Origin of the sequence: Chenggangzhangella methanolivorans (assembly GCF_042648545.1) — a bacterium.
Classification (GTDB): Bacteria; Pseudomonadota; Alphaproteobacteria; order Rhizobiales; family Methylopilaceae; genus Methylopila; species Methylopila methanolivorans.
Window position 1 is genome coordinate 882768 of record NZ_JBHRXS010000003.1, and the last position, 56605, is coordinate 939372.

The following is a 56605-nucleotide window of genomic DNA, read 5'->3' on the forward strand; positions in this document are numbered from 1 at the left end:
GCGGATAGCGCGAGAAGCTGATCGAGTTCCGCTGCGACTGGAACGGCTGGTAGACCGCCGAGGTGTCATAGGCCGCGCGGGTGGCCGAGCCGGGCTTCGGCGTCTGCCGCGTGTTCAGATAGCTCGGGCCCTTCTGAATGGTGATCGCCACGCCTCTGTCCTGGGCGAAGGCGGGCGCGGCTCCGAGCGGCGCGGCCGCGACCGCCGCGACGGCGGCGAGGAGGAAGATCTTGCGGGTCGTGCGAAGGGTCATATGTGTGCTCCGGGCGCCATGTCGCCGTATTTGACCATTCAACGCGCGAGCGCCGCAAGAGTTGCGCCGCAAAATCCGCGTCGGCGTTGAAATCGCCGCGATTTCGCGTCATGGAACCGTCGCGGTCGCGACTGGCCGCGCATAAGACGAAGGCCGGGCTTTGTGGCGGACCGCCGCCCCGGCCGATGGAGCTGCAAGATGGGCTTTCGGATCGCCGTCGTCGGCGCCACGGGCAATGTGGGCCGCGAAATGCTGAACATCCTCGACGAGCGGGAATTCCCGGTCGACGAGCTCGTGCCGCTGGCCTCGCGCCGGAGCCTCGGCACCGAAGTGTCGTTCGGCGACCGAACTTTGAAATGCCAGGCGCTCGAGCAGTTCGATTTCTCCAAGACCGACATCTGCCTGATGTCGGCCGGCGGGACCGTGTCGAAGGAGTGGTCGCCCAAGATCGCCGCCCAGGGCGCGATCGTGATCGACAACTCGTCGGTCTGGCGCATGGACCCGGACGTGCCGCTCATCGTGCCGGAAGTGAACGCCGACGCGGTCGCGGGCTATCGCAAGAAGGGCATCATCGCCAACCCGAACTGCTCGACCGCGCAGCTCGTCGTCGCGCTGAAGCCGCTGCATGACGCGGCCAAGATCACGCGCGTCGTGGTCTCGACCTACCAGTCCGTCTCCGGCGCCGGCAAGGACGCCATGGACGAGCTCTGGAACCAGACCAAGGGCATCTATGTGAACCAGTCGCCGGAGTTCGAAGGCGGCAAGTTCCCGAAGCAGATCGCCTTCAACGTCATTCCTCACATCGACGTCTTCATGGAGGACGGCTTCACGAAGGAGGAATGGAAGATGGTGGCCGAGACGAAGAAGATTCTCGACCCCAAGATCAAGCTGACCGCCACCTGCGTGCGCGTGCCGGTGTTCGTCGGCCATTCGGAAGCGGTCAACATCGAGTTCGAGAACCCGCTCTCGGCCGACGAGGCGCGCGACATCCTGCGCGAGGCGCCGGGCGTGCTGGTCATCGATAAGCGCGAGCCGGGCGGCTACGTCACGCCGGTCGAATGCGTGGGCGACTTCGCGACCTTCGTGTCCCGCATCCGCGAGGATCCGACGGTCGACAACGGCCTCGTGCTCTGGTGCGTGTCCGACAACCTGCGCAAGGGCGCGGCGCTCAACGCGGTGCAGATCGCCGAGTGCCTCGCCAATCGCGGCCTTCTCAAGCAGGCGGCCTGAACCCGATGCGCCGGCTCGTTTCCGGGCTGGCGCTTCTCTTCCTTCTCGGCGGCGGAACCTCCGCCGCCGAGAAGCCGGTCGACGCCTCGGGCGCGAACCCTTGCGCGATCGACGTCTATTCGATCGACGACGATCCGGCCGGCCTCAATGTCCGCGCCGGCCCCTCCGCCTCCTCAGCGCTCATCGCGACGCTCGAGAACGAGCGGAGCCAGGACGGCGAATCCTACAATCTCGAACTGCGCGTGGTCGGCTCGAAAGACGGCTGGCTGCTGATCGAGCGCGCGTTCTTCCGCGACTATGGCGAAGCCGACAAGGCCGGGACCGTGCTCGACCAGAAGGGCTGGATCTCGGGCAAGCTCGCCGGCAGCGACGTCGGCTCCGTGTTCCTGCGCGCCGCCCCCTCGCCCGAGGCGAAGGCGACCGCGACGCTTTCCAGCCCTTATTCAAGCAGCCCGGCGGGCTCGGTCGGCCGGTTCGAGGTCGGGCGGATCTATGGCTGCACGGGCGAATGGGCCGAGGTCGAGGGCGAATTCGGCGGCAAGACCGTCCGCGGCTGGGCGAACCGCCTGTGCTCCAACCAGACGACGGTGTGCCGCTGAGCCGAGGGGGACGCCCGAACCGCCGCCGTCATCCCCCGGCGCGCATCGAGATCGGCCGCCCCGCCCCTTGTCCCGGACTTGATCCGGGACCCAGAACCGACGCGGGTTCCGGGAAAGGCGACGGGAGTTCGGCGTTCACCCTCGCGATGGCGTCGGTTCTGGGTCCCGGATCAAGTCCGGGACAAGAACGTTGGCGCTTCCGGAAGCCCCATCAGCAAGCGCTAAGCTGCTCGCACGCCGCCGCTGGCCGCTCAAGCCGGACCGCGGCGACGGTTGGGTCAGCGCCCGACGATCTTCGGCGCGATCGAGGCCGCCAGCGTCTCGGCGTTCCGTTTCGCCACCGCCGGGTCGGAAGCGAGCGAGCGGATCGTCAGGAGATCGCCGTCGCGCAGGATCACGGCGGTCGAACCCGCCATCGCGGCGCCCATCGGATAGGCGCTGAGCCAGCCGACCGCAGGCGCGACCTTCAGCTCCGTGATGCGGCAGGCGTCGACCTTGGCCCGGCAGAGCTTTTCGAGCTGGGCGACGGTGGTCTGGCCCGAGCGCACCCGCGCCTCGGTGCCGTCGTCCTGGCGGCTGACCAGAACGTCGATCATCGGCTCGCCTTTGCAGGTCGGGCAGGTGAGCGTCAGCCGCGCGGCCTCGGCGCGGTGGGCGTAGTCGCCGCCGAGCGCGGCCTTGGCGGCGTCCGCGACTGTCGTGAGATCCTTCGCCGCGAAGCCTTCGGCCTGCGCCGCGGAGCTCGCGAGCGAGACCAGAAGGACGAGAAGCGCGCGGGTCGACGTCTTTGCGGGCGGGCGGCGAAAGCAGTCTGCGGTCCGGGTCATGCTTGACTTTAGCCCGGACGGGCGACGATTCAACGACGGGAGGCCGGCGCGCCTCCGACCGTCATTCAAGCGAGCGGCCCCGCCATGAAGCTCTATCGCTACCTCACCGGCCCCGACGACCAGGCCTTCTGCCGGCGCGTGTCGGCCGCGCTCAACAAGGGCTGGACGCTCGCCGGAAACCCGACGCTCACCTACGATCCGGAAAAGAAGACCGTGATCTGCGGCCAGGCGATCACCAAGGACGTGCCGGGCGTCGACTGGTCCGAAGACGTCACGCTGTCTGAGTGGTGACGAGCCGAAGTTCGGGCCGGCGCGGCGGCGTGCGGGCCTCTTCGGCCCCGCCGTCGATCGCGACCAGGATCGGGCGCGGCGCGGGGCGCTGCGGCTGGGCGGGGCCCCGCAGCACGGCTTCGGCCCGCATCTCGAGGCCGATCGCGGCCTCCTCGTCGCCCGCCGCCTGAAGCGTCGTGGAAAGGCGCAGGCAGCTCTGCGCGAGTTCAGCCGCAAGCGGCGCGAGCGAGGGCGCGGAGAGCGCCACGAGGTCGAGCGCCGCGGTCGCGGCGGCGCCGGCGGCCGCCACCTGGCGCAGGTCGCCGACGACGGCCTGGGTCTCGCCGGCGTCGAGCGCGTCGCGGGCGGCCGACGTCCAGCCCTCCCCGAAGGCGCGCAGGATGCAGCGTTGCTCGCAGGCGCGGGCGATCATCATGAGCCGCGCGACGTCGTCGACGCCGCCCGCGAGATCGATGGTGAGGATCGACATGCCGCGCACGAGCGCGGCCTCGGCTTCCGCGAGCGAGCCTTCGCCGCCGTCCGCGGTCCAGGCGAGCGCGTAGCGCAGATAGCTCGCGGCGAGCGGGGCGTTCCAGTCGGCCCGTCCGGGGTTCTGGCCGCGCAGGCGCTCCCACTGGCCCCAGGCCTCGCGATAGCGGCCCGCCCGTTCATGGGCGAGCGCGCGGCGGGCGCCGGCCGCGACCTGAACCGGAGCCGTCTCGTCCTGCCGATCCGCAACGTCCGCCGCCATTGGCTTCATTCCCCGAAATGCCTGGGGCGCATGTCGCCGCCCCTCTCGCGATCGTGAGACTGTGGCACGGCCGGTTTGAAAGCCGCGTGAAGCCGATCGAGGTGAATTGCGCGTTCGTCTTCATCTCCCGGAAACGCTCGCCCGGGACGAATGTCGAGGTCGCCGCACGCCGGGCGACGTGCCACACAGTGCGCCGCACAATACTTCGAGCGGAGCGCGCGCATGGCCGGGTCAGGTCGATTCTTCGAGGACTTCATCGTCGGCGACGTGATCCGCCACGCGACCCCGCGCACCGTGACGGTCGGCGACGTGGCGATGTATCAGGGGCTCTACGGCGACCGCTTCGTGGTGCAGTCCTCCGACGCGTTCGCGCGCCGCATCGGCTATCCGCGCTCGCCGGTCTCCGACCTCATCACGTTCCACGTCGTGTTCGGCAAGACGGTGCCGGACGTTTCTCTCAACGCCTTCGCCAATCTGGGCTATGCCGCGGGCAAGTTCCTGCTGCCCGTCTATCCGGGCGACACGCTGGTCTCGACCTCCGAGGTTATCGGCGTGCGGCCGACCTCAAAGGGCGACGCGGGCGTGGTGTGGGTGCGCACCCGGGGCGTGCGCTCCGACGGCGCGTCGGTGCTCGACTATGTCCGCTGGGTGCTGGTGCGCATGCAGGGCGGCCGGCCGGTGCAGGAGACCGTGGTTCCCGAGCTTCCGAGCGTCGTCGACCCGTCCGAGCTCGGCGCGGCCTGCCCGCGCATCGAGACGTCAGCCTGGGACGACGCCGAGGCCGGCTCGACCCGCCGCTTCGACGACTACGAGGTCGGCGAAAAGATCGACCATGTCGACGGCATGACGGTCGAGGAGGCCGAGCACCAGCTCGCGACGCGGCTCTGGCAGAACACCGCCAAGGTGCATTTCGACGGCTTCGCGCAGAAATCCTCCAAGATCGGCCGGCGCCTCGTCTATGGCGGCCACGTCATCAGCCTCGCGCGCGGGCTGTCGTTCAACGGGCTGGAGAACGCCTTCCACGTCGCCGGGATCAATGGCGGCCGCCACGTCGCGCCGATCCATGCGGGCGACACGCTCTATGCCTGGTCCGAAATCCTCGACAAGCAGCCGATCCCTGGCCGCGACGACGTCGGCGCGCTGCGGGTGCGCATGACCGGCGTGAAGGATTTTTCGACCGCCGGCTTCCCGCGGACGGGCGAGGACGGCAAGGATCACCCGAACGTGGTGCTCGACCTCGACCTGTGGCTGCTGCTGCCGCGGTGAGGCTGTAGGCGCGCGCAGGAAACGACGGCCGTCGTCCCGGGCTTGACCCGGGACCCAGAACCGAGCCCGCGGCGAAATCCGGCCTCGCCGGATCGGTTCTGGATCCCGGCTCTCCGCTCCGCTTTGGCCGGGATGACGCGCGGCGTTTCCGGTCGCAACGTCACGTCGTTCGCTCGCTTGACGCGTGATCCAATCCACTTGAGTCGCGCGGCCGTTGTCTTCTAGGATCAACATCCGTGCACGGATGGATCCGATGTCCGAAGAAAACGCTCAAACCGTCGAAGGCGAATTTTTTAAGAAATTCGTTCGAGAGCATCAGGATGTGTGTTTTGGTTGGTTCGCCTTCTTTGTATCTCTAAATATACTATTATTTGTTATTTATTTTTGTTGGTCGCGAAATGAAACGCCGATTCTTGCGTTAGAATTTGTGGCTTTGATTTCCGGAATGATCGGCGCTTCGATTTGGACGCTAAGGAGAATTTATACTGGATACGTGTCCGTCCGGATCGATCCCGTTGAATACACGATAACGCCGTCACAACGGTCCGACAAAATCTACGCGTTCTTATTTCTCAACATTCCGGGGGCTCTGGGCGCGTTCTATGCGCTTTTATTCTATATCGTCATCTCGTCGGGTTTGATCAGCGGCGAGTTTTTCCCGAAGTTTGATTGCAGCGCAAAAGATCAGTGCGACACGTTCTCCGGCGCGTTTCACAACTGGACGATCGTCGGCCCGACGTCATTCAACAAGCTGATCTTCTGGTGCTTCATGGCCGGGTTTATCGAGCGTTTCGTGCCGACGATGATCGGCGACATGTCGCGATCGAAAATCGCGTGATCCGGAGAGTCCGATCTCCTTAGGAAACGACGGCCGTCGTCCCGGGCTGGACCCGGGACCCGGGACCCGGATCCGAGCCCGCGGCGACATCCGAGCCCGCCGGATCGGCTCTGGATCCCGGCTCTCCGCTTCGCTTCGGCCGGGATGACGCGCGGCGTATCGCGCGCTTCACTGGAGACGCCGGACGTAGAAACGACGAAGGCGGCCCGAGAGCCGCCTTCGCTGCATTCAAACCGCCCGAGACGCCCTCAGGCCGCGACCTGCTCGCCGTCGGAGGCGTTGGCGGGCGTGGGCGTCTAGCGCAGGCCGAGTCCGCACAGCCGAAAGCCGTCGTCCCGGGCTTGACCCCGGACCCAGAACCGAGCCCGCCGCGAAATCCGGCCTCGCCGGATCGGTTCTGGATCCCGGCTCTCCGCTTCGCTTCGGCCGGGATGACGCGCGGCGTATCGCGCGCATCACTGGAGACGCCGGACGCAGAAACGACGAAGGCGGCCCGAGAGCCGCCTTCGCTGCATTCAAACCGCCCGAGACGCCCTCAGGCCGCGACCTGCTCGCCGTCGGAGGCGTTGGCGGGCGTCGGCATCGAGCGCAGGCCGAGGTCGGCGCCATGCAGGCGGGTCAGAACCGCGCGCGCGCCGGCGTCATAGGTCTCGGCGACCTGGCGGATCTCGTCGGCGTCGTCGAGACGGCGCTCGGAGTGCAGGACGTGCTCGCGCACGCGGATCATGATCATGGCGTCGTGCAGCGCCATCACGAGCGCGCGCTCGCCCTCGAGCAGCGGCGTCTGGGCGAGAGACGGCAGCGCCTCCTCGCGGCGCCAGGCCTCGACGATCGCGGTCCAGAGCGGCCAGCTGAGCGCCGCGCTGCGGGAGATCGGTCCCGCATAGGCGTCGAGGCCGGCGCGGAAGAACAGGCGCGTGGCGGTGGCGCTGACGCCGGCGAGGATCGCGCCGTAGACGTCGGAGAGACGCTCGACCATCGGGCGGCCGAGGTCGGCCTCGAAGCGCTCGAGCGCGGCGTCGCCCCAGTGCTTCTTGAACACCTCGGCGAAGACGGCGTCGATGAGATCCGTCTTGCTGTCGAAGTAGCGGTAGAGCAGCGCCTGGGTGACGCCGATCGAGGCCGCGAGGTCGCGGGTCGGGCCGCTGAAGCCGTGATCGGCGAAGAAGCGGCTCGCCGCCTCCACGATTTGGGCGCGGCGGGCGTCGCCGGCGAGGCGGGGCGCGCGACGGCGAAGCGCCGTTTCCCCGATCTTGATGACGGGCGCGACTGTCATGATCTGCCAGCCTTTCTCAATGCCGGGCGCAGGGCCGCGGATTTCCTGGCTGACACACTGACTCCGAGAGCAAAGCCAAAAAAATCCGGGTGAATCCGTATAGACAAGTTGTCGCACCTCCGGTAGGCGACGCCCGTGAAAGTGATAGATCGTGCGGATCACGTGATCGGAAAACGCCGCCTGCATTGAATGCAGCGCATGGCGGCCCATACCAAAGCGGGAAGCGCCGGAGGGCGCCCGCCGTTGCGCTGCGTCGCAGCATCCGATAGTCCACGGCCATAATTTGAAGAGGTCCAGACACGCCCATGGACTCAGGTAAGGCCGCGGCCAACCGGCCACTGTCGCCGCATCTGCAGATTTATCGACCCATGCTGTCGATGATTATGTCGATCGTGCACCGCATCACAGGCGCGGCGCTCTATTTCGGTACGGCGCTCATCGTCATCTGGCTGGTCTCGGCCGCCGCCGGTCCTTCCGCCTTCGCGGCCGTCCAGTCGATCTACGGCTCGTTCCTCGGGCAGCTCGTGCTGTTCGGCTACACTTGGGCGCTCGTCCATCACGCGATCGGCGGGATCAGGCACCTGATCTGGGACGTCGGCCGCGGCTTCGGCCCGGAGCGCGAGCTGCTCTACCGGCTGTCGCTCGGCGGCTCCATCGTCCTCACGATCGTGATCTGGATCGTCGGATACGCGCTCAAGGGCGCGGCCGGCTAAGGGAGTCCCCATGCGCACCCCGCTCGGACAGGTTCGCGGCCTCGGCGCCGCCAAGTCGGGAACGGAGCATTTCTGGGTCCAGCGGCTCACCGCCGTCGCCAACCTTCCCCTCACGCTCGTCTTCGTCGGCGTCGTGATCTCGCTTGCGGGCTCGAGCCACGCCGGCGCGACCGCCACGCTCGGCAACCCCTGGATCGCCATTCTGATGCTGCTCTTCGTCCTGTCGGGCGTCGTGCACATGAAGATCGGCATGCAGGTGATCATCGAGGACTACGTCCATCACGACCTGTGCAAGCTGCTGGCGCTGATGGCCAACACGTTCTTCGCGATCGTGATCGGCCTCGCGGCGGCCTTCGCGCTTCTCAAGATCAGCTTCGGAGTCTGAACCGCCATGGCTGCCAAGGCGAACGGCGCGAACGGAACCGGCCCGGCGGTCAACGGCCGCGCCTATCCGTTCACCGACCACAAGTTCGACGTCGTGGTGGTGGGCGCGGGCGGCGCGGGGCTGCGCGCGGTCGTCGGCTGCTCGGAAGCCGGCCTCAAGACCGCCTGCATCACGAAAGTGTTCCCCACGCGCTCCCACACGGTGGCGGCGCAGGGCGGCATCTCGGCCGCGCTCGGCAACATGGGCGAGGACGACTGGCGCTTCCACATGTACGACACGGTCAAGGGCTCCGACTGGCTCGGGGACCAGGACTCGATCGAGTACCTCGTGCGCAACGCCCCGGCCGCCGTCTATGAGCTCGAGCACTGGGGCGTTCCTTTCTCCCGGACGGAGGAAGGAAAAATCTACCAGCGCCCGTTCGGCGGCATGACGACCCATTACGGCAAGGGCACCGCGCAGCGCACCTGCGCGGCCGCCGACCGCACCGGCCACGCGATCCTCCACACGCTCTACGGCGCGTCGCTGAAGGCCAAGGCGCAGTTCTTCATCGAATACTTCGCCATCGACCTCATGATGAACGAGGAAGGCGAGTGCGTCGGCGTCGTCGCGCTCAAGATGGACGACGGCACGCTCCACCGCTTCCAGTCCAAGCGCACGATTCTCGCGACCGGCGGCTACGGCCGCGCGTACTTCTCCGCCACGTCCGCGCACACCTGCACGGGCGACGGCAACGCCATGGTGCTGCGCGCCGGCCTGCCGCTGCAGGACATGGAGTTCGTGCAGTTCCACCCGACCGGCATCTACGGCGCGGGTTGCCTCATCACCGAGGGCGCACGCGGCGAGGGCGGATACCTGACGAATTCCGAAGGCGAGCGCTTCATGGAGCGCTACGCGCCCTCGGCGAAGGATCTCGCCTCACGCGACGTCGTCTCGCGCTCCATGACGGTGGAGATCCGCGAGGGGCGCGGCGTCGGCAAGAACGGCGACCACATCCACCTCCATCTGGATCATCTCGACCCGAAGGTGCTGCACGAGCGCCTGCCGGGCATCTCCGAGAGCGCCAAGATCTTCGCGGGCGTCGACCTGACCAAGGAGCCGATCCCCGTCATCCCGACCGTGCACTACAACATGGGCGGCATCCCGACGAACTTTCACGGCGAGGTGCTGACCAAGGTGAACGGCGACCCGGATTCGGTCGTCCGCGGCCTGATGGCGATCGGCGAGGCGGCCTGCGTGTCGGTCCATGGCGCGAACCGCCTCGGCTCCAACTCGCTGATCGACCTCGTGGTGTTCGGCCGCGCCACCGCCGACCGCTGCGCAGCAACCCTCGAGCGCAACGCCAGCCACCCCGAGCTTCCGGCCGGCGCCTCGGATCTTGCGATCGAGCGGCTGGACCGCCTGCGCCACGCCTCCGGCGGCACGCCGACGGCCGAGCTTCGCCTCAGGATGCAGAAGGTCATGCAGTCGAACTGCGCCGTGTTCCGCACCGGCGAGGTTCTGGAGGAGGGCAAGGGCATGATCCACGAGGTGTGGTCGGGGGCCGAGGACGTGGGCGTCACCGATCGCTCGCTCGTCTGGAACTCCGACCTCATCGAGACGCTCGAATTCGACAATCTGATCGGCCAGGCGGTCGTCACGATGGAGAGCGCCGTCAACCGCAAGGAAAGCCGCGGCGCCCACGCCCGCGAGGACTATTCCGAGCGCGACGACAAGGAATGGATGAAGCACACGCTGGCCTGGGCCGACATGAGCGCCAAGACGGTCTCAATCGATTACCGCCCGGTCCACACCTACACGATGACCAACGACATCCAGTACATCGAGCCGAAGGCTCGCGTGTATTGACCGGTTCGGCGGCCCTTATCGCGGTCGCCGCCGCAATTTTACTGATGGGCGTAACCGTCTCGAGTGCGGTCCGCGCCGAACAATCCTGCGCCGCCCTCATCAAGGCCGGCGCACGCGTGATCGACACCTACGTCATGGACTTCGGTCCGGACGACAAACTGTACGTCTACATCCTCAGGACGCGCTCGGGCGCGACCGAGAAATGCACCAGCCAACGGCCTCTGCGGACGCAGGGGCGCTGAGGGAACAATGGTCCAGCTCACCCTCCCGAAGAACTCCCGCCTCGTCGAAGGCAAGGTCTGGCCGAAGCCGTCCGGCGCCAAGGAGACGACCGAGTTCAAGGTCTATCGCTGGAACCCGGAGGACGGGATCAATCCGCGCGTCGACACCTTCTACGTCGACCGCGGCGATTGCGGCCCGATGGTTCTGGACGGGCTGATCTGGATCAAGTCGAAGGTCGACGCCTCGCTCACCTTCCGCCGGTCCTGCCGCGAGGGCATCTGCGGCTCCTGCGCGATGAACATCGACGGGACCAACACGCTCGCCTGCACCAAGGGCATGGACGAGTGCAATTCCGGCGGCGCGGTGAAGATCTATCCGCTGCCCCACATGCCGGTGATCAAGGACCTGGTCCCCGACCTGACGCAATTCTACGCTCAGCACGCCTCCGTCGAGCCCTGGCTCAAGACCGAGACCCGCGCCCCCGGCACGGAGTGGCGCCAGTCGCGCGACGACCGCGAGAAGCTCGACGGGCTCTACGAGTGCATCCTGTGCGCCTGCTGCTCGACCTCGTGCCCGAGCTACTGGTGGAACGGCGACCGCTATCTCGGCCCCGCCGCCCTGCTGCAGGCCTATCGCTGGCTGATCGACAGCCGCGACGAGGACACCGGCAAGCGCCTTGACGACCTCGAGGATCCGTTCAAGCTTTACCGCTGCCACACGATCATGAACTGCGCGAAGGCCTGCCCCAAGGGGCTCAATCCCGCCAAGGCCATCGCGGAGATCAAGCACATGATGGTCACCCGCCAGTTCTGAGGTCCTCCGGATGACCGCCGACCGCGACGCATTCGTCACCGTCGCGGTCTGCTACAGCCTGCCGGCCGCGGTCGTCGCCCGCTCGGCGCTCGAGGCGCGCGGCCTGCCGACCTATGCGACCGGCCAATCCCTCGCCCATATCGACTGGACCCTGATGGTGGCGATCGGGGGGATCGACATTCGGGTTCCGGCCGATTGCGAAGCCGACGCCCGAGCGCTGCTCGGCGAGGGCGATCCTGTGCCGCTGCGCGAGACCTCGACCTTTTGGGCGCGGCCGGTGTTCTGGACCGCGCTGTCGGTCCCGGCCTACCTGATCCTCCATCTCTGGCCGCTCTGGCTGAGGCGTCTGAAATGACCGACGACGCCTTCGTCACGGTCGCGACCTTCGAGACGACCGCGGCCGCGATGGTCGCGATATCGGCGCTCGAGGCATATGGCGTCCGCTTCCACTCGCCGTTCCTTGAACAGGCGCGGCTCATTGGGCGCCCGCCGTTCTGGGGTCAGTCGATCGAACTCAAGGTCGCTGTCCGCGACGAGGTTTTGGCGCGCGAGATCCTGGCCGGACCGCCGCCCGCCGTCGGCGAGTAGCCCTCGCCTTCACGGTTGCCGCCTTTTTAGGCGTGCCTATCGCTCGACGACCCTGGAGCGCGCCCATACGTCCTTCCTCATCATCAAGGGAGGCTCGAATGGCCGAAGTCGGTGAAGACCGCGGCTGGACAGCGGAAAACGTCCAGCAGCTTCAGGAGCTCATCCGCGAGAAGGTCCCGGCGAGCATGATCTCGTTGCGGCTGCGCCGCAGCCAGGAGGACGTCCACGCCAAGGCGTCGGAACTCGGGATGGCGATCCCTCCGGAGTGAGCCGCCTGTTCTTCGCTCCCGCCTGAAGCCCTGGACGCTCCCACTGTCGTCCCGGGTCTGTCCCGGGATCCGGAAACTGAACCGATCAGCCGGTCTCGGCTCGGTCAGAGCGTCCGGGCGACGTCAGGCCCAGAGCGGCGAGACGAAGATGGCGATCGTCGTGAACAGCGCGAAAGCGAAGCAGGCCGAGCGCGGCGTCGCGCGGTCGGCGAGGTAGCACGCGACATAGCCGACCCGGAACAGGATCCAGGCGAGCGCGAGCGAGTCCACGAGGCTCGCAGGCCCGCCCTTGACGGTCGCGACCAGAACCGCGACGGCGAACAGCGGAAACGCCTCCCAGGCGTTGTTCTGGGCGGCGTTAGCGCGCTTTCGCCAGCCCTCCTGCCGGGCGAGCCATTCGCGCGGGCCGGCGTTGTCGAAGTCGCTCGCGCCGGCCTTGGCGATCCCGGCGCAGAGGATCGGCATGAGGCCCGCCGCCAGCACGCACCACAGCGCGATCGTCATGGCCTTTCCCCGGCGGCGGCGACCAGCGCCCGCTCGTAGATCCGCGTCAGCGTCTCGAGATCGGCGACCGCAACGCGCTCGTCGACCTTGTGCATGGTCTGGCCGACGAGGCCGAACTCCAGCACCGGGCAATAGGCCCGGATGAAGCGCGCGTCGGAGGTGCCGCCCGAAGTGGTGAGCGCCGGGCGGCGGCCGGTCTCGGCCTCCACCGCGTCGGCGATCGCCTCGACGAAGTCGCCCGGCGGGGTGAGGAACGCGTCGCCGGTGTTGGTCTCGAAGACGAGGTCGTAGGCGTCGCCGCCGATCGCATCGTTCAGCCGGCTACGGATCGTGTCTTCGAGGCTTCGCCACGTGTGTCCGTCATTGTAGCGGACGTTGAAGCGCGCGGTCGCGACGCCCGGGATGACGTTGAACGCCCCGGCGCCGCTCTCGACGCCGACCACCTCGAGGTTCGACGGCTGGAAATGCTCGGAGCCCTGGTCGAGCGGCTCGTCCATCAGCGCGGCGAGCGCGCGCTGCAGCTTGCGGATCGGATTGTCGGCGCGGTGCGGATAGGCGACGTGGCCCTGGACGCCGCGGATCGTGAGCGTCCCCGAATGGCTGCCGCGGCGGCCGACCTTGATCTCGTCGCCGAGCGCCTGCGGGTTCGAGGGCTCGCCGAGCAGGCAGGCGGAGAACGTCTCGCCCCGCGCCTGCGCCCAGTCGAGCAGCTTCGCGGTGCCGTTGACCGCCGGCCCCTCCTCGTCGCCGGTGATGAGGAAGGCGACGGGACCTGCCTCCGGCCGACGGGCGACGGCCGCCACCATGCAGGCGATCGCGCCCTTCATGTCGACCGCGCCGCGGCCGAAGAGCTCGCCGTTGCGAACCGCGCCCGAAAACGGTCCTTGGGTCCAGGCCGCCGCCTCGCCCACCGGCACGACGTCGGTGTGTCCCGCGAACACGAAGCTCGCGCCTTCGCCGCGGCGGGCGAACAGGTTCTCGACGTCGGGGGTGTTCTGGTCGGTGAAGACCGGGCGGCGGACCTCGAAGCCGAGCGGCGTCAGCAGCCCTTCGAGCAGCGCCAGCGCGCCGCCTTCGGCCGGGGTGACGCTTTCGCAGGCGATCAGGCCTTGCGCGACCGCGACGGGATCCCTGGGGTCGATGGTCATGGCTGCTTCGGCCTGTCGCGCCTCGGGTGAAAAACTCCGGAACAACCGCCCGTCATCCGGCCGAAGAGCCGGGATCCAGAACCGTCGACGGCGCCGAGAAGCCGTCATCGTTGGCGTGTCTGGATCCCGGGTCAAGCCCGGGATAACGCCTGGCGCGGCTTGCGCCGGCGGGCCCGAGCCCTGGGGCTTCAGTCCCGCAGCAGCTCGTTGATCGCGGTCTTCGACCGCGTCTGCGCGTCCACGCGCTTCACGATCACGGCGCAGTAGAGCGAGGGGCCGGGGGTCCCGTCCGGCAGCGGCTTGCCGGGCAGCGCGCCCGGCACCACGACCGAATATTCCGGCACTTCGCCGACGAAGACCTCGCCGGTCGCCCGGTCGACGATCTTGGTCGTGGCCGAGATGAACACGCCCATCGAGAGCACCGAACCCTTGCGCACCACCACGCCCTCGACGACCTCCGAGCGCGCGCCGATGAAGCAGTCGTCCTCGATGATCACGGGGCCGGCCTGCAGCGGCTCCAGCACGCCGCCGATGCCCACGCCCCCCGACAGATGCACGTTCTTGCCGATCTGCGCGCAGGAGCCGACCGTCACCCAGGTGTCGACCATCGTGCCGGCATCCACATAGGCTCCGACGTTCACGAAGCTCGGCATCAGCACGACGTTCGGCGCCACATAGGCAGAGCGGCGCACGATCGAGCCCGGCACGGCGCGAAAGCCCGCCTGCCTGAACTCCGGCTCCGTCCAGCCGTCGAACTTCGAGGGCACCTTGTCCCACCAGGTCGCCGCGCCGGGACCGCCCGGGATCGCGGCCATGTCATTGAGGCGGAACGACAGCAGCACGGCCTTCTTGGCCCACTGATGCACGGTCCACTTGCCGCCTTCCGGCACGGCGACGCGGATCTCGCCCTTGTCGAGGCCCGCGAGCGTGTGCTCCACGGCCTCGCGCGCGGCGCCGGTCGTCGCGGGGGTGATCTCGGCGCGCTTCTCCCAGGCGTCGTCGATCGCGGCGGCGAGGTCGGCGTGGGACATCTTTGGCTCTGGCTCCGGCAGGGATTTTGTCGGCGCGAGGTTTGAAGCGCCGGGAAGGGCGATGTCAATCATGAGCGCGCGCTCTTCGCGCTCTCAGTCCCTTCGTCTCGGACCTTTGGGTAGCCCTTTGGCTTCGCGCGCGAGGTCGGAGATGCGCACCTCGGCCTCTTGCTGGCGTTCGAGTTTCCGCCGCTCGTCGAACTTCGCGTATTCGCTTTCCGCTTCGCGTCTGCCGCCTTCACGGATCCGCCAGTCCGGAGCACGCCCCTCCCCAACTGCTAGAGTCGCTGCTCAAGCAGCCGCGTCGCGTCGGCCATCACGACGAGACGGCCGAGATCGAGCTGGTCCTCGAAAATGTCCAAAAGGATCGTGGTGAGCCGGTTGAGCTCTCGAATTTCCTGTTGAGCCAGGTAGTTTTTGGAGACGGCGACATCGGTCTTTCGAATGCTGTCATTGGGCCAGCCCTGCAGGCCCATGTTGTCAGCCTCGCAGTCCGCCCGAGCCGCGACGATCTCCGATGGCGTCTGCGAAACGACGGCATAAATCAGCTTCGCCTGTGTGCGTTGATAGAACTCCCGGGCCACATCCGTGGAGCCGTCATAGTCCTGGCACATCGCGCAGATGCTTCGAAGTTCCTTGTAGACGTTAGATTCATCTGCGCGAATGTCGCGAATAATATCGCGGAGCTCGGCGATCCGGTCGCTATGCTCTGGTCGCTTGAGCCGACCAGAGTCAATTACGAACCCTTTCTTTGCGAACTGAACCAATACGCCGGTCGCCCAGCGCCGAAAGACCGTAGCCTGGGCCGACGAGACCCGATAACCCACCGAGATCACGACATCGAGGTTGTAGGCGGTTGTGGGCCGGCCATTGGTTGTTTGCATTTTTTGCAAAGAAGTCGGCTCGTCGAGCTCGCCTTCCTCAAAAATGTTGGCGATGTGCCGGGAAATGACTGACACGTCCCGGCCGAAAAGCTGACCGATCTGGGCTTGAGACATCCAGAGCGTTTCGCTCGCATAGCGGATGTCAAGCCGAAGGCCCTTTTCAGTGGAGTAAACAAGAAAGCGGTCGCCCGTTTCGGCGTCCTCGGTCAGCTGAACAGGTCCGCCCTCGTTCTCGCCCATCGTCTCATCCGATCCAACCGACCGGAACATTATAGCAACATTTCATGCCGTCCCGTCGAGTCGGAGTTTCCGATGCCGGGACGCCGCCTTCACTTCGTCCCGTAGAGCCGATCTCCCGCGTCGCCCAGCCCCGGCACGATGTAGCCGTGCTCGTTGAGCTTCTCGTCGATCGCCGCGGTGTAGACGGGCACTTCCGGATGGACGGCCTCGAAGCGGGCGATCCCCTCGGGGGCGGCGAGCAGGCAAAGGAACCGCAGATCCTTCGCGCCGGCGTCCTTCAGCTCCTGCACCGCGTCGACGGCCGAATTGCCGGTCGCCAGCATCGGGTCGACCACGATCACCAGCCGGTCGCAGAGCTCGGCCGGGGCCTTGAAGAAGTAGCGCACCGGCTGGAGCGTCTCGTGGTCGCGATAGAGCCCGACATGGGCGACGCGCGCCGAGGGCACGAGGTCGAGCATGCCGTCCACGAGGCCGTTGCCGGCCCGCAGGATCGAGGCGAACACCAGCTTCTTGCCGGCGAGCTTGGGCGCGCGCATCGGCGCGACCGGCGTCTCGATGTCGACGAGCTCGACCGGGAGATCGCGCGTCACCTCATAGGCGAGCAGCAGCGAGATCTCCCGCAGCAGCAGGCGGAAGCTCGCGGTCGACCGGTCCTTCTCGCGCATGAGCGTCAGCTTGTGCTGCACCAGCGGGTGATCGATGACGGTGGCGTTCGGCATGGCGGTCAGGTTCTTCCAAGCGTCCAGGGGGTTCCGTGGCGGCCGGGCCCGAGCCCGAGATGGGCGCCGAGCGTCGCGCCGACGTCGGCGAAGCTCGCTCGCAGCCCGATCGGGCCTGGACCGAAGCCCGGCCCGAAGGCGAGCACGGGAACGCGCTCGCGGGTGTGGTCGGCGCCTTCCCAGGTCGGGTCGCAACCGTGGTCGGCGGTGACGACGCAGAGGTCGCCGGGCGAAAGCGCCGCGCGGATGTCCGGGATGCGCGCGTCGAAAGCCTCGAGCGCGGCCGCGTAGCCCGCGACGTCGCGGCGGTGGCCGTATTCGGTGTCGAAGTCGATGATGTTGGCGATCACGAAGCCGCCGTCCGGCAGGTCCGCCAAGGCCGCGAGCGCGGCGTCGAGCAGCGCGGCGTTGCCCTTGGCCTTCACGACGCGGCCCGTGCCCTCATGGGCGAAAATGTCGCCGATCTTGCCGACCGAGACCACCTCCCGGCCCGCCTGGCTTGCGCGGGCGAGCAGGGTCGGCTCGTGCGGGGGCGTGGCGTAGTCGCGGCGGTTGCCGGTGCGGGCGAAGTCCGCGGCGCCTGTCCCGACGAAAGGGCGGGCGATGACGCGCCCGACATTCAGCGGATCGACGAGGTGTCGGGCGATCTCGCAGAGCGCGTAGAGCCGCTCGAGCCCGAACGCCTCCTCGTGGGCCGCGATCTGGAACACGCTGTCGGCCGAGGTGTAGACGATCGGTTTCCCTGTCCGCACATGCTCCTCGCCGAGCCGTTCGATGATCGCGGTGCCGGAGGCGTGGACGCCGCCCAGCACGCCGGGCAAGCCGCCCTGCGCGACGAGATCCGCGATGAGCTCCGGCGGGAAGGCCGGGTCGGTCTTCGGAAAATAGCCCCAGTCGAACAGCACCGGCGCGCCGGTCAGCTCCCAGTGGCCCGAGGGCGTGTCCTTGCCCGAGGAAATCTCTTCCGCCGCGCCCCAGAGTCCGCCGGTCGCCGCGCCTTCAAGGCCGGGCGGCGTGCGGCCGGTCGCGATCCGCGCCGCCTCGCCGAGGCCGAGCGCGACGAAGTTCGGCAGCCGCAATGGCCCTGAGCGGAGGCCGGCGCGGGAGGCCGAACCCGCGGCCGCGGCCTCGGCGATATGGCCGAGCGTGTCGGCGCCCTCGTCGCCGAAGCGGGCGGCGTCGGGCGCGCCGCCGATCCCCACGGAATCGAGCACCAGAAGCAGCGCCCGGGTCACGCGATCCGCTCCAGCACGAGCGGGCGGCGCGCGGCCGCCTCCGCGGTCCGGTAGGCGGCCCGCACCGCGGCCGCCGCGCGCTCGGCCGCGCCGGCGTCGCGCGCATGCACGATCGCGAGCGGCCGGTCGGGGCCGACCTCTTCGCCGACGCCTGCGAGCCGGTCCAACCCGACCGAGACGTCGATCCCGTCCTCCGCGCGGGTCCGGCCGCCGCCGAGCGCCACGACCGCAAGGCCGAGCGCGCGCGTCTCGACCCCCGCCACGACGCCCGGCCGCTCCGGCGCGACGGCAAGCGTGGTCCTGGCCTCCGCCAGATGGGCGCGCGGACGGTCGACGAGGTCGGAAGGCCCGCCGAGCGCCGCGACCATGCGGGCGAAGCGTTCGGCGGCGGCGCCGGACGAGATCGCCGCGGCGATCCGCGCCGCCCCCTCCTCGGCCGAGGCCGCGAGGCCGCCTTGCGCCAGCGTCTCGCCGCCGAGCGCCGCGGTGACCGCGACGAGCCGCGCGTCCTCGCGCCGCCCCGCAAGAATCTCGACCGCGTGCAGGATCTCGAGCGCGTTGCCCGCGACCGGGGCAAGCGGCTCGTCCATGTCGGTCAGCAGCGCCGAGGTCTTGAGCCCGGCGCCGTTCGCGACCTCCACCAGCGAGCGCGCGAGCGCGCGGGCGTCGTCGATCGACGCCATGAAGGCGCCCGAACCGGTCTTCACGTCGAGCACCAGCGCCGAGAGGCCCGCCGCGAGCTTCTTCGACAGGATCGAGGCGGTGATGAGCGGCAGCGACTCCACCGTCGCGGTCACGTCGCGCGCGGCGTAGAGGCGCCGGTCGGCGGGGGCGACGTCCTGCGTCTGCCCGACGATCGCGCATCCGGCGTCGCGCACCGCGGCGCGGAACACGCCGACGTCGGGCCGCGTCATGTAGCCCGGAATGGCGTCGAGCTTGTCGATCGTGCCGCCGGTGTGGCCAAGGCCCCGCCCTGCGATCATCGGCACGAAGGCCCCGCAGGCCGCGAGCGCCGGCGCCAGGATGAGGCTGACCGTGTCGCCGATCCCGCCGGTCGAATGCTTGTCGAGCGCCGGGCCCGGCAGGCCCGACCAGTCGAGCGTGCGGCCGGACGCCGTCATGGCGCGGGTGAGCGCGACCGTCTCGTCGCGGTCGAGGCCGTTCAGCCACGCGGCCATGGCGAAGGCGCCGAGCTGCGCGTCGGTCACCGCGCCCGAGACGACGCCCTGAACGAACGCCTCGATGGTCTCGGGCGGCAGTCGCCCGCCGTCGCGCTTCAGGCGGATGATCTCCTGCGGCGGAAGCCCCGCGGTCATGGCCGCGCGCCCTGAAGAATCTCAGGGCCGAAGCTCTCGGGCAGCAGCTCGCCCGCCGTGAAGCGGCGCCGCACGCCTTCGGGCCCCGCGATCACGACGGCCGCGTCGGGGCCCGCGAATTCGCGGATCCGCTGCCGGCAGGCGCCGCAGGGGGTGCAGAGGCCCGCGCCGCCGCCGATCACGAGGATCGCCGCGAGACGGGTCTCGCCGCCCGCCACCATCGCCGACAACGCGCCGACCTCCGCGCAGGCGCCCACCGGATAGGCGGCGTTCTCGACGTTGCAGCCTGCGAAGATCGCCCCGCCCGCCCCAAGGACCGCGGCCCCGACCGAAAAGCCCGAATAGGGGGCGTAGGCGCGCGCCCGGGCGCCCGCCGCGGCGTCGAACAGGGCGGCGAGGCTGGTCTCGTCGATCATCGGGTTCGGAGCTTCCGGGAGGGCGGGAGGCGGCGGTCGGCCAAGGATAGCGCCGAGATTGCGGTGGGCAAACGCCCATCGCCCGCAAGTCGTCCTCGCCAGTCCGGCGCCTTGCTTGCATGATGACAGTCAGATGACGCTTCGGCGCATCGACCGGAGGGGCTGGGCATGCGCCGACGCATCCGCTTCCTGTCTGGCCTCGCGCTTGCGGCGGCCGCGTCGCTGTCGCCCGCCGCGGCGGCGGACAAATCGGGCGTGCCGGTCGATCTGGAGCTCGTGCTCGCGGTCGACATCTCCTACTCGATGGACGCCGAGGAGCAGGAGATGCAGCGCGAGGGCTATCGCGCCGCGATCGTCTCCCGCCCGGTGCTCGAGGCCATCGCGCAGGGCATGATCGGCCGCATCGCGGTCGCCTATGTCGAATGGGCCGGCGCCGAGGAGCAGCGCGTCGTCGTGCCCTGGACGCTGATCGACGGCGCCGAAAGCGCCGCCGCCTTCGCCGAGAAGCTCGCGGCCGCGCCGCTGCGCCGGGCCTACCGCACCTCGATCTCGGGCGCGCTGGTGCATTCCGCCAAGCTCTTCGAGACGAGCGGGTTTTCGGGCGCGCGCAAGGTCGTCGACATCTCGGGCGACGGGCCCAACAACCAGGGCGAACCGGTCGAGCTCGTGCGCGACGAGGTGCTGGACCGTGGCATCACGGTCAACGGCCTGCCGCTGATGCTGAAGCGCCCGAGCTTCGCCATGATGGACGTCGGCGACCTCGACGCCTACTACCGCGACTGCGTCATCGGCGGGCCGGGCGCCTTCATGGTGCCGGTGCGCTCCATCGCGCAGTTCCCGGACGCCGTCCGCACCAAGCTCTTGATGGAGATCGCGGGCCTGGCCCCCGACCATCCCTCGATCGGGCCCGGCGGCCTCGCCTCGGTTCCGGTCGCAGCCGAGCGCGTGAGATCCGACTGCACCTCGGGCGAGCAGCTCTGGCGCGAGCGCTTCGGCAACTGAACGGCTTCGGGGACGCGTGCGGAGCGGCCGTGCTATGAGCGCCGCCGCCCCGCCCGAGCGTCCGAGTTCTCCCGATGTCGCTGTCTCCCGAAATCCTTTTGATGTTCGCGTTCGTCGGCCTGTTCGCCGGCGCGGTCGACGCGATCGCGGGCGGCGGCGGGCTCATCACCGTGCCGGCGCTGCTGCTCGGCGGCCTCGACCCCGTCTCGGCGATCGCCACCAACAAGCTGCAGGGCTCGATCGGCACGGCGGCCGCGACCTGGCGATTCGCCCGCGCCGGCATGATCGATTTCCGCTCGCGCTCGACCTGGGGGCTGGCGGCCGCGGCCTTCGTCGGCGCGGTGATCGGCTCGGCGCTGGTCGCGGTCGCGCCCGTGGAGGCGATGCGGATCGCGCTGCCGTTCCTGCTGATCGCGGTGGCGCTCTACTTCGCCTTCGGGCCGAGGATGTCGGACGTCGACGCCGCGGCCCGGATGACGCCGCTCGCCTTCGGCCTCGGCGTCGTCGCGCCGATCGGGGCCTATGACGGGCTGTTCGGCCCCGGCGCCGGGTCGTTCTACATGATCGCGCTGGTGGCGCTCACCGGCGTCGGGGCCGCCAAGGCCGTGGCGCGCACCAAGCTCCTCAACATGTCGTCCAACCTCGCCGGGCTCATCGTGTTCGTGGCGGCGGGACACGTGGTCTGGCTCGCGGGCTTCGCGATGGCGGCCGGCACGATCGCCGGCGCCCAGCTCGGCTCGGCGCTCGCGCTGAAGCACGGCGTGAAGCTCGTCCGCCCGCTGGTGATCGTGGTGTCGCTCGCGCTCGCCGCGCGGCTGATGTTCGACCCCGCCCATCCGGTCGGGCAGGCGGTCCGGAGCGCGCTCGGGCGCTAAGGGCAAGGCGCGTTCCATCGCGCCGGCGCCCGATCCCTGATCGGCCGCGTCGCGATCCCTGACCGATCCCGTTGCAATCCCTCAGGCTGACGTGTAAAAGCCCCGCTTCCGCGCGGGTCCGGCTGTATGGGCTGCCGTGGCGCGCCATCAACAGCTCGAGGTTTTTCGGCTGACCCTCACCGCTCCGGTTTTCCGGCGCGGCGAAGCCAGTCGCAAATCGCCTCACCAGATCGGAGAGCGAAATGCCCAAGCTCAAGTCCAAGTCGGCGGCGAAGAAGCGCTTCCGCTTCACCGCGACCGGCAAGGTCATCTCCGCCCAGGCGGGCAAGCGCCACGGGATGATCAAGCGCACCAACAAGCAGATCCGCAACCAGCGGGGCACCACGATCCTGACGCCGGCGGACGCCCGCATCGTCAAGTCGTTCCTGCCCTACGGCTGATCGAGCTTTTCGCGCTTTTCACCCCTTCAGACGTTTGAGAGATAGACCATGGCTCGCGTGAAACGGGGCGTTACGTCCCACGCCAAGCACAAGAAGACCCTCGACGCGGCGAAAGGCTTTTACGGCCGCCGCAAGAACACGATCCGGGCCGCCAAGGCCGCCGTCGATCGGTCGATGCAGTACGCCTACCGCGACCGCAAGAACAAGAAGCGGACGTTCCGGGCGCTCTGGATCCAGCGCATCAACGCCGCCGTGCGCGAGCACGGCCTGACCTACAGCCGCTTCATCGACGGCCTCGCCAAGGCCGGCATCGAGGTGGATCGCCGCCTGCTCTCCGAGCTCGCCATCGCCGAGCCCGCCGCCTTCGGCGCGCTCGCCGCGAAGGCCAAGGCCGCGCTGCCGCAGGCGTGAACGTTCTGAAGCGTCTTCGGGCGCTTCTGCGATCCAGAACAGAGCTCGTCATGCCCCGGCTTGTCCGGGGCATCCAGTCTTCCGCAGCTCCTTCGCTCGATGATCTGGCCTGGATCCCCCGGACAAGCCGGGGGATGACGTTGCGTTTCATGATCGGCCGGGTATGTCTTCCGCCGATCGTAAGAAGCGGCGTCCTTTCATGACCGACCTTTCCGAACTCTCCTCGCTCGAAACCCAGCTTCTCGCCGAGATCGAGGCCGCGTCCGACGAGGCCTCGCTCGAAGCGCTGCGCGTCGCGGCGCTCGGCAAGAAGGGCTCGGTCTCCGAGAAGATGAAGACGCTGGGGTCGATGGACCCCGAGACGCGCAAGACCTTCGGCCCGGCGCTCAACGGCCTGCGCGACAAGATCGCGACCGCGCTCACCGAGAAGAAGGCCGCGCTCGCCGACGCGGCCCTCGACGCGCGGCTCGCCGCCGAAACGCTCGACGTCTCGCTGCCGGTGCGCGAGACCGGCCTCGAGACCGGGCGCATCCATCCGGTCTCCCAGGTCACCGACGAGATCGTGGCGATCTTCTCGGCCATGGGCTTCTCGGTCGCCGAAGGCCCGGACATCGAGACCGACGACTACAACTTCACCAAGCTCAATTTCCCCGTCGGCCATCCGGCCCGCGAGATGCACGACACCTTCTTCCTGCCGCAGAAGGACGACGGTTCGCGGCTCGTGCTGCGCACCCATACGAGCCCGGTGCAGATCCGTGCCATGGAGGCCTCGAAGCCGCCGATCCGGGTGATCTGCCCCGGCCGCACCTACCGCTTCGACATGGACCAGACGCACACGCCGATGTTCCATCAGGTCGAGGGGCTGGTGATCGACCAGAGCGCCAATCTCGGGCACCTCAAATGGGTGCTGGAGGAGTTCCTGAAGACCTTCTTCGAGGTGCCTTCGGTCGAGCTGCGCTTCCGCCCGTCCTTCTTCCCCTTCACCGAGCCCTCGATGGAGGTCGACGTCCGCTGCCGGCGCCTGCCCAACGAGGTGCGCATCGGCGAGGGCGACGACTGGCTGGAGATCCTCGGCTGCGGGATGGTGCATCCGAACGTGCTGCGCAATGTCGGGATCGACCCGGACGTCTATCAGGGCTTCGCCTGGGGCATGGGGATCGACCGCATCGCCATGCTGAAATACGGCATGCCGGACCTGCGCGACCTGTTCAACGCCGACGCCCGCTGGCTCGCCCATTACGGCTTCCGCCCGCTCGACTTCCCGACGCTCGCAGGCGGGCTGAGTTCGTGAGGCGGGAGCATGGTGCTTCTGTTATCCTCCTGTTTCATCGGGCTGGAGCTGAGGCGTGATGCTGAGCAAATCGAAAGTGGCCGAGATTGCGGATCAAGTCCTGCGCCGGACGCTTGGCCAGCACGGGTACGATCATGCAGAGGTTCGTTTTGGAGACGACCACGACGGCGCCCCCTCGATCTTCATCGACGCATTTTTCCGGGAAGGCTCCGATGCGACGCCGGGTCAGGCGACCCTCACGTCGATCACTGGCCTTTCAAGCGCTTTTCGCGGCCAGGGGGAAGATCGTTTTCCCTATTTTCGCGCCCGTTTTGTTGGTGACGAAATTGGCGTCGAGTAACGGTCGAAGATGCATCAAACTCTGATCGACGTCGCATGGCTGCTTGTCGACCATGATACCGGTCGACCTCGCCAAGCGACGCTTCGGCGAGCGGTCAGCACTGCTTACTATGCGGTGTTTCATGCTATTTGCCGCCTCTGCGCGAATGAACTGGTCGGCAAATCGACAGCATCACGTGACTGGACGGCCATTTATCGATCCATAGACCACGGCACGTTCAAAACTGTTCGCGAACAAGACCTCCGTGCAAACCATCTCGGCGCCGGCGTCCATGGCATCCTTGATCTGCTCATCGATTTGCAGCGGGATCGTCATGACGCCGACTACAATCCCGAGCCGTTTGCGTATGGCCGTTTGGAAGTCAGGGCTCTGATCAATTCGGCTGAAGTCGCCATTATCGCCCTGGATGGTCTGTCTTCTGCGGAGAAGCGCGCTTTCGCGGTCGCCATGCTGGCCCGCCCTCGCCGCAAGTGATGAGACTTTGAGAGCACGATGAAATTCTCCCTCTCCTGGCTGAAAGAGCACCTCGCGGGCGACGCCGACCTCGTCGCCGTCACCGAGACGCTGACCCGCGTCGGGCTCGAGGTCGAGCATGTCGAGGACAAGGCGGGCGAACTCCATCCCTTCGTGGTCGGGCGCATTCTCGCCGCCGAGCGCCACCCGAACGCCGACAAGCTGCAGGTCTGCCGCGTCGACGTCGGCCGGCCGGAGCCGCTGCAGGTCGTGTGCGGCGCTCCGAACGCGCGGACGGGCCTCAAGGTCGTGTTCGCCGCGCCCGGGACCGTCATCCCCTCCTCCGGGGTGAAGCTCGGCGCCTCTGAGATCCGCGGCGTGCCCTCGGCCGGCATGCTGTGCTCGGGCCGCGAGCTCGGGCTGTCGGAGGAAAGCGACGGCATCCTGGAGCTTCCCGCCGACGCCCCGGTCGGAAAGCCGTTCGCGCCGGTGATCGGGCTCGACGACCCGGTGATCGAGATCGCGGTCACGCCGAACCGCTCGGACTGCCTCGGCGTCCATGGCGTCGCCCGCGACCTCGCCGCCGCCGAGATCGGAACGCTGATCGAGCCCGGCCTGAACCCGGTGCGCGGCGCCTATCCCTGCCCCGTGAACGTGCGCCTCGACTTCGGCGACACGCCCCCGCTGTCGCCGCTGTTCGCGCTGCGGATGGTGCGCGGCGTGAAGAACGGCCCCTCGCCCGAATGGCTGCAGCGCAAGCTGAAGTCGATCGGCCAGAAGCCGATCAACGCGCTCGTCGACGTCACCAACTACCTCACCTTCGACCGCGGCCGTCCGCTGCACGTCTTCGACGCCGCCAAGGTGAAGGGCGATCTCGTGGTGCGCCGCGGCCGCGCGGGCGAAAGCTTCGCCGCGCTCGACGGCAAGGACTACGCGCTCGACGAGACCATGTGCGTGATCGCCGACGATCACGGCGTCGAGTCGCTCGCCGGAATCATGGGCGGCGCCTCGACGGGCTGCGGCGCCGACACGGTCGACGTGCTGATCGAGAGCGCGCTCTGGGATCCGCTCGCGATCGCGCGCACGGGCCGGGCGCTCAACATCCATTCCGACGCGCGCCACCGCTTCGAGCGCGGCGTCGATCCCGCCTTCACGATCCCGGGCCTCGAGCTCGCCACGCGCCTCATCCTCGAGATCTGCGGCGGCGAGGCCTCCGAGCTCGTGGTCGCGGGCGAGGTCCCCGAGCGCGACCTCATCATCGACTTCCCCATCTCCGAGGTGAAGCGCCTCACCGGGCTCGTGGTCGCTCCCGCCGAGGTCAAGGCGCCGCTGTCGCTGCTCGGGTTCTGGGTGTCGGGCCATGGCGAGACGCTGAAGGTCGCGGTGCCGAGCTGGCGGCCGGACGTCGAGGGCAAGGCCGACCTCGTCGAGGAGGTCGTGCGCATCATCGGCCTCGACAAGGTCGAGGCGAGCCCGCTGCCGCAGGCGCAGTCGCTCGCGGCCGCCAGGCTCAGCCCGGTGCAGCGCCGCGCCCGCACGGCGCGCCGGACGCTCGCCGCCCGCGGCCTCGTCGAAGCCGTCACCTGGTCGTTCGTCAGCCGCCAGCAGGCGACGAGCTTCGGCGGCGGAAAGCCCGAGCTTGCGCTCGCCAACCCGATCGCCGCCGACCTTTCGGACATGCGCCCGAGCCTGCTGCCGGGCCTGATCGCCGCCGCCCAGCGCAACGCCGACCGCGGGTCGGGCGACGTCGCGCTGTTCGAGGTCGGCCAGACCTTCCTCGGCGACCGTCCGCAGGACCAGCGCATGCAGGCGACCGGCGTCCGCCGCGGAACCGCGAAGGCGCGCGGGACGGGCCGGCACTGGGGCGAGCAGGCGCTCCCCGTCGACGCCTTCGACGCCAAGGGCGACGCGCTCAACGTTTTGGCGGCGCTCGGCCTGTCGGCGAGTTCGGTGCAGATCGCGCAAGGCGCGGCGCCCGCCTGGTTCCATCCCGGCCGCTCGGCGGCGCTCCAGCTCGGCCCCAAGGTCGTGCTCGGGGCCTTCGGCGAGCTCCATCCGCGCGTCCTGAAGGCGCTCGGCGTCTCGGGCCCGCTGGTCGGCTTCGAGATCACGCTCGACGCCCTGCCCGCCCCGAAGGCCAAGGCGACGCGCGCCAAGCCGCCCTTCGAGGGCTCGGCGCTGCAGCCGCTGTCCCGCGACTTCGCCTTCCTCGCCGATCGCGACACGCCGGCGGGCGAGCTGATCCGCGCCGCGCAGGCCGCCGACCGCAAGCTCGTGACGCGCGTCGACCTGTTCGACCGCTACGAGGGTCCGGGCGTTCCCGAGGGCAAGGTCTCGCTCGCGCTCGCGGTGACGCTCCAGCCGCGCGACAAGACGCTGACCGACGCCGAGATCGAGGAGATTTCGGGACGGATCGTGGCGCAGGTCGAGAAAGCCACGGGCGCGACGCTGCGCGGCTGACCGCCGCCGTCGTCCCGGGCCTGACCCGGGACCCGGAACCGACGACGTGAGGAATCTGGACGGACCGCCTCGGCTCTGGATCCCGGCTCTTCGGCCGGGATGACCGTTGGGGTTCGGGCGCGCCGCCGCCGAAGCCGGCGTTCGTGCGCCTTGGCGGGTGACCCGCCGCCGTCGTCCCGGGCTTGACCCGGGACCCGGAACCGACGCCGTGAGGACTCTGGACGGACCGCCTCGGTTCTGGATCCCGGCTCTTCGGCCGGGATGACCGTCGAGGTTCGGGCGCGACGCCGCCGAAGCCGGCGTTCGTGCTCTTTGGCTGCTGACCCGCCGCCGTCGTCCCGGGCTTGACCCGGGACCCGGAACCGACGCCGTGAGGAATCTGGACGGACCGCCTCGGCTCTGGATCCCGGCTCTTCGGCCGGGATGACCGTTGGGGTTCGGGCGCGCCGCCGCCGAAGCCGGCGTTCGTACTCCTTGGCGGTTGACCCGCCGTCGTCGTCCCGGGCTTGACCCGGGACCCAGAACCGACGCCGTGGGAAACTTCGACCGGACCATTCCGGCTCTGCGCTCGGGATGGCGCCCCGCCGCAGGACGCGCCCGGACTCCCCGAGTCTACGCGTCCCGGTTGTTTCGTATTCGCCCGGCCTCGTCTTGGCTCGATCGCAGCGCGCGAGTCTAGGCCGAGTCCTCACGAGTCGAGTCTTGTTTCGTTCCAGTAGAACGAATCGCGGCCGAATCGCCGATTCCCGATTCGTTCCAGTTTAGACTCCGCCGTCGCCCAATTTGCCCATCATTTGTTAACCATGACTGCGAAGAAACCGCTCTCCTGCGGCGGCGGCGGCGGCGGCGGCGATCGGCGTCTTCGCTTCGGTGGCGCCCGGCCGCCATCGGCGCCACGCTGGTCGAATGTGCAATCTCTACTCGCTCACCAAGGGCCAGGCCGCGATCCGCGAACTCGCCCGCGCGATGGTCGACCGAACCGGCAACCTCCCCCCGACGCCCGGGATCTTCCCGGACTACGCCGCGCCGATCGTCCGGAACGGGGCGGAGGGCCGCGAGCTCACGCTCGCCCGCTGGGGCATGCCGACCTCGCAGAAGGTCATTCTCGACGCGGCCTCCAGGCGCGCCGACAAGCTGCGGGCGAAGGGCGGGACGGTCGATTTCCAGGAGCTGCTGCGCCGCGAGCCGGACGGCGGCGTCACCAACATCCGCAACGTCGCGAGCCGGCACTGGACGCGCTGGCTCGGGGTCGAGCACCGCTGCGTCGCGCCGCTGACCTCGTTCTCCGAATATGGCCGCGCTCCCGGCGGCGGCGCCGCGCCGGTCTGGTTCGCGCTGTCGCAGGAGCGGCCCTTGTGCGTCTTCGCCGGGCTCTGGACCCGCTGGTCGGGCGTGCGCAAGGCCAGGACCGGGTGGGAGGAGGACATCGACCTCTACGGCGTCCTGACCTGCGAGCCGAACGCCGTGGTGGCGCCGGTCCACCCGAAGGCGATGCCCGTCGTCCTGACGACGGCCGAGGAGATCGACGTCTGGATGCGCGCCCCCTGGGCCGAAGCGCGCGCGCTTCAGCGCCCGCTGCCCGACGACCGCCTCATGATCGTCGCGGCCGGCGCGAAGGAGGACGGCGCCGAAAGCGATTCGGATTCCGAATGGTCGTTAAAATTTTAGGCAAGTTTGAAACGCGCCCACAACGGGTGTCCGATTACGAAACATCTCGCGGAGGTTGCTTTACGTAGGTTCCGTGGATGGCCGCCGGGTCCACATGCCCGAGGTTCCGGCGGCCGGACCTACCCCTCCCCGAAGACCCTCCCCAGCCGCCGTCTAGGCTCCGCTCGCCTCAGCCGTCATCCCGGGCCGGACCCGGGATCCAGAACCGACGCGCGTCGAGCGTTCGCGGAAGCCGTCTCGGTTCTGGATCCCGGCTCTTCGGCCGGGATGACGGGCGGAGGTTCGTGCGGCGCGCCGGCGGACGGCGCGGGGTGTTTATCCGCAGAAGGCTCAGGAAACTCAGCCGTCATCCCGGGCTTGACCCGGGATCCAGAACCGACGCCCGTCGAGCGTTCGCGGAAGCCGTTTCGGTTCTGGATCCCGGCTCTTCGGCCGGGATGACGGGCGGCGGTTCGGGCGGTTCGCCGGCGGACGGCGCGGGGGTGCTTATCCGTAGAAGGCTCAGGAAGCCCAGCCGTCATCCCGGGCCTGACCCGGGATCCAGAACCGACGCCCTCGACGCGTTCGCGGTAGCCGTTCCGGTTCTGGATCCCGGCTCTTCGGCCGGGATTACGGGCGGCGGTTCGGGCGGCTCTTCGGCCGACGGCGCGGGGTGTTTATCCTTAGAAGGCTCAGGAAGCCCAGCCGTCATCCCGGGCTTGACCCGGGATCCGGAACCGACGCGCGTCGAGCGTTCGCGGCGTCCGTCTCGGTTCTGGATCCCGGCTCTTCGGCCGGGATGACGGGCGGCGGTTCATGCGCGCCTCGAGTGGGAGGCCGACGGTCCCTGCGCCTTGCCGGCGAACCGCCCCTGAGGCGAACCGGAGACAGTCCCCAGGCTCTCGCTCCGCGAGGGGTTTCCCCATTCGGCTACCGCAGGTAGCGTCCCCTCGCCCCGCCTCGCCGGGGCCAACAAAAGCAGAGTCGGGAGGGGCCGATGGCCACCATCGTGGGCGGAACAGGCGACGACTCGCTCGTCGGCCAGGACGAACCCAACGTCATCGAGGGCCGCGGCGGGAACGACACGCTGACCGGCGGCGCGTTCGAGGACACGCTGAAAGGCGGCGCCGGAAACGACCTGCTGATCGGGAACGAATACGACGTCTTCATCGGCGGCGAGGGGAACGACAGCATCGAGGCCTACGGCGTGTTCCCGGCTTCCGGCTATGTCGACGCCGGCGTCGGCGACGACGTCATCACCTTCCACTACAACGCCGGCGCGCGGATCGACGGCGGCGACGGCTACGACCGGCTGGTGCTGTCGGGCGTGCGCGAGCTCTACAATTTCGACGTCAGGAACGTCGAAGCGCTCGAAGTCGGCGACACGCCGTTCTACGCCACCTTCGCGCAGCTCAAGAGCTTAGAGACCATCCGCAACGCCGAAGGCTTCGAGGGCCAGCGGATCGAGATCCGCCTCGACGAGGCCGGCCGCATCGACCTCTCGCCCGAGCTCGGCTCGACCTCGGCCCATATCAGGGCGAGCGTCTATTCGGACACGATCACCTCCGGCTCCGGCGACGACGTGATCGAGGGCGGCGGCGGCCGCGACGTGTTCGACGGCGGCGCCGGGAACGACACGCTGCTCGGCGACGACTTCGGAAGCGAGCTGCTGATCGGCGGGGAGGGGAACGACGTCCTCTTCGGCGGAGCGGGCGAAAACACGCTGCTCGGCGGCGACGGCGACGACCGCCTGTCCTCGGCGGGCGCCCGCATGAGCATGGAGGGCGGGGCCGGCGACGACGTCGTCGAGATGACGACCGGCGCGAGCTCGGGCGTGCTCGACGGCGGCGAGGGCTTCGACCGGCTGATCGCCAAGGGCGACCTCACGGGGCTTGCGATCTCGGGCTTCGAGCAGCTCGAGACCGGGACCACGGTCACCGGGACGATCGCGTTCTTCGAGGGCTTTGACGCCATCCTCGGCCGCGGCCTGAGGGGCAAGCCCGATCTGAGGCTCGCCGACGCCGGGACGATCGACCTCTCCGACCAGCTCGACGGAAACGGCGTGCGCCTCGTCGGCTCGGCCGGCGACGACGTCATCACGTCGGGCGCGGGCGACGACCTGCTGAAGGGCGGCGCCGGCGACGACGAGATCCACGCCGGCGCCGGAAACGACGGCCTCACCGTGACGGCCGGCCGCGACACGCTGTTCGGCGGGGAGGGCGACGACAAGTTCAACTCCACCAAGTCCGGCGGCAAGGCCGTGCTCGACGGCGGCGACGGCGAGGACGTGCTGTTCGCGCGCGGCGACATCACGCGCCTCGAAATCTCCGGGATCGAGATCTTCGAGACGCGCGGCGGCTATGTGTCCGGGACCGCCGAGCAGTTCGAGGGCTTCGACGTCATCCGCGTGAACGCCGAGGGCCTCGACCTGCCGGTCAACATCTCGCTCACCGAGGCGGGGCGGCTCAATCTCAGCGACCAGCTCGAGGGCCGCGACGCGCGGCTGTTCGGCTCCGACGGCGACGACCGGCTGACGGCCTCGGGCGGCGACGACACGCTCGAGGGCGGCGACGGGAACGACACGCTGATCGGCGGCGCCGGCCGCGACTGGTTCTTCGGCGGAGAGGGCGACGACGTCTATGTGGTCGACGACGTCCGCGACCATGTCGACGGCCTCGGCGACTACGGAACCGACACGGTGCGCGCGAGCGTCGACTACCGGCTCGTGCGCGAGGTCGAGAACCTCGTGCTGACGGGCTCGCAGGCCCTCGACGGGACCGGCAACGAGCTCGACAACGTCCTCACGGGCAACCGCGCGAACAACACGCTCGAGGGCCGCGGCGGCGACGACACGCTCGACGGCGGCGAGGGCGCGGACGTGCTCGACGGCGGCAAGGGCTTCGACACCGCCGACTACCGCTCCTCCGAAGAAGCCGTGGGGATCGATCTCGGCGACGGCTCGGCCTTCGGCGGCGAGGCGGATTTCGACACGCTGATCGACGTCGAGGGCGTGCTCGGCTCGCGCTTCGCCGACGAGCTCACGGGCGATGATGGCCGCAACCGGCTGAGCGGCGGCGCCGGCGACGACACGCTCGACGGCGGGGCGGGGGCCGACACGCTTGTCGGCGGCGGCGGAAACGACCTCGTCAGCTACCAGGAGTCCGACGCCCGCGTCGTGATCGATCTCGAGGCCGGAACCTTCAGGGGCGGCGACGCCAAGGGCGACGTGCTGACGGGCGTCGAGCGCATCGTCGGCTCGGCCTTCGACGACAAGCTCACCGGCTCGTCGGGCGCCGACGACCTCGGCGGCTCGTTCGGCGACGACACGATCCGCGGCGGGGCGGGCGACGACGTGATCGAGGGCGGGGCGGGCTCCGACGTCCTGGCGGGCGGAGAGGGGCGCGACGTCTTCGCCTATGTGTTCCTGAGGGGCGGCGAGCGCGACGTCATCGAGGACTTCACGGTCGGCGAGGACCGCTTCCGGTTCTTCTCGGGCACGAGCGGCCTCGATGTCGGCGAGCTCGGGAAGGGCGACTTCGCGTTCGTCGGCGAACCGCAGGGCGAGGCGCGCCTGCTCTACGACGCGGAAAAGGGGCTGCTGCTGTTCGACCGCGACGGTTCGGGCGACGACGCGGCGATCGTGATTGCCGAGATCGGCGAGAACCTCGACCTCTCGGCCAGGGACTTCTTCGTCGTCTGAGACCGCGGCGGTTCAGCCGGCGGTGTCGAACTGCGCCTCGTGCAGCGCGCGGTACCGCCCGGCCGTCGCCACCAGCTCGCGGTGGCTGCCCTGCTCGGCGACGCCGTTCTCGTCCACCACCACGATGCGGTCGGCGTTGCGGATCGTGGCGAGCCGGTGGGCGATGATGAGCGTGGTGCGGCCTTGCGCGAGTTCGGTCAGCGAGGTCTGGATCTGGCGCTCGGTCTCGGCGTCGAGCGCCGAGGTCGCCTCGTCGAGGATCAGGATCGCGGGGTTCTTGAGGAACATCCGCGCGATCGCGAGCCGCTGCTTCTGCCCGCCCGAGAGCTTCACGCCGCGTTCGCCCACGACCGTGTCGAGGCCTGCGGGAAGAGCCGCGATCATGTCGTCGATGCGCGCGCGCCGGGCCGCCTCGACGATCTCGGCGTCGCTCGCGCCGAGCCGGCCATAGGCGATGTTCTCGCGGATCGTGCCGGCGAACAGGAACACGTCCTGCTGCACCACGCCGACCTGGCGGCGCAGCGAGGTGAGCGTGAAGTCCCGCACGTCCCGCCCGTCGATCGAGATGCGCCCGGCCCCGACCTCGTAGAAGCGCGGCAGCAGCGCGCAGATCGTGGTCTTGCCGGCGCCCGAGGGGCCGACGAACGCCACCGTCTCGCCCGCCCGCACCGTGAGGCTGAGATTGGAGAGCACCGGCCGTCCCGGCGTGTAGGCGAAGTCGACGCCCTCATAGGCGATCTCGCCCTTGAGCGTCGGCGCCTCGACCGCGTCCGGCCCGTCGACGATGTCGGAGCGGGTGTCGAGGAATTCGAGGTAGCGTTTGAAGCCCGCGACGCCCTTCGGATAGGTCTCGATGACGGCGTTGATCTTCTCGACCGGGCGGAAGAACACGCCGATCAGCAGCAGGAACGCCACGAAGCCGCCATGGCTCAGCGTGCCCTGGATCACGAAGTAGCTGCCCGCCACCATCACGGTGAGCTGGATGAGCCGCATGCTCATGTAGCTGAGCGAGGTCGAGGCCGCCATGATGCGGTAGGCCATCAGCTTGGTCGCGCGGTAGCGCGCGTTGTCCTCGGCGAAGAGGCGGCGCTCGTGGTCTTCGTTGGCGAAGGCCTGCACCACGCGGATGCCGCCGACATTCTCCTCGATGCGGGCGTTGAAGTCGCCGACGCGGCCGTAGAGCTCCTGCCAGTTGCGCGTCATGCGCCCGCCGTAGCGGCTGGTGAGCCAGGCGGTGAGCGGCACCACCGCGACCGTGATGAGCGCGAGCTCGACGTTCACCGTGAACATCAGCGCGAAGGCGCCGAAAAGCGTCATGATGGCGATGAACAGGTCTTCGGGCCCGTGATGCGCGACCTCGCCGATCTCCTCGAGATCCTTGGTCAGGCGCCCGACGAGGTGGCCGGTCTTCTGATTGTCGAACCAGCCGAAGGAGAGCTTCTGCAGGTGGTCGAACGCCTTGCGGCGCATCTCGGTCTCGATGTTGATCCCGAGCATGTGGCCCCAATAGGTGACCACCGCCATGAGGCCGGTGTTGACCACGTAGATCGCCAGCAGCCCGAGCGCGGCGAGCAGCACCAGCCCCCATTGCTGGGTCGGCAGCAGCGTGTCGACGAAGATCTTGACCGCGATCGGGAAGCCGAGCTCGAGCAGGCCCGAGGCGACCGCCGAGCCGAAGTCGAGCCAGAACAGGCCGGCGTGCGGCCGGTAATATGAGAAGAAGCGCTTCAGCATGGCCGGCGGTGAGCCCTCCCGGCCCGTTCTGCGACGTCCGGGCAATACCGCCCGGAGGAGGCGGCCGCAAGGTTTTGCATGCCGGCGACGCCCGCAACGTCAGCGGTTTGGAGCGCTTCCAGGTTTCCGGGGCGCTCGGCCGCGAACGCGATGGGATGAGATCGCCCTCGCCGTCTCGACCCGTCATCCCGGGCCTGACCCGGGATCCAGAACCGCCGCCCTCGGAGCGTTAGCGGATGGCGCATCGGTTCTGGATCCCGGCTCTCCGGCCGGGATGACGGGCGGGGGTTCGGGGCGGTTCTTGGCGAGGCGCGCAGCGCGTGCGGGCCGCAGGAGCTCGGGACGCTCAGCCGTCATCCCGGGCCTGACCCGGGATCCAGAACCGCCGCCCTCGGAGCGTTCGCGGATGGCGCATCGGTTCTGGATCCCGGCTCTCCGGCCGGGATGACGGGCGGGGGTTTGGGGCGGTTCTTGGCGAGGCGCGCAGCGCGTGCGGGCCGTAGGAGGCTCGGGACGCTCAGCCGTCATCCCGGGCTTGACCCGGGATCCAGAACCGACGCCCGTGGAGCGATCGCGGACGCCCGCCCCGGCTCTGGATCCCGGCTCTCCGGCCGGGATGACGGGCGGGGGTTCGGAGCGGTTCTTGGCGAGGCGCGCGGCGCATGCGGGCCGCAGGAGGCTCGGGACGCTCAGCCGTCATTCCGGGCTTGACCCGGGATCCAGAACCGACGCCCGCGGAGCGTTCGCGGATGGCGCCTCGGTCCCGGATCCCGGCGCTTCGGCCGGGACGACGCGCGGGGGTTCGGGCGGCCCGATCCGGAATTCGGGCCTAGAACCGCGTCGTCAGCGCGTTCAGCCAGTCGGGCGAGGCGTCCACCAGCGCGGTCTCGATCCGCTTGTCGTAGCCGCTCACGACCGCGAGCCCGACGAGGATCAACGCGATCCCGAGCGCGATCCGGCCCGCGCGCCCGGCCCCCGCCATGCGGGCGCGCCAGCGCTGGAGAAGCTCGCTCGACATCAGCCCCAGCAGGACGAGCGGCGTCGCGGCCCCGAGTCCGAACACGCCCATTGTGGCCGCGACCGACCCCAGATCCTCGCCGCGCGCCGCCAGCATCGAGGCCGCGCCGAGCGTCGGCCCGACGCAGGGCGCCCAGACCACGCCGAGCAGCAGGCCGACCAGGAACTGCCCGGCGAGCCCGGCGCGCGAGACGAGGTCGAGCCGCTCCGCCGCCCAATGGCTCGCCGGCCCCGCGGCGTTCGCGACGCGCGCCTGCGCGGCGGGGACGAGAAGCACGGCGCCGACGACCATCAGCAGCGCGGCGGCCACGGGGCGGAACACGGTCTCGTCGAGCCCGATGGAGAAGCCGACGGTCGCGACGAACAGCCCGACGGCTACGAAGGAAAGCGTGAGCCCGACCCCGAGCGCGACTGGCCCCAGCCGGCGCTCCCCTTGCGCCGCCGCGAGCGCGACCGGCACGAGCGGCAGCACGCAGGGCGAGAGCAGCGTGAGCAGGCCGGCGAGATAAGCGAGGCCGAGGGTGACGAGCATGCGCGCCTTCGAGGCGTCGGGTGTCGATGCGGCGCCGTCTCTTCGCAAACATAGAGCGGAGCCGGGACGAGCGGCAGGCGCCATTCCGGCGGAGGCGCGGGCATGACGGCCTCCGCGCCTTGCGACTTTCATCCCGCCGACAGCAGCGTCGCGGCCGGCCGCTTCCCTCTCCCGCTTGCGGGAGAGGGTGAGGGTGAGGGCGCTCGCGCCGGGGCGTCAGAACCAAGCTCGTCCGCGCGGTCGGTTCCCGGTCTGGCCCCCGCAGCGCCATGTCCCCTCATCCTCACCTTCTCCCGTGAACGGGAGAAGGAGCGGCCGACGTCGCGGGCGGTCAGGCCGCAGGCGCGCTCTCATCCCGCCGACGCGCTTTCACCCGCCGACAGCAGCGTCGCGGCCGGCCGCTTCCCTCTCCCGCTTGCGGGAGAGGGTGAGGGCGCTCGCGCCGGGGCGTCAGAACCAAGCTCGTCCGCGCGGTCGGGTTCCCGGTCTGGCCCCCGCAGCGCCATGTCCCCTCATCCTCACCTTCTCCCGTGAACGGGAGAAGGAGCGGCCGACGTCGCGGGCGGTCAGGCCGCAGGCGCGCCTTATCCCGCCGAGAGCAGCGTCGCGTCGCCGCCGGCCGCCGCCGTGTTGATCGAGACCGTCCGCTCCTCGACCAGTCGGTCGACGTCCCAGGCGGCGCCGGAAGCGATCTCCTGCGGCGTCAGCGCATGGACCGTGACGATCGCGCCGGGCCGCCGGGCGGCGTCGGCCAGAACCGCCAGCAGCGCCTCCCGCCCGCCCTCGAAGATGAGCGCGCCGAGATCGTGGGCCTCGCGCCAGTCCGAAACAGTCTCGGTCCGGGTCCGAAGCGGCGCGGGCAGGCGCGCGGCGAGCGCCGCCACGGGGCTTGTCTCCTCCAGCACGGCGACCGAGCCGGTCGCGAGGATCGCGCCGAGCGCCACGGCCGCGCCGCGTTCGGTCTCGGTCACGGCCGCGATCCGGCCCTTGGCCTCCAGCGAATAGACGTTGCGCTCGCCGACCGGCCCGGGAAGCTTGACCGATCCGCCGAGCGGCGAGGCGAGCGCCATCGGGCGGCAGGCTTCGGCCGCGGCGGCGAACCCCTCTTGCTGCAGCCAGTCGGCGTAGGCGCGCGACGGGGCGAGCGCCTCGGCCGAGCCCGCGACCCCGCAGCCCGCGCCGCGACCGGCCGTGAACCTGCCGACCGCGAGCGGCCCGCCGGCCTTCGGCCCGGTGCCGGACAGCCGCGAGCCGCCGAAGGGCTGAACGCCCACCACCGCGCCGACGATGTTGCGGTTGACGTAGAGGTTGCCGGCCCTGACCCGGCGAACGGCCCGCGCCACGGTCTCGTCGATGCGGGTCTCGATCCCGAAGGTCAGCGCGTGGCCGCTCGCGTTCGCCTCCTCGATCACGCGGTCGAGGTCGTCGGCGCGATGGCGCGCGACATGGAGCACGGGGCCGAACACCTCCTCGGCGACGTCCGATATGGCTCCGATCTCGACGATCGCGGGCGCGAGGAAGCTTCCACGGGCGCAGCTTTCCGGAAGCGGGGCCTGCGTCACGCGAAATCCCCGGGCGCGCATCTCGACGAGATGGCGCTCGACCCGCGCCTTCGCCTCGTCGGAGATCAGCGGCCCGACGTCGCTCGAGAGCCGGTCGGGCGGGCCGACCTCGAGCTCGCGCGTCGCGCCCTTCAGCATGGCGAGGATGCAGTCGGCGACGTCGTCCTGCAGGCTGAGGATCCTGAGCGCCGAGCAGCGCTGCCCGGCGCTGTCGAACGCCGAGGCGACCGCGTCGAGCACGACCTGCTCGGCGAGCGCCGAGGAGTCCGCGATCATGACGTTGCGCCCGCCGGTCTCGGCGACGAAGGGGACCGGGCGACCCTCGCGCGTCAGGCGCCGGCTGAGCGTGTTCTCGATCGCCCGCGCCGCCTCGAGCGATCCGGTGAAGGCGACGCCCTCGACCCGCGGGTCCGCGACGAGCGCGGCCCCCACCGCGCCGTCGCCGGGCAGGAGCTGGAGAGCGTCCGCCGGGACGCCGGCGCCGTGGAGCAGCCGCACCGCCTGCGCGGCGGCGAGCGGGGTCTCCTCCGCGGGCTTGGCGACGACGGCATTGCCCGCCGCGAGCGCCGCGGCGACCTGCCCGACGAAAATTGCGAGCGGAAAGTTCCAGGGGCTGATCGCGGCCACGACGCCGAGCGGCCGGGCCGCTCCCGCCGCTTCGAGCCGCTCGGCCTCGCCGGCGTAATAGCGCAGGAAATCCTCCGCCTCGCGAACCTCCGCGCCGGCGCTTGCGAGCGTCTTGCCCGCCTCGCGCGCCATGAGGCCGACAAGCGCCTCTTTCTCTTGGGCGAGCGCGTCGGCGGCGCGGCGCAGTCGCGCGGCGCGGCGGGCGGCGGGCTCCGCCGCCCAATCCGCCGCGCCGGCCGCCACGCGGGAAAGCGCCGCCTCGACGTCGGCGGGGCCCGACCACCGGACCGCGCCGACGACGTCGCGCCGGTCGGCGGGGTTGCGGACGGAGGTCAATTCGGCCGCCTCATCCGCCCCCGAGGGGCCTGCGCGCCAGGCCGTCCGGGCGCCGTCGCGGCAGGCGCGAGCGAGCGCGCGGAGCTGGTTCTCGTCGTCGAGGTCGAGGCCGAGCGCGTTCCTGCGCGCAGGCGCGTAGAGATCGGGCGGCCGGCGGATTTTTGCGCTCGCAGCCCCAAGAGGCTGTCGGCATTGCGCGATCGCGACGGGATCGGCGATGAGCTCCTCGGCGCTCGTCTCCTCGTCCGCCACGCGGTTCACGAAGGAGGCGTTGGCGCCGTTCTCGAGGAGCCGCCGCACCAGATAGGCGAGCAGCGTATCGTGGCTTCCGACCGGGGCGTAGATGCGGCAGGGCCGCCCGAGCCCTTCCGCGGCCGCGATGTCATAGAGCGGCTCGCCCATGCCGTGGAGGCACTGGAACTCGAACGCGTCTCCGCCCGCCTCCGCCCCCATCGCCGCCGCCGCCGCCACCGTGTGGGCGTTGTGGGTCGCGAATTGCGGGAACACGAGATCGCCGGCCGACAGCAGTTTTCTGGCGCAGGCGAGGTAGCAGACGTCGGAATGAGCCTTGCGGGTGAAGACGGGAAAGTCCGAGAAGCCCTCGACCTGCGCGCGCTTGATCTCGCTGTCCCAGTAGGCGCCTTTCACGAGCCGGATCATCAGCCGCCGGCCCGAGCGGCGGGCGAGATCGACCAGCCAGTCGATGACGTCCGGGCAGCGCTTGCCGTAGGCCTGGACCACGAAGCCGAGCCCGTTCCAGCCGGCGAGGTCCGGATCGAAGGCCAGCGCTTCGAACAGGTCGAGCGAGATCTCCAGCCGGTCGGCCTCTTCGGCGTCGACGTTGAGCCCGATGTCATAGGACCTCGCGAGCGCCGCCAGCCGCGCGGCCCGCGGCAACAGCTCCGCCATGACCCTCTCGCGTTTCCGCCGCGAATAACGCGGGTGGAGCGCCGAGAGCTTGATCGAGACGCCCGGCCCCTCGACCGGCCCGCGACCCTCCGCCGCCGCGCCGATCGCGTGGATCGCATGCTCGTAGGACGCCATGTAGCGGGCCGCGTCCTCGGCCGTCGTCGCGGCTTCGCCCAGCATGTCGTAGGAATGGCGGAAGCCTCTCGCCTCGACGTCGCGGGCGTTTTCGAGCGCCTCCTCGATCGTCCGTCCGGCCACGAATTGCCGTCCCAGCAGCCGCATCGCGAGCTCCACGCCCGCGCGCACCACCGGCTCGCCGCTCAGCGCGATCAGCTTTCCGAGCGTCGCCGCAAGGCCAGTCTCGCTGTGGGTCGCGACCAGGCGGCCCGTGATCAGCAGCCCCCAGGTGGCGGCGTTCACGAACAGCGAGGGGCTGTGTCCGAGATGCCCGCGCCAGTCTTTCGCGAGGATCTTGTCGCGGATGAGCGCGTCGCGGGTGGCGTCGTCGGGCGTCCGCAGCAGCGCCTCCGCGAGGCACATCAGCGCGACGCCCTCCTCGCTCGACAGCGCGTATTCCCGCATGAGCGCCTCGACGCCGCTGGATGAACCGCGGCGGCGAAGGCCCTCGACGAGTTTTGTGGCGAGCGAGCGGGTGGCGGCCGCTTCCTCGGATGTCGGTTCAGCGAGCGGGAGCAGCGGCGCGAGGCAGTCTAGCTCCGCCCGGCGCGTCGCCGCCGTGATCGCGCGGCGAAGCGCCGACCGCTCGGGGACGGCGGCTGCGAGGTTTGCGAAGGGCGTCGGATCGCGGGTCATCGCGATCTGGAACTAGGGCGGACTCACTTGAGGCGCGACCATCTCCACCGTCATGCCCGCGCCTCAGCGCCCCGCCGCGGCCTCGCGCTCGGCTCTCTGCCTCTCGGCCTCCGCGCGCTTGGTCGCGATCGACGCGATGATGACGCCCGTGGTCACGATCGCGATCAGGATGGTGCAGACCGCGTTGATCTCGGGCTTCACGCCGAGCCGGACCGACGAATAGATCCGCATCGGCAGCGTGGTCGCACCCGGGCCCGTGGTGAACTGCGAGATCACGAGGTCGTCGATCGAGAGCGTGAAGGCGAGCATCCAGCCCGACACGATCGCCGGCAGGATGATGGGCAAAGTCACCACGAAGAACGCCTTGAAGGGCGGGCAGCCGAGGTCGAGCGCGGCTTCCTCGAGGCTGCGGTCGAACGAGATCAGCCGCGACTGCACCACGACGGCCACGAAGCACATCGAGAAGGTGACGTGGGCGATCGTCAGCGTCATGAAGCCGCGATCGAGCCCGATGGCGACGAACAGCAGCAGCATCGAGAGGCCGGTGATGACCTCGGGCATCACAAGCGGCGCGTAGACCATGCCGGAGAACAGCGTGCGGCCGCGGAACCGCCCCATGCGCACCAGCGTCACGGCGGCCAGCGTGCCGAGCACGGTGGCGAGCGTCGCGGAAATGACCCCGACCCGCACCGTCACCCAGGCGGCTTCGAGCAACTGCTCGTTGTGCCAGAGCGATACGTACCAGCGCGTCGAGAACCCGCCCCAAACGGTCACCAGCTGGCTGTCGTTGAACGAGTAGATCACCAGCAGCAGGATCGGCAGGTAGAGGAACGCGAAGCCGAACGTCAGCGCCGCGATGTTGACGGAGGAAAGGCCCCGGGTCACTTCGCGCTCCCCAGCTCTTTGGCCTGGACGTTGTTGTAGACCGCGATCGGCACGACGAGCACGAGCAGCAGCAGCACCGCGAGCGCGGAGGAGACCGGCCAGTCGCGGTTCAGGAAGAACTCGTTGTAGAGCGTCTTGCCGATCATCAGCGTCTCGGACCCGCCCAGCAGATCCGGGATCACGAACTCGCCGACCGCCGGGATGAAGACGAGGAAGCAGCCCGCGATCACGCCCGGCAGCGAGAGCGGCACGGTGATCTGCCAGAAGGATTTCCAGGGCGGCGATCCGAGGTCGCTCGCCGCCTCCAGCAGCGTGTCGTCGAGCTTTTCGAGGCTCGAATAGAGCGGCAGGATCATGAACGGCAGGTACGAGTAGACGATGCCGATATAGACCGCCGTCTCGGTGTTCATGATGTAGATCGGCTCGGAGATGATCCCGGTCCACAGCAGGAACTGGTTCATCAGCCCTTCCGGATTGAGGATGCCGATCCAGGCGTAGACGCGGATCAGCAGCGACGTCCAGAACGGCAGGATGACGAGCATCAGCAGCGTGGGCCTGAGCGTCTTGGGCGCCCGCGCCATGGCGTAGGCCATCGGGTAGGCGATCGCGAGCGCGATGAGGGTCGAGACGCCTGCGATCTCGAGGCTCGAGAGATAGGAGCGCCAGTAGAGCTCGTCGTCGAACAGCAGGCCGTAATTTTCGAAGTCGAGCCCGGCCCACCAGTCCTTCACGCCCTGCCAGCCGTTGGCGAGGTCGAGCAGCGGCTCGTAGGGCGGCTGCGCGATCGTGGTGTCGGACAGCGAAATCTTCAGGACGATGAAGAACGGCGCGAGGAAGAAGAAGGCGAGCCACAGATACGGGATCGCGATCACGAACCAGCGCTTCAGCTGACTCGATCCGACGCGTTTGGGGAGGGCGGGGGCGGTCATGGACGGGCCGCTTTCTGCCCCCTCTCCCGCAAGCGGGAGAGGGTCGGGGTGAGGGTGAGCGGCGCTGCGCTTTCCGACGGCTGACGAACCGATGTGGGTCGCGCGAGATCATCGTGACGCCCCCTCACCCTTACCCTCTCCCGCGAGCGGGAGAGGGGGACGGAAGTGGGAGCGCTCTGCATCGCCCGCCTCACGAGGTCAGCACGACGCCGGCGTCCGGCGCGAACCAGACATGGACGCGGTCGTCCCAGGCGATGGGCTTGGCTTCGGTGCGGGTCATGTTGGCGCGGCTGACGCGCACCACCTTTTCCGAGCCGTCGATCTTCACCAACACCACGGTCCAGTCGCCCATGTAAGCCAGGTCCCAGACCTCGCCCTTGAGGACGTTCTTCGCGTCTTCCGGCGGCGGCTCGATCGAGATGCGCATCTTCTCCGGCCGGACCGCGAGCTTCACCTTGGCGCCGGCGGCGGCTGACGTCTCGCTTGCGGCGAGGAAGTCGCCGCCCGGATCCTCGCCCTTGATGCGGGTCTCGCCGACGGCGGCGCTCTCGACGACGCCGTCGAAGATGTTGATGTTGCCGATGAAGTCGGCGACGTAGGCCGAGTTCGGCTGCTCGTAGATGTCGCCGGGCGTCGCGACCTGGACCAGCTTGCCGTGGTTCATCACGGCGATGCGGTCCGACACCGTCATGGCTTCCTCCTGGTCGTGGGTCACGATCAGGAAGGTGAGGCCGAGCTCCATCTGCAGGTCCATGAGCTCGAACTGCGTCTCCTCGCGCAGCTTCTTGTCGAGCGCGCCGAGCGGCTCGTCGAGCAGCAGCACCTTGGGGCGTTTGGCGAGCGAGCGGGCGAGCGCGACGCGCTGGCGCTGTCCGCCGGAGAGCTGGTGCGGCTTGCGCGACGCGAAGGGGGTGAGCTTGACGAGCTCCAGCATCTCCTCGACGCGAGACGCGATCTCGGCCTTCGGCGTGCCGTCCTGCTTGGGCCCGAAGGCGATGTTCTGCGCGACCGTCATGTGCGGGAACAGCGCGTAGGACTGGAACATCATGTTGACCGGCCGCTTGTACGGCGGGATCCCCGCGAGATCCTCGCCGCCGAGCGTGATGCGGCCCGCGGTCGGCTGCTCGAAGCCCGCGAGCATGCGCATCAGCGTGGTCTTGCCGCAGCCGGACGGTCCGAGCAGCGAGAAGAACTCGCGGGTGTGAATGTCGAGCGAGACGTCGTCGACGGCCGTGAAGGCCCCGAATTTCTTGACGACGTTCTCGAAGCGGATGAGCGGGACCGAACTCGGATCAAGCCACGGCGCGAAGGAGCGCCGGATCGGGCCGAGGGCTTTTTGAGAGCCGGTTTTGGGCGCCATTTGGGATCCGCGAGAAGGAGGGAAACGTCATCCCGGCCGCAGCGAAGCGGAGAGCCGGGATCGCCTTCAGAACGAGGCCATTTCGTCGTAGAGGTCGCGCCAGTCAGGATTGCTCGTTTCGATCAGTTCCGTCTTCCAGTCTCGCCGCCACCGCTTGATCTGCTTCTCGCGGACGATTGCGGCTTCGGCTCCCTCATGAGCCTCGAACCACACCAGCCGGTCCACATTGAATTTCTCGGTGAAGCCGCGGACGACCTTCGCCTTGTGCTGCGCGATGCGGCCGGGAAGGTCGCTCGTTACGCCGACATAGAGGGGACCGTCTTTCCGGGTCGCGAGGATGTAGACGAAGAAGCGCTTTTCCACGTCGCCTTACCCCCACCACCGTCATCCCGGACGACGGCGCAAGCCGTCGAACCGGGATCGTGTTCCGAGTAGAGCGCCCTCCCCTGAGAGCGATCCCGGCTCTCGCTGCGCTCGGCCGGGATGACGCCTTTCAGATCCGGCGCCGTTCGACGCCCTAGCCAGTCACCGCCCGCTCTTGGCCTTGGTCCAGGCGCGGGTCAGCGAGCGCTGCACCTTCGGATCCTCGATCGCCGGCACGGTGTAGAGCTTCCCGAGCACCTCGGCCGTCGGGTAGATCGAGGTGTTGTCCTTCACCGAGGCGTCCAGGAACTCCTGGGACTTCAGGTTGCCGTTGGCGTAGGACACGAAGTTCGAGGCCTTGGCCGCCACTTCCGGCTTCAGCATGTAGTTCAGGAAGATGTGCGCCTCTTCCGGGTGCGGGGCGTCGGCCGGGATCGCCATCTCGTCGAACCAGAGCTGCGCGCCCTCCTTCGGGAGCGAATATTCGACGTTGACGCCCTTGCCGGCTTCCGTCGCGCGGGTCTTGGCCTGGAAGATGTCGCCCGAATAGCCGACGGTCACGCAGATGTTCCCGTTGGCGAGCGCGTTGATGTATTCCGACGAATGGAACTTGGTGACGTAGGGCTTGAGCTTGGCGAGATGCTCGGCGGCCTTCTCGACGTTCTTCACGTTCGACCAGTCGGGCGACATGCCGAGATAGTTCAGCACCGACGGCATCAGGTCCTCGGGGCTGTCGAGGAACATCACGCCGCAGCCCTTGAGCTTCTTCAGGTTCTCCGGGTCATAGACCAGCGCCCAAGAGTCGAGCGGCGCGTCCGGGAACGCCTTCTTGACCTTGTCGACATTGTAGCCGATGCCGGTCGTGCCCCACATGTAGTTGATCGAATAGGCGTTGTCGGGATCGTATTTGGCGATCCGCTGGTAGATCTCGGGCCAGGCGTTCGACAGGTTCGGCAGCTTCGACTTGTCGAGCTTTTGGAACACGCCGGCCTTGATCTGGCGCGACAGGAAGGTGGCGGAGGGCACCACCACGTCATAGCCGGTCTTGCCGGTGAGAAGCTTGGTCTCGAGGATCTCGTTGCTGTCGAAGACGTCGTACACGACCTTGATGCCGGTCTCGGCCTCGAAGTCCTTGAGGATCTGGTCGTCGATATAGTCCGACCAGTTGTAGACCCGGACCTCCTTTGCCCCGGCCGCCGCCGTTCCGAGGACAAGGCCGACCGCCGCGACGCAGGCGCTCAGGAAACCGTTCTTCGTCATGCGCGAAATCCCTCACGCCCCCGACCCGGCGCGAGGGCGGACGGCCAGAGGCTAACGTCCGCATTTGAAACGCACAACAGCGCGGCAAGCTCATTCCCGCGGCGCCGCAAGCCCAGCGGGCGGGCGCCCCGCGGCGGGCGTCTGGGCCGGCTGCATCGGATTACCGCTTCATCGCCAGGCCGCCGCCTGCGGCCAAAGCTCGCCGGGCGGCCCCGATTGATTTGCCCCTCCGGCTCGGGCAGGCTTATGGCGCGGCCGCACAGGCCGCGCCGGCGGAATTCTCCTTCCGTCCGGGGGGCCGCTTTCGCCAGAACTCTCCCTGACCCGATCCGGGAGCGCCCTCAGCGAGCCTCGCCCGCGTTTCGACGCGCGGCCGGCCGATCGCGACGAAGCCGGCTCGGGTCGGCCGCCAGAACGCCGGCGACGCCCGGCCGAGGGCGGCGCGACGACGACATCGAGCGGAAGACATGAGCAAGAAAAAGCGGGCCGGCCTGCGCGACGCGATCGCCGATCGACGCGGCGCGACCGACGTCGAGGCGGCGCGCGAATGGGTCGACGAGCGCGGCATCGAAGAGCTCGAGTGCCTGATCCCCGACCAGGCGGGCGTCGCGCGCGGCAAGATCATGCCGGCGCAGAAGTTCTTCCAGTCGCCGACCATGAACCTGCCGTCGTCGATCTTCCACCAGACGATCTCGGGCGGCTACGCCGACGAGGACGAGCCGGGCGGCGGCGATCCGACCGACGCCGACGTCGTGCTCGAGCCCGACTGGTCGACGCTCTCGACCGTGCCCTGGGCCAACGACCCGACGGCGCAGATCATCCATGACGCCTATCACCGCGACGGCCGCCCGGTGGAGGTGAGCCCGCGCTCGCTGCTGAAGCGCGTCATCGACCTCTACGGCCACAAGGGCTGGTCGCCGATCATCGCGCCGGAGATCGAGTTCTATCTGGTGAAGCCGAACACCGATCCGGACTACCCGCTCGAGCCCCCGATCGGCCGCTCCGGGCGCCCCGAGACCGGCCGCCAGTCCTACTCGATCTCGGCCGTGAACGAGTTCGACGAGCTGTTCGAGGACATCTACTCGTTCTCCGAAGCCCAGGGGCTCGAGATCGACACGCTGATTCACGAGGAGGGCGCGGCCCAGATGGAGATCAACCTCCGTCACGGCGCCCCGCTCGAGCTCGCCGACCAGGTGTTCCTGTTCAAGCGGACGATCCGCGAGGCCGCGCTCAAGCACAAGATGTACGCGACCTTCATGGCCAAGCCGATCGCGAACCAGCCCGGCTCGGCCATGCACATCCACCAGTCGGTGAGGAACGCCAAGACTGGCGACAACATTTTCTCCGATCCGAACGGCAAGCCCACCAGCGAGTTCTTCGCCTTCCTCGCCGGCACCCAGAAGTACCTGCCGGCCGTGATGTGCGTGCTCGCGCCTTACGTGAACTCCTACCGGCGGCTGACGCGCCAGTCCTCGGCCCCGATCAACGTCCAGTGGGGCTACGACAACCGCACCACCGGCATCCGCGTGCCGCCCTCGGGCGCGGAGGCGCGTCGCGTGGAGAACCGGGTGCCGTCCTCCGACGCCAACCCCTATCTCGCGATCGCGGCGTCGCTGGCCTGCGGCTATCTCGGGATGGTCGAGGGGCTCACCCCCACCGAGCCGATCGACGGTTCGGCGCACGGTCTCGATTACGACCTGCCGCGCGGCCTCCTCGAGGCGGTCTCCGCCTTCGAGAATTGCGAGCCGCTGCAGGACGTCTTCGGCCGCACCTTCACCGCGACCTATGGCGCGATCAAGCGGGCGGAGTTCGAGACCTTCATGCGCGTGATCAGCCCGTGGGAACGAGAGTACCTGCTGCTGAACGTGTGAGGCGGTCGGAACGGGACTGCGTGCTTCGAGACGCGCGCCTTCTGGGCGCGCTCCTCAGCATGAGGAATGTTTGCGGTTCTTGGACTCCACAACGGCCCTCATGCTGAGGAGGCCCGGAGGGCCGTCTCGAAGCACGCACGTCCATCTTCATCCATGCCCCCCATCTTCCGCTTCGCCCCCTCCCCGACAGGCCATCTCCATCTCGGCCACGCCCTTTCAGCGCTCTGCGTCTGGCGCGAGGCGGAGAAGGTCGGCGGAACGGTGCTGCTGCGCATCGAGGACATCGACCCGCAGCGTTCCCGTCCGGAGCACGTCGCGGCGATCTGCGAGGATCTCGACTGGCTCGGCCTCCGCTGGGACGGCGAAATCCGCCGCCAGTCCGAGCATCTCGACGACCATCGCGCGGCGCTGGACCGGCTCGCCGCCGCGGGCCTCGTCTATCCGTGCCGGCTCACCCGGGCCGACATCGCGGCCGCGCTCGCCCGGATCGAACGCGAGACCGGCGCTCCATGGCCGCGCGACCCTGACGGCACCCCGCGCCTTCCGATCCCGGGCGCCGAGCCCAGCCCCGACGAAACGCGGAAGGCGATCCGTCTCGACATGGCGAAAGCCCTCGTCGCGCTTGGCGGCGAAACCCTGACCTGGCGGGAGTCCGGCTGCGGCCCGGCAGGCGAGACCGGCCCCGTCGTCGCCGATCCCTCGCGCTGGGGCGACGTCATCCTCGCGCGCAAGGAGACGCCGACCAGCTACCATCTCGCGGTCGTTGTCGACGACGCCCTCCAGGGCGTCACGCATGTGGTGCGCGGGCAGGACATGTTTTACGCGACCGCCGTTCATCGGTTGCTGCAGCGCCTGATCGGGCTGCCCGAACCGAGCTATCGCCATCACCGCCTCGTGTCCGACGCCGACGGCGCCAAATTAGCGAAGTCGCGCGGCTCTAAGTCGTTGCGCGAGCTCCGGGCCGACGGCTGGTCGAAAGACGACGTCATCGCGGCCGTCGACGCGCTTTTGCGGGTGGATGTCTTGAAATCGTCGGCATAGGGCGATTTCCGTACCCGAGACGTCGTCCATAGGCGTCCAAAGGGGAGGATAAGACGATGTCCGACGCCGAAAGCGCGCGCGCCACCCTCATCCAGGAAACCGCGCGGCGCGCGGGAAGCGTGGCCGACGGCCCGCCCGAGGACTTCGTCGAGGATCTGTTCGGCCGCACCGCGATGGCCGATCTCGCGCCGTTTGCGCCCGCAGGCCTCGCCGCGCTCGCGCAGGGCGCCTGGACGCATCTCTCGGGGGCCCGCGCGCCGGGCGCGCACGACATCCGCCTGTCCGACCATGATTTCGGCGGCGCCGGCGACGTCACCGTGCTCGAGATCGTCAATGACGACATGGCCTATCTGCTCGACAGCGTTCTGGCCGAGCTCGGCGAGCGCGGCCTGTCGGTCCGCCTTGTCGCGCATCCGATCCTGAGCGTTGCGCGCGACGCGGAAGGGCGGCTCTCCCGGTTCGACGGCGACGCCGACCGCGCCGGCTTCGACGCCGGCCCGCGCGAGAGCCTCATCCATCTCCACATCGACAGGCTCGACAGCGCCGAGGAACGGGCCGCGCTGGTCACGGGCCTCGACGAGGTTCTCACCGAGGTTCGTCGCGCCGCCGAGGATCTCCCGGGCATGGTGGCGGCGGTTCGCGACGCGGTCGTCTCCTTCAAGGACAATCCCCCGCCGCTCGCCGTCGAGGAGATCGCCGAGGCGGTTCAGTTCCTCGAATGGCTGACCGACGGCGACTTCATCTTCCTCGGCGCGCGCGACTACGCCCTGAAGGGCGAAGGCGACGACGACTGGCTGGAGCAGATCTCCGACACCGGTCTCGGGGCGCTGCGCGACCCCTCCGCCCGCGTGCTTCGGCGCGGGACCGAGATGGTGATCATCACGCCAGAGATCCGCGCCTTCCTTCACGAGAAGCAGCCGCTGATCGTCACCAAGGCGAGCGTGAAGTCGAAGGTGTTTCGGCGTCTCTACATGGACTATGTCGGCGTGAAGCGCTTCGACGGCGAGGGGCGGCTCGTCGGCGAGCTGCGCATCGTCGGAATGTTCACCGCCGCGGCCTTCACGCGGCCGGTGCGCTCGACCCCGCTCATTCGCCGCAAGGCGGCGCTCGTCACCGAGCGCGCGGGCTTCGATCCGAAGAGCCATTCGGGCAAGGCGCTCGCGACGGTGCTCGAGACCCATCCGCGCGACGAGCTGTTCCAGATCGACGCCGACACGCTGTTCGACACGGTGATGGAGATTCTGGCGCTCTACGAACGACCGCGGGTCAAGGCGCTCACCCGCGCCGACCGCTTCGGCCGCTTCATGTCGGCGCTCGTCTACGTGCCGCGCGAGCGGTACGATTCAGCCGTGCGCTCGCGCATCGGCGAGCATCTGGCGCATCGTTTCGGCGGCCATGTCTCGGCCTATTATCCGAGCTTTCCCGAAGGCCCTCTGGCGCGCGTCCATTTCGTGCTCGGCTTCGACGCCGGCGAGAAGGATCCGGTCGATCCGGATGCGCTCGACGTCGAGCTCGGCGCGTTGGTGCGGAGCTGGGCCGACCAGCTGAGGCTCGCCCTCGCCGAGAGCCGCTCGGGCGGCAAGGCGCGCGGGCTCGCAGGCCTCTACGGCCAGGCCTTCGGCCGGGCCTATGAGGCGCGCATGAGCGCGGCCGACGCCGTGATCGACATCGGTCATATCGAGCGCCTCAGCGGCTCCCGCGCCTTTGGAATCGACTTCTACGACCGACCCGACGAGGCGGAGCTGCGCCTGAAGGTCTTCTCCCACGGCGCGCCGATCGCGCTGTCGCGGCGCGTGCCGATGCTGGAGAACATGGGCTTCCGGGTCATCGACGAGCGCACCTACCGGGTCGACCGGGCGGGCGCCGCCCATGACAGCCGCGTCTTCATCCACGACATGACGCTCGAGCGCGCGAGCGGCGCCAAGGTCGAACTCACCAAGGATCTCGATGATCGGCTGGAGTCGCTTCTGATCGCGGTGCTGAACAGCGAGGCGGAAAGCGACGGCTACAACGCGCTCGCGCTCGAGGCCGGGCTCGGCTGGCGTGACATCGCGCTGGTGCGCGCGCTCTCGCGCTACCTGCGCCAGGCGCGGGTTCCGTATGACCAGGACTACATGTGGGCGACGCTGACCCGCCATGCGGGCCTCGCGGCCAAGCTCGTGGAGCTGTTCTACGCCCGTTTCGACCCGCGCGAAGAGGCGGCGAGGGTGGAGTCGGAAGCCGGCGTCGCGGCCGAGATCGAAGAGGGCCTCCAGGCCGTCGACAGCCTCGACGAGGACACGATCGTCCGCCGCTTCATGAATCTCGTGCGCTCCACGATCCGCACCAACTTCTTCCAGACCAGCCGCGACGGCCGCGTGAAGCAGACCTTCGCGTTCAAGCTGGAGAGCCGGAAGGTCGAAGGACTGCCCGCGCCCAAGCCGCTCTACGAGATCTTCGTCTATTCGCCGCGCGTCGAGGGCGTCCATCTGCGCTTCGGCAAGGTGGCGCGCGGCGGCCTGCGCTGGTCCGATCGCCCGCAGGACTTCCGCACCGAGGTTCTCGGCCTCGTGAAGGCCCAGCAGGTCAAGAACGCGGTCATCGTTCCCGTGGGCTCGAAGGGCGGCTTCGTGCCGAAACATCTTCCGGCCGGGCCCCGCGAGGCTTGGTTCGCGGAAGGCACGGAGGCCTACAAGATCTTCATCAACGCGCTGCTCGACGTCACCGACGACCTGAAGCGCGACGCCGTCGTCCCGCCGCTCGAGGTGGTGCGGCACGACCCGGACGATCCCTATCTCGTCGTGGCCGCCGACAAGGGCACCGCGACCTTCTCCGACACCGCCAACGCGATCTCGGAAGGCCGCAACTTCTGGCTCGGCGACGCCTTCGCGTCCGGCGGATCGGCGGGCTACGACCACAAGGGCATGGGCATCACCGCCCGCGGCGCCTGGGAGGCGGTGAAGCGCCATTTCCGCGAGATGGACGTCGACATCCAGACCACGCCCTTCACGGTGGTGGGCGTCGGCGACATGTCGGGCGACGTGTTCGGCAACGGCATGCTGCTCTCGCCCGCCATCAAGCTGGTGGCGGCCTTCGACCACCGCGACATCTTCCTCGATCCGAACCCGGATCCGGCGTCCTCGTTCGAGGAGCGCGCGCGCGTGTTCGCGCTCGGCCGGTCGAGCTGGGGCGACTATGACAAGTCCAAGATCTCGGCCGGCGGCGGCGTGTTCTCGCGCCAGCTGAAGACCATTCCGCTCTCGCCCGAGATCCGCGCGGCGCTCGGATTCGAGAAGTCGTCCGCCACCCCGCAGGAGGTGATGCGCGCGATCCTGAAGAGCCCGGCCGACCTGCTCTGGTTCGGCGGCATCGGCACCTACATCCGCGCGACGACCGAGAGCGACGAGCAGGCCGGCGACCGCTCGAACGACGCGATCCGCGTCACGGCGACGGAGCTGCGCGTGAAGGTGATCGGCGAGGGCGCCAATCTCGGCGCGACCCAGAAGGGACGCATCGAGGCCGGGCGCCACGGGGTCAAGCTCAACACCGACGCGATCGACAACTCGGCGGGCGTGAACACCTCCGACGTCGAGGTGAACATCAAGATCGCGTTCTCAGGCCCGCTTCGCGACGGCGCGCTTGCGCTCGAGGAGCGCAACGAGATCCTCGCCGCGATGACCGACGAGGTCGCCGAATTGGTGCTCGCCAACAACTACGACCAGACGCTCGCGCTGTCGCTCTCCACCGGCGGCGGCGTCGAGGAGGCGGGGTTCCAGTCGCGCCTGATGCAGACGCTCGAAGGCCGCGGCCTGCTCGACCGAGGCGTCGAGACGCTCCCAGACGACGCAACGCTCGGCGAACGCGCCCGCGCGGGCGATCCGCTGACGCGGCCCGAGGTCGCCGTCATCCTCGCCTGGGCCAAGATCGCGCTGTTCGACGATCTGCTCGAAAGCGGCGTGCCGGACGATCCCTACATGGAGCGCGACCTCGTCTCGTACTTCCCGACGCTGATGCGCGAACGCTTCGCGGGCGAGATCAAGGGCCATCGCCTTCGCCGCGAGATCGTCGCGACCAAGCTCGCCAACGCCATGATCAACCGCGGCGGCGCGGCCCTCGTCACGCGGCTCGCCGATCAGACCGGCGCGAGCGCCGACCGGATCGCGGTCGCCTATGCGGTCGCGCGCGACGCCTTCGAGTTCGACGCGCTGAATGAGGAGATCGACGCGCTCGACACGAAGATCCCGGGCAAGCTGCAGCTGGAGCTCTACGCCGGCGTGCGTGATCTCCTCATCCACCGGATCGTCTGGTTCCTGCGCAACCTCGACTTCTCGGCCGGGATCTCGGCCGCGGTCGAGCGCTTCCGTCCGGGCGTCGCGGCGATCCGCGAGGGCCTCGACGCGGCGCTCGGCGAGGACGTCGCGGCCCGTCGAGCGGCGCGCGCCGAGGAGTTTTCCAAGCACGGCGTGCCCGAAAGCCTCGCCTACAAGATGTCGGCGCTGCTCGCGATGGAGGGCGCCTGCGACGCGGTGCTGATCGGCGAGCGCACCGGCCGCCCGATCGGCGAGGCGGCCGCAACTCTGTTCGCGGTCGCCGACCATTTCGAGCTCAGCAAGGTGATTCAGGCGGCGCTGTCGGTGACGGCGGCCGACCATTACGACCGGATCGCGATGGATCGAGCGCTCGACCAGGTGGGCGTCGCGGCCAGAGCCATGGCGGTGGCGGCCCTCGCCGCCTCGCCGGGCGCGGCCGGCATGGAGGCGGTGACGGCCTGGGCGGACGCCTCGCCCGACGCCGCAAGGGTGCGCCGCGCCGTGCAGGAGATCGCGGGATCAGGTCTCACGCTCGCCCGCCTCTCGGTCGCCGCGAGCCTGCTGGCGGACCTGGCGAGGGAGACGGCCTGACGGGGGCCGGTGGTCTTCGGGACCGCTCTGAGTCATATCCTCGGCCAAGAGAACGCGAAACGCGCCTCCCTGCTCCCCTCCCCCTTGCGGGGAGGGGTCGGGGGTGGGGGTGGCTCCGGAAGAGGCGCAAAGGGTGACGCAGCTCTACGCTGATCTGCAACGATCCATCCTGAGCCACCCCCACCCTAACCCTCCCCACAAGGGGGAGGGGGACTGACATGTCGCCCCTCGGTTGCTGCCGCCGAACCACTGGAAACGACCTGACCCATTGAGCGTAGACGTCATCTCCTTCGGCTGCCGGCTGAACGCCCTAGACGGCGAGAGCGTGCGCGCGCTCGCCGGCCGGGCCGGCCGCGACGTCACGATCGTCAATTCTTGCGCGGTGACGTCCGAAGCCGTGCGGCAGGCCGGGCAGGCGGCGCGGCGCGCGGCGCGTGAACGGCCGGACGCAGAGGTCGTCGTCACCGGATGCGCAGCGCAGATCGAGCCGGCGCGCTTCGCCGCCATGCCGGAGGTGGCGCGCGTCGTCGGAAACGCCGAGAAACTGCGGCCGGAGACGTGGGCGAGAGAAGCGCCGCCTCTTGCTGTGGCGGACGTGTTCGAGGCCCGCGACGTCGCGCCGCCTCCGCCCGAGGCCGACGTGCTGCTGCCGCGGGCCTTCGTGCAGGTCCAGACCGGCTGCGACCACCGCTGCACCTTCTGCGTCATTCCCTTCGGCCGCGGCGCGGCGCGCTCGACGCCAGCGGAGATCGTGGTGGCCGAGATCCGCCGCGTCGTCGAGAAGGGCGCGGCGGAGGCCGTGCTCACGGGCGTCGACGTCACCTCATGGGGCCAGGATCTCCCCGGCGCCCCACGCTTCGGCGATCTCGTGGCTTACGTGCTGCGCGCGGTCCCGGAGCTGAAGCGGCTGCGGCTTTCTTCTCTCGACGCCGTCGAAATCGACGACGCGCTGATGCGGACGCTCGCGGAGGAGGAGCGGCTCGCGCCACATCTGCATCTCTCGCTGCAATCCGGCGACGACATGATCCTGAAGCGCATGAAGCGCCGCCATTCGCGCGCCGACGCCCTTCAATTCGTCGAGGCTGCGCGAAGAGCCCGGCCGGACGTCGCCTTCGGGGCCGACGTGATCGCGGGCTTCCCGACCGAGACCGAGGCGATGTTCGAGAACACCCGGGCGCTGCTCGACGAGGCGGGGATCGCCTACGCGCATGTGTTTCCGTTCTCCGCCCGCCCCGGAACGCCGGCCGCGCGCATGCCGCAGGTCCGCGGCGAGGTGGTGAAGGAGCGGGCCGCGCGCCTGCGCGAGACCGGCGAGGCGCTGCTCGCCCGCCATCTCGACGCCCATGTGGGCCGCACGCTCGAGGTCTTGTCCGAAGGCCGCGGCGTCGGCCGCGCCGCCGACTTCACGCATGTGCGCCTGCCCGTCGACACGCCGAAGGGCGCGACTGTCCACGTCGAGATCTCCGGCCATGACGGGCGGGCGCTCACGACCGGAACTGCGTGCTTCGAGACGCCCGCTGTCGCGGGCTCATCATGAGGAGCGGCGCCGGGATCGAAACGGATATGGACTCTTCCCCGCTCCTCATGCTGAGGAGCGGCCGCGAGGCCGCGTCTCGAAGCAAGCAGTCGGCCGATCCAATTCGAAAGTCCCGATGACCGACACGACCGAAACCGGCTGGTTCGCGCGGCTCAAGGCCGGGCTCTCCAAGACGTCGTCGCAGCTCACACGCGGCATCACCGAGCTCTTCACCAAGGAGAAGTTCGACGCCACGACGCTCGACGAACTCGAGGATCTGCTGATCCAGGCCGATCTCGGCCTCGCCACGGCCGAGCGGGTGGTCGAGGCGGTGGGCCGGGCGCGCCACACGAAGGCGCTCGACGGCGAGAGCGTCCGCCAGATCGTGGCCCAGGAGGTCGCCAAGGCGCTGGAGCCTGTGGCGCGGCCGTTCGATCCGCCGGAAAGCGCCCGTCCCGCGGTGCTGCTCGTCGTCGGGGTCAACGGCGCCGGCAAGACCACGACGATCGGCAAGATCGCCGAGACGTTCCGGACGGCCGGCCTCAAGATCGTGCTCGCGGCGGGCGACACGTTCCGCGCGGCGGCGGTGGAGCAGCTTGGCGTCTGGGCGCAGCGTTCGGGCGCGATTTTCGTCGCCAAGGAGACCGGCGCCGACGCCGCCGCGCTCGTCTATGAGGCCTGGCAGAAGGCCAAGGCCGAGGACGCCGACCTCTTGATCGTCGACACCGCCGGACGGCTGCAGAACAAGGCCGGGCTGATGGCCGAGCTCGAGAAGATCGTGCGGGTGCTGAAGAAGCTCGACCCGGAGGCGCCGCACGACAGCGTGCTGGTGCTCGACGCGACCACCGGCCAGAACGCGATCGGTCAGGTGGAGGCCTTTGGCAAGGTCGCGGGGATCACCGGCCTCGTGATGACCAAGCTCGACGGCACCGCGCGCGGCGGCATTCTGGTGGCGGTGGCCGAGCGCTTCAAGCTGCCGGTGCACTTCATCGGCGTCGGCGAGGGGCTCGACGACCTCGAGCCGTTCGACCCGGACGCCTTCGCGCGGGCGATCGTTGGATTGCCGAGGGAGTAGCGGCCTTCTTGTCCCGGACTTGATCCGGGACCCAGAGCCGAGACGGTTCAAAAGGCGGCCGCGACCGTCGCATTTTTCTCAGAAGCCGCGACGGTTCTGGGTCCCGGATCAAGTCCGCGACAAGGGCCTTGCCAGCCTCGGCAGCGCAGCCGCAGCCCCCAGCCCGATGGCGGCCGCAAGCCCAAAACACCAGACGAAGCCCAGCCGGTCGCCGAACATGCCGACGAGCTGCCAGCCGATTAGGCTCACCAGCCCGTCGCCGCACTGGAACAGCGTGAAGTCGACGCCCGCCTGGTCGAGCGAGGCGCGGCCCATGAGCTCCGCATAGAGCGCCACGAAGCCGAACGCCATGACGCCGGAATTCAGCACGGTCAGGGCGCCGAGCCCATAGACCGACTTCCAGGCGAGCGCCGCCGCGAGCGCGAAGCCCGCCGTGGCGGCGACCTGCGCCAGCAGCGAGGCCATCATGACGGGAGCCGCGCCGTAGCGGCGCGTCGCCCAGCCGCCGAGCAGCGCGGCGAGCACGCCGAAGGCGGTGCCCATGAAACCGTTGAAGAGCCCGATGGTGGTGAGGCTCAAGCCCGCGTCGACCAGGAAGGGGCTGATCAGCACCATGGCCCACTTCTGGCCGAGCACGTAGAGCCCGACGAGCGCGATGCCGCGCCGCACCTCCGGCCGCTTCAGCGCCGCGCCGAGCGAGGGCCGGTCGGCGCCGGCCCTGTGCGGTTGAAGCGGGCTGCGGCCGAGCAGGAACGGCAGGCCGAGCGCCGCCAGCACCCCCGCCATCACGAGGGTCGCGTCGCGCCAGCCGACGTAGTCGATGAGGATGAGGAAGGCGCCGCCGCCGATCGCGGAGCCGAGATAGGCGCCGGCGACCTGCGCGGCGTTGCCCCAGCCGCGGTGCCTTTCGGCGAGGCTTTCGACCGCATAGCCGTCGCAGGCGATGTCGACGGTGGCCGAGGCGAACGCGCCGATCACGAGCGCCGTCGTCACTGCGCCGAGCATGGTGGGGCCGGTGAACGCGGCGGCGACGAGCGAGGCGACGCCGACCGCGCCGATGGCCCCGACGACGAGCCGAGACCGGTTGCCGCCCGAAGCCGGAAGGCGGATCCGCTCGATCCAGGGCGCCCAGAGAAATTTGAACGACCAGGGCAGAACGGTGAGCAGGATGAAGGCGATGTCGTTGAGCGACGCTCCCGTCTGGCGCAGCACGGCGGGCAGGCCCTGGAACGTGACGCCGCCGATGACCGACTGCGCCACATAGAGCCCGCCGACCCCGACGATGACGGCGGCGGGCGAGGGCAGGCGGGCGTCCCGCCCCGCCTCTGCGCCGTCTTCGGTCGTAGCCGCCGGATGGCTCACCAGCGGTACCGCACGCTCGCGATGACCTGACGGCCCTGGTCGAAGTAGCAGTAGTCCGACGAGCAGAACTGCTTGCGGTCGTCCAGCAGGTTTGTGGCGTTGACCTGAAGCTTGAGACCCTTGAGGTCGGCGCTCAGATTCTCGAGCTCGTAGCTCGCCTTGGCGTCGATGAAGGCGCGCCCGTCGTTCTTGATCTGGGAGCGATTGGTGTTGTCGCCATAGCTCGCGCCTTCGTAGCGCACGCCCGCGCCGAGCCCCAGGCCCTTGAGCGGGCCG

Annotated in this window: 50 protein-coding genes (2 of these 50 only partly in view); 28 read left to right on the plus strand and 22 right to left on the minus strand. The window is 69.3% G+C overall.

Annotated features, from left to right (window positions below):
• Positions 1 to 253: the 5' portion of a hypothetical protein gene (locus tag ACFOWB_RS04550; protein WP_261401137.1), read on the minus strand. Its footprint begins 32 nt before the window's first position; the window shows 253 of its 285 coding nt (coding positions 1-253); the start codon lies at positions 251 to 253; the stop codon falls past the left edge of the window.
• A 198-nt stretch (positions 254 to 451) separates the two neighbouring features.
• On the opposite strand from ACFOWB_RS04550, the gene ACFOWB_RS04555 reads away from it, so the two are divergent.
• Both ACFOWB_RS04555 and ACFOWB_RS04560 read left to right on the plus strand, forming a co-directional pair.
• A complete protein-coding gene (locus tag ACFOWB_RS04555; protein WP_261401136.1) occupies positions 452 to 1483 on the plus strand; it encodes an aspartate-semialdehyde dehydrogenase in 1032 nt (343 codons plus the stop codon).
• A gap of 5 nt (positions 1484 to 1488) precedes the next feature.
• A complete protein-coding gene (locus ACFOWB_RS04560) occupies positions 1489 to 2082 on the plus strand; it encodes an SH3 domain-containing protein (RefSeq protein WP_261401135.1) in 594 nt (197 codons plus the stop codon).
• A 278-nt stretch (positions 2083 to 2360) separates the two neighbouring features.
• On the opposite strand, the gene ACFOWB_RS04565 is transcribed toward ACFOWB_RS04560, so the two are convergent.
• Positions 2361 to 2909: a hypothetical protein gene (locus ACFOWB_RS04565; RefSeq protein ID WP_261401134.1), complete on the minus strand. Its 549-nt coding sequence runs from the start codon at positions 2907 to 2909 to the stop codon at positions 2361 to 2363.
• Positions 2910 to 2993: 84 nt separating this feature from the next.
• Between ACFOWB_RS04565 and ACFOWB_RS04570 the strand changes: the two genes are divergently transcribed.
• Positions 2994 to 3200, plus strand: coding sequence for a DUF1737 domain-containing protein (locus ACFOWB_RS04570; RefSeq protein WP_261401133.1), 207 nt, complete (start codon positions 2994 to 2996; stop codon positions 3198 to 3200).
• On the opposite strand, the gene ACFOWB_RS04575 is transcribed toward ACFOWB_RS04570, so the two are convergent.
• Positions 3181 to 3930 (minus strand): hypothetical protein, encoded by a 750-nt coding sequence (locus ACFOWB_RS04575; protein WP_378145912.1) that lies wholly within the window; start codon positions 3928 to 3930, stop codon positions 3181 to 3183. The two genes, ACFOWB_RS04570 and ACFOWB_RS04575, sit on opposite strands and share 20 nt — an antisense overlap.
• 222 nt (positions 3931 to 4152) lie before the next feature.
• Between ACFOWB_RS04575 and ACFOWB_RS04580 the strand changes: the two genes are divergently transcribed.
• Positions 4153 to 5196 carry a MaoC family dehydratase gene (locus tag ACFOWB_RS04580; protein ID WP_261401131.1) on the plus strand — a complete coding sequence of 348 codons (1044 nt, stop codon included), beginning with the start codon at positions 4153 to 4155 and terminating at the stop codon, positions 5194 to 5196.
• A gap of 253 nt (positions 5197 to 5449) precedes the next feature.
• Positions 5450 to 6034 (plus strand): hypothetical protein, encoded by a 585-nt coding sequence (locus tag ACFOWB_RS04585; protein WP_261401130.1) that lies wholly within the window; start codon positions 5450 to 5452, stop codon positions 6032 to 6034.
• Between the two features lie 535 nt (positions 6035 to 6569).
• On the opposite strand, the gene ACFOWB_RS04590 is transcribed toward ACFOWB_RS04585, so the two are convergent.
• A complete protein-coding gene (locus tag ACFOWB_RS04590; protein WP_261401129.1) occupies positions 6570 to 7310 on the minus strand; it encodes a TetR/AcrR family transcriptional regulator in 741 nt (246 codons plus the stop codon).
• A 305-nt stretch (positions 7311 to 7615) separates the two neighbouring features.
• Here ACFOWB_RS04590 and sdhC point away from each other — a divergent pair, with 305 nt between their 5' ends.
• The 8 genes from sdhC to ACFOWB_RS04630 all read left to right on the plus strand — a co-directional run bounded on the left by sdhC (position 7616) and on the right by ACFOWB_RS04630 (position 12145).
• Positions 7616 to 8023 (plus strand): succinate dehydrogenase, cytochrome b556 subunit, encoded by a 408-nt coding sequence (gene sdhC / locus ACFOWB_RS04595; RefSeq protein ID WP_261401128.1) that lies wholly within the window; start codon positions 7616 to 7618, stop codon positions 8021 to 8023.
• Positions 8024 to 8033: 10 nt separating this feature from the next.
• Complete coding sequence (gene sdhD, locus ACFOWB_RS04600; protein WP_261401127.1) at positions 8034 to 8408, plus strand: succinate dehydrogenase, hydrophobic membrane anchor protein; 375 nt, start codon at positions 8034 to 8036, stop codon at positions 8406 to 8408.
• A gap of 6 nt (positions 8409 to 8414) precedes the next feature.
• On the plus strand, positions 8415 to 10253 hold the full coding sequence (gene sdhA, locus ACFOWB_RS04605; RefSeq protein WP_261401126.1) for a succinate dehydrogenase flavoprotein subunit: 1839 nt from the start codon (positions 8415 to 8417) through the stop codon (positions 10251 to 10253).
• Complete coding sequence (locus ACFOWB_RS04610) at positions 10250 to 10495, plus strand: hypothetical protein (protein WP_261401125.1); 246 nt, start codon at positions 10250 to 10252, stop codon at positions 10493 to 10495. The genes sdhA and ACFOWB_RS04610 overlap by 4 nt, the downstream gene beginning before the upstream one ends.
• Positions 10496 to 10502: 7 nt before the next feature.
• Positions 10503 to 11288 carry a succinate dehydrogenase iron-sulfur subunit gene (locus tag ACFOWB_RS04615; RefSeq protein WP_261405614.1) on the plus strand — a complete coding sequence of 262 codons (786 nt, stop codon included), beginning with the start codon at positions 10503 to 10505 and terminating at the stop codon, positions 11286 to 11288.
• Between the two features lie 10 nt (positions 11289 to 11298).
• On the plus strand, positions 11299 to 11643 hold the full coding sequence (locus tag ACFOWB_RS04620) for a hypothetical protein (RefSeq protein ID WP_261405613.1): 345 nt from the start codon (positions 11299 to 11301) through the stop codon (positions 11641 to 11643).
• The gene (locus ACFOWB_RS04625; protein WP_261405612.1) at positions 11640 to 11876 is read left to right on the plus strand and encodes a hypothetical protein; all 237 of its coding nucleotides are present in this window, start codon (positions 11640 to 11642) and stop codon (positions 11874 to 11876) included. Before ACFOWB_RS04620 ends, ACFOWB_RS04625 begins: the two co-directional genes overlap by 4 nt.
• A 98-nt stretch (positions 11877 to 11974) precedes the next feature.
• On the plus strand, positions 11975 to 12145 hold the full coding sequence (locus ACFOWB_RS04630) for a hypothetical protein (RefSeq protein WP_261405611.1): 171 nt from the start codon (positions 11975 to 11977) through the stop codon (positions 12143 to 12145).
• A gap of 123 nt (positions 12146 to 12268) precedes the next feature.
• On the opposite strand, the gene ACFOWB_RS04635 is transcribed toward ACFOWB_RS04630, so the two are convergent.
• The 8 genes from ACFOWB_RS04635 to ACFOWB_RS04670 form a co-directional block, all read right to left on the minus strand.
• On the minus strand, positions 12269 to 12649 hold the full coding sequence (locus tag ACFOWB_RS04635) for an MAPEG family protein (RefSeq protein WP_261405610.1): 381 nt from the start codon (positions 12647 to 12649) through the stop codon (positions 12269 to 12271).
• Positions 12646 to 13791: a succinyl-diaminopimelate desuccinylase gene (gene dapE, locus ACFOWB_RS04640; RefSeq protein WP_261405739.1), complete on the minus strand. Its 1146-nt coding sequence runs from the start codon at positions 13789 to 13791 to the stop codon at positions 12646 to 12648. The genes ACFOWB_RS04635 and dapE overlap by 4 nt, the downstream gene beginning before the upstream one ends.
• A gap of 194 nt (positions 13792 to 13985) precedes the next feature.
• The gene (gene dapD / locus ACFOWB_RS04645; RefSeq protein WP_261405609.1) at positions 13986 to 14828 is read right to left on the minus strand and encodes a 2,3,4,5-tetrahydropyridine-2,6-dicarboxylate N-succinyltransferase; all 843 of its coding nucleotides are present in this window, start codon (positions 14826 to 14828) and stop codon (positions 13986 to 13988) included.
• Between the two features lie 278 nt (positions 14829 to 15106).
• Entirely contained in the window at positions 15107 to 15952 is an 846-nt protein-coding gene (locus ACFOWB_RS04650) for a virulence RhuM family protein (protein ID WP_261405608.1), read from the minus strand.
• A gap of 89 nt (positions 15953 to 16041) precedes the next feature.
• On the minus strand, positions 16042 to 16671 hold the full coding sequence (upp, locus tag ACFOWB_RS04655; protein WP_261405607.1) for a uracil phosphoribosyltransferase: 630 nt from the start codon (positions 16669 to 16671) through the stop codon (positions 16042 to 16044).
• A gap of 5 nt (positions 16672 to 16676) precedes the next feature.
• Positions 16677 to 17906: a phosphopentomutase gene (locus ACFOWB_RS04660; RefSeq protein WP_261405606.1), complete on the minus strand. Its 1230-nt coding sequence runs from the start codon at positions 17904 to 17906 to the stop codon at positions 16677 to 16679.
• Positions 17903 to 19222 carry a thymidine phosphorylase gene (deoA, locus tag ACFOWB_RS04665; protein ID WP_261405605.1) on the minus strand — a complete coding sequence of 440 codons (1320 nt, stop codon included), beginning with the start codon at positions 19220 to 19222 and terminating at the stop codon, positions 17903 to 17905. Before deoA ends, ACFOWB_RS04660 begins: the two co-directional genes overlap by 4 nt.
• A complete protein-coding gene (locus tag ACFOWB_RS04670) occupies positions 19219 to 19638 on the minus strand; it encodes a cytidine deaminase (protein ID WP_261405604.1) in 420 nt (139 codons plus the stop codon). Before ACFOWB_RS04670 ends, deoA begins: the two co-directional genes overlap by 4 nt.
• A 168-nt stretch (positions 19639 to 19806) precedes the next feature.
• On the opposite strand from ACFOWB_RS04670, the gene ACFOWB_RS04675 reads away from it, so the two are divergent.
• From ACFOWB_RS04675 to ACFOWB_RS04720, 10 genes are all read left to right on the plus strand, one after another.
• Entirely contained in the window at positions 19807 to 20640 is an 834-nt protein-coding gene (locus ACFOWB_RS04675) for a DUF1194 domain-containing protein (protein WP_261405603.1), read from the plus strand.
• A gap of 74 nt (positions 20641 to 20714) precedes the next feature.
• Complete coding sequence (locus ACFOWB_RS04680; RefSeq protein WP_261405602.1) at positions 20715 to 21515, plus strand: TSUP family transporter; 801 nt, start codon at positions 20715 to 20717, stop codon at positions 21513 to 21515.
• Positions 21516 to 21757: 242 nt separating this feature from the next.
• Complete coding sequence (rpmI, locus tag ACFOWB_RS04685) at positions 21758 to 21955, plus strand: 50S ribosomal protein L35 (RefSeq protein WP_378145922.1); 198 nt, start codon at positions 21758 to 21760, stop codon at positions 21953 to 21955.
• A 48-nt stretch (positions 21956 to 22003) separates the two neighbouring features.
• Positions 22004 to 22366, plus strand: coding sequence for a 50S ribosomal protein L20 (gene rplT / locus ACFOWB_RS04690; RefSeq protein WP_378145924.1), 363 nt, complete (start codon positions 22004 to 22006; stop codon positions 22364 to 22366).
• Between the two features lie 199 nt (positions 22367 to 22565).
• Positions 22566 to 23657, plus strand: coding sequence for a phenylalanine--tRNA ligase subunit alpha (gene pheS, locus ACFOWB_RS04695; RefSeq protein ID WP_261405600.1), 1092 nt, complete (start codon positions 22566 to 22568; stop codon positions 23655 to 23657).
• Positions 23658 to 23715: 58 nt separating this feature from the next.
• Complete coding sequence (locus ACFOWB_RS04700) at positions 23716 to 23997, plus strand: hypothetical protein (RefSeq protein ID WP_261405599.1); 282 nt, start codon at positions 23716 to 23718, stop codon at positions 23995 to 23997.
• 9 nt (positions 23998 to 24006) lie between these two features.
• The gene (locus ACFOWB_RS04705) at positions 24007 to 24471 is read left to right on the plus strand and encodes a hypothetical protein (RefSeq protein ID WP_261405598.1); all 465 of its coding nucleotides are present in this window, start codon (positions 24007 to 24009) and stop codon (positions 24469 to 24471) included.
• 18 nt (positions 24472 to 24489) lie between these two features.
• Positions 24490 to 26910, plus strand: coding sequence for a phenylalanine--tRNA ligase subunit beta (pheT, locus tag ACFOWB_RS04710; RefSeq protein ID WP_378145927.1), 2421 nt, complete (start codon positions 24490 to 24492; stop codon positions 26908 to 26910).
• A gap of 906 nt (positions 26911 to 27816) precedes the next feature.
• Positions 27817 to 28578: an SOS response-associated peptidase gene (locus ACFOWB_RS04715; protein WP_378145929.1), complete on the plus strand. Its 762-nt coding sequence runs from the start codon at positions 27817 to 27819 to the stop codon at positions 28576 to 28578.
• A 976-nt stretch (positions 28579 to 29554) separates the two neighbouring features.
• Positions 29555 to 32257 carry a calcium-binding protein gene (locus tag ACFOWB_RS04720; RefSeq protein WP_261405597.1) on the plus strand — a complete coding sequence of 901 codons (2703 nt, stop codon included), beginning with the start codon at positions 29555 to 29557 and terminating at the stop codon, positions 32255 to 32257.
• A 12-nt stretch (positions 32258 to 32269) separates the two neighbouring features.
• On the opposite strand, the gene ACFOWB_RS04725 is transcribed toward ACFOWB_RS04720, so the two are convergent.
• The 8 genes from ACFOWB_RS04725 to ACFOWB_RS04760 all read right to left on the minus strand — a co-directional run bounded on the left by ACFOWB_RS04725 (position 32270) and on the right by ACFOWB_RS04760 (position 44584).
• Positions 32270 to 33991, minus strand: coding sequence for an ABC transporter ATP-binding protein (locus tag ACFOWB_RS04725; RefSeq protein ID WP_261405596.1), 1722 nt, complete (start codon positions 33989 to 33991; stop codon positions 32270 to 32272).
• Between the two features lie 829 nt (positions 33992 to 34820).
• Complete coding sequence (locus ACFOWB_RS04730) at positions 34821 to 35540, minus strand: cytochrome c biogenesis CcdA family protein (RefSeq protein WP_261405595.1); 720 nt, start codon at positions 35538 to 35540, stop codon at positions 34821 to 34823.
• A 584-nt stretch (positions 35541 to 36124) separates the two neighbouring features.
• Positions 36125 to 39787, minus strand: a complete 3663-nt coding sequence (gene putA / locus ACFOWB_RS04735) for a bifunctional proline dehydrogenase/L-glutamate gamma-semialdehyde dehydrogenase PutA (RefSeq protein WP_261405594.1) — start codon at positions 39785 to 39787, stop codon at positions 36125 to 36127.
• A 63-nt stretch (positions 39788 to 39850) separates the two neighbouring features.
• Positions 39851 to 40672 (minus strand): ABC transporter permease, encoded by an 822-nt coding sequence (locus tag ACFOWB_RS04740; RefSeq protein WP_261405593.1) that lies wholly within the window; start codon positions 40670 to 40672, stop codon positions 39851 to 39853.
• Complete coding sequence (locus ACFOWB_RS04745) at positions 40669 to 41601, minus strand: ABC transporter permease (RefSeq protein WP_378145934.1); 933 nt, start codon at positions 41599 to 41601, stop codon at positions 40669 to 40671. The genes ACFOWB_RS04740 and ACFOWB_RS04745 overlap by 4 nt, the downstream gene beginning before the upstream one ends.
• Before the next feature lie 190 nt (positions 41602 to 41791).
• Positions 41792 to 42961: an ABC transporter ATP-binding protein gene (locus tag ACFOWB_RS04750; RefSeq protein ID WP_261405592.1), complete on the minus strand. Its 1170-nt coding sequence runs from the start codon at positions 42959 to 42961 to the stop codon at positions 41792 to 41794.
• Between the two features lie 66 nt (positions 42962 to 43027).
• Positions 43028 to 43324, minus strand: coding sequence for a GIY-YIG nuclease family protein (locus ACFOWB_RS04755; protein ID WP_261405591.1), 297 nt, complete (start codon positions 43322 to 43324; stop codon positions 43028 to 43030).
• 162 nt (positions 43325 to 43486) lie between these two features.
• Positions 43487 to 44584 carry a polyamine ABC transporter substrate-binding protein gene (locus tag ACFOWB_RS04760; protein WP_378145937.1) on the minus strand — a complete coding sequence of 366 codons (1098 nt, stop codon included), beginning with the start codon at positions 44582 to 44584 and terminating at the stop codon, positions 43487 to 43489.
• Between the two features lie 467 nt (positions 44585 to 45051).
• Between ACFOWB_RS04760 and ACFOWB_RS04765 the strand changes: the two genes are divergently transcribed.
• The 5 genes from ACFOWB_RS04765 (at position 45052) to ftsY (ending at position 54967) form a co-directional block, all read left to right on the plus strand.
• Positions 45052 to 46455 carry a glutamine synthetase family protein gene (locus tag ACFOWB_RS04765; RefSeq protein ID WP_261405590.1) on the plus strand — a complete coding sequence of 468 codons (1404 nt, stop codon included), beginning with the start codon at positions 45052 to 45054 and terminating at the stop codon, positions 46453 to 46455.
• 153 nt (positions 46456 to 46608) lie between these two features.
• Positions 46609 to 47496, plus strand: a complete 888-nt coding sequence (gluQRS, locus tag ACFOWB_RS04770) for a tRNA glutamyl-Q(34) synthetase GluQRS (protein ID WP_261405589.1) — start codon at positions 46609 to 46611, stop codon at positions 47494 to 47496.
• A 56-nt stretch (positions 47497 to 47552) separates the two neighbouring features.
• Positions 47553 to 52376, plus strand: coding sequence for an NAD-glutamate dehydrogenase (locus tag ACFOWB_RS04775; RefSeq protein WP_261405588.1), 4824 nt, complete (start codon positions 47553 to 47555; stop codon positions 52374 to 52376).
• Positions 52377 to 52644: 268 nt separating this feature from the next.
• Positions 52645 to 53913, plus strand: a complete 1269-nt coding sequence (gene mtaB / locus ACFOWB_RS04780; protein ID WP_261405587.1) for a tRNA (N(6)-L-threonylcarbamoyladenosine(37)-C(2))-methylthiotransferase MtaB — start codon at positions 52645 to 52647, stop codon at positions 53911 to 53913.
• Positions 53914 to 54028: 115 nt separating this feature from the next.
• A complete protein-coding gene (gene ftsY / locus ACFOWB_RS04785; protein WP_315855198.1) occupies positions 54029 to 54967 on the plus strand; it encodes a signal recognition particle-docking protein FtsY in 939 nt (312 codons plus the stop codon).
• Positions 54968 to 55075: 108 nt separating this feature from the next.
• Here ftsY and ACFOWB_RS04790 read toward each other — a convergent pair whose 3' ends face one another.
• Positions 55076 to 56329, minus strand: a complete 1254-nt coding sequence (locus tag ACFOWB_RS04790; RefSeq protein ID WP_261405586.1) for an MFS transporter — start codon at positions 56327 to 56329, stop codon at positions 55076 to 55078.
• Positions 56326 to 56605: the 3' end of a TonB-dependent siderophore receptor gene (locus ACFOWB_RS04795; RefSeq protein WP_261405585.1), read on the minus strand. The gene runs 1916 nt beyond the window's last position; only the last 280 of its 2196 coding nucleotides appear in the window; its start codon lies off the right edge, out of view; its stop codon occupies positions 56326 to 56328. Before ACFOWB_RS04795 ends, ACFOWB_RS04790 begins: the two co-directional genes overlap by 4 nt.

What these genes read in the sequence shown, in the direction of transcription:
- ACFOWB_RS04555 (WP_261401136.1), top strand. Translation starts at nt 452, where the DNA reads ATGGGCTTTCGGATCGCCGTCGTCGGCGCCACGGGCAATGTGGGCCGC.
- ACFOWB_RS04560 (WP_261401135.1), top strand. Translation starts at nt 1,489, where the DNA reads ATGCGCCGGCTCGTTTCCGGGCTGGCGCTTCTCTTCCTTCTCGGCGGC.
- ACFOWB_RS04565 (WP_261401134.1), bottom strand. Translation starts at nt 2,909, where the DNA reads ATGACCCGGACCGCAGACTGCTTTCGCCGCCCGCCCGCAAAGACGTCG.
- ACFOWB_RS04570 (WP_261401133.1), top strand. Translation starts at nt 2,994, where the DNA reads ATGAAGCTCTATCGCTACCTCACCGGCCCCGACGACCAGGCCTTCTGC.
- ACFOWB_RS04575 (WP_378145912.1), bottom strand. Translation starts at nt 3,930, where the DNA reads ATGGCGGCGGACGTTGCGGATCGGCAGGACGAGACGGCTCCGGTTCAG.
- ACFOWB_RS04580 (WP_261401131.1), top strand. Translation starts at nt 4,153, where the DNA reads ATGGCCGGGTCAGGTCGATTCTTCGAGGACTTCATCGTCGGCGACGTG.
- ACFOWB_RS04585 (WP_261401130.1), top strand. Translation starts at nt 5,450, where the DNA reads ATGTCCGAAGAAAACGCTCAAACCGTCGAAGGCGAATTTTTTAAGAAA.
- ACFOWB_RS04590 (WP_261401129.1), bottom strand. Translation starts at nt 7,310, where the DNA reads ATGACAGTCGCGCCCGTCATCAAGATCGGGGAAACGGCGCTTCGCCGT.
- sdhC (WP_261401128.1), top strand. Translation starts at nt 7,616, where the DNA reads ATGGACTCAGGTAAGGCCGCGGCCAACCGGCCACTGTCGCCGCATCTG.
- sdhD (WP_261401127.1), top strand. Translation starts at nt 8,034, where the DNA reads ATGCGCACCCCGCTCGGACAGGTTCGCGGCCTCGGCGCCGCCAAGTCG.
- sdhA (WP_261401126.1), top strand. Translation starts at nt 8,415, where the DNA reads ATGGCTGCCAAGGCGAACGGCGCGAACGGAACCGGCCCGGCGGTCAAC.
- ACFOWB_RS04615 (WP_261405614.1), top strand. Translation starts at nt 10,503, where the DNA reads ATGGTCCAGCTCACCCTCCCGAAGAACTCCCGCCTCGTCGAAGGCAAG.
- ACFOWB_RS04620 (WP_261405613.1), top strand. Translation starts at nt 11,299, where the DNA reads ATGACCGCCGACCGCGACGCATTCGTCACCGTCGCGGTCTGCTACAGC.
- ACFOWB_RS04625 (WP_261405612.1), top strand. Translation starts at nt 11,640, where the DNA reads ATGACCGACGACGCCTTCGTCACGGTCGCGACCTTCGAGACGACCGCG.
- ACFOWB_RS04630 (WP_261405611.1), top strand. Translation starts at nt 11,975, where the DNA reads ATGGCCGAAGTCGGTGAAGACCGCGGCTGGACAGCGGAAAACGTCCAG.
- ACFOWB_RS04635 (WP_261405610.1), bottom strand. Translation starts at nt 12,649, where the DNA reads ATGACGATCGCGCTGTGGTGCGTGCTGGCGGCGGGCCTCATGCCGATC.
- dapD (WP_261405609.1), bottom strand. Translation starts at nt 14,828, where the DNA reads ATGTCCCACGCCGACCTCGCCGCCGCGATCGACGACGCCTGGGAGAAG.
- ACFOWB_RS04650 (WP_261405608.1), bottom strand. Translation starts at nt 15,952, where the DNA reads ATGGGCGAGAACGAGGGCGGACCTGTTCAGCTGACCGAGGACGCCGAA.
- upp (WP_261405607.1), bottom strand. Translation starts at nt 16,671, where the DNA reads ATGCCGAACGCCACCGTCATCGATCACCCGCTGGTGCAGCACAAGCTG.
- deoA (WP_261405605.1), bottom strand. Translation starts at nt 19,222, where the DNA reads ATGACCGCGGGGCTTCCGCCGCAGGAGATCATCCGCCTGAAGCGCGAC.
- ACFOWB_RS04670 (WP_261405604.1), bottom strand. Translation starts at nt 19,638, where the DNA reads ATGATCGACGAGACCAGCCTCGCCGCCCTGTTCGACGCCGCGGCGGGC.
- ACFOWB_RS04675 (WP_261405603.1), top strand. Translation starts at nt 19,807, where the DNA reads ATGCGCCGACGCATCCGCTTCCTGTCTGGCCTCGCGCTTGCGGCGGCC.
- ACFOWB_RS04680 (WP_261405602.1), top strand. Translation starts at nt 20,715, where the DNA reads ATGTCGCTGTCTCCCGAAATCCTTTTGATGTTCGCGTTCGTCGGCCTG.
- rpmI (WP_378145922.1), top strand. Translation starts at nt 21,758, where the DNA reads ATGCCCAAGCTCAAGTCCAAGTCGGCGGCGAAGAAGCGCTTCCGCTTC.
- rplT (WP_378145924.1), top strand. Translation starts at nt 22,004, where the DNA reads ATGGCTCGCGTGAAACGGGGCGTTACGTCCCACGCCAAGCACAAGAAG.
- pheS (WP_261405600.1), top strand. Translation starts at nt 22,566, where the DNA reads ATGACCGACCTTTCCGAACTCTCCTCGCTCGAAACCCAGCTTCTCGCC.
- ACFOWB_RS04700 (WP_261405599.1), top strand. Translation starts at nt 23,716, where the DNA reads ATGCTGAGCAAATCGAAAGTGGCCGAGATTGCGGATCAAGTCCTGCGC.
- ACFOWB_RS04705 (WP_261405598.1), top strand. Translation starts at nt 24,007, where the DNA reads ATGCATCAAACTCTGATCGACGTCGCATGGCTGCTTGTCGACCATGAT.
- pheT (WP_378145927.1), top strand. Translation starts at nt 24,490, where the DNA reads ATGAAATTCTCCCTCTCCTGGCTGAAAGAGCACCTCGCGGGCGACGCC.
- ACFOWB_RS04715 (WP_378145929.1), top strand. Translation starts at nt 27,817, where the DNA reads ATGTGCAATCTCTACTCGCTCACCAAGGGCCAGGCCGCGATCCGCGAA.
- ACFOWB_RS04720 (WP_261405597.1), top strand. Translation starts at nt 29,555, where the DNA reads ATGGCCACCATCGTGGGCGGAACAGGCGACGACTCGCTCGTCGGCCAG.
- ACFOWB_RS04725 (WP_261405596.1), bottom strand. Translation starts at nt 33,991, where the DNA reads ATGCTGAAGCGCTTCTTCTCATATTACCGGCCGCACGCCGGCCTGTTC.
- ACFOWB_RS04730 (WP_261405595.1), bottom strand. Translation starts at nt 35,540, where the DNA reads ATGCTCGTCACCCTCGGCCTCGCTTATCTCGCCGGCCTGCTCACGCTG.
- putA (WP_261405594.1), bottom strand. Translation starts at nt 39,787, where the DNA reads ATGACCCGCGATCCGACGCCCTTCGCAAACCTCGCAGCCGCCGTCCCC.
- ACFOWB_RS04745 (WP_378145934.1), bottom strand. Translation starts at nt 41,601, where the DNA reads ATGACCGCCCCCGCCCTCCCCAAACGCGTCGGATCGAGTCAGCTGAAG.
- ACFOWB_RS04750 (WP_261405592.1), bottom strand. Translation starts at nt 42,961, where the DNA reads ATGGCGCCCAAAACCGGCTCTCAAAAAGCCCTCGGCCCGATCCGGCGC.
- ACFOWB_RS04760 (WP_378145937.1), bottom strand. Translation starts at nt 44,584, where the DNA reads ATGACGAAGAACGGTTTCCTGAGCGCCTGCGTCGCGGCGGTCGGCCTT.
- ACFOWB_RS04765 (WP_261405590.1), top strand. Translation starts at nt 45,052, where the DNA reads ATGAGCAAGAAAAAGCGGGCCGGCCTGCGCGACGCGATCGCCGATCGA.
- gluQRS (WP_261405589.1), top strand. Translation starts at nt 46,609, where the DNA reads ATGCCCCCCATCTTCCGCTTCGCCCCCTCCCCGACAGGCCATCTCCAT.
- ACFOWB_RS04775 (WP_261405588.1), top strand. Translation starts at nt 47,553, where the DNA reads ATGTCCGACGCCGAAAGCGCGCGCGCCACCCTCATCCAGGAAACCGCG.
- ftsY (WP_315855198.1), top strand. Translation starts at nt 54,029, where the DNA reads ATGACCGACACGACCGAAACCGGCTGGTTCGCGCGGCTCAAGGCCGGG.